The organism is Bacillus sp. ISL-75, from assembly GCF_018613095.1.
Genome location: NZ_JAGGQX010000062.1, coordinates 1 through 57671 on the forward strand (window position 1 = coordinate 1; position 57671 = coordinate 57671).

At 37.4% G+C, this 57671-nt stretch carries 54 protein-coding genes and 5 pseudogenes (1 of these 59 running past the window's edge); 46 read left to right on the top strand and 13 right to left on the bottom strand.

The annotated features are described in order from the left end of the window. The 5 genes and pseudogenes from J7E63_RS23030 to J7E63_RS23050 form a co-directional block, all read left to right on the top strand. Positions 1–275: pseudogene (locus tag J7E63_RS23030) on the top strand (D-xylose ABC transporter ATP-binding protein); the annotation flags it as partial. An 89-nt stretch (positions 276–364) separates the two neighbouring features. Then, the gene (locus tag J7E63_RS23035; protein WP_374193787.1) at positions 365–1267 is read left to right on the top strand and encodes an ABC transporter permease; all 903 of its coding nucleotides are present in this window, start codon (positions 365–367) and stop codon (positions 1265–1267) included. A 177-nt stretch (positions 1268–1444) separates the two neighbouring features. Further along, on the top strand, positions 1445–2923 hold the full coding sequence (gene xylB / locus J7E63_RS23040; RefSeq protein WP_215016808.1) for a xylulokinase: 1479 nt from the start codon (positions 1445–1447) through the stop codon (positions 2921–2923). Between the two features lie 59 nt (positions 2924–2982). Continuing rightward, entirely contained in the window at positions 2983–3948 is a 966-nt protein-coding gene (locus J7E63_RS23045; RefSeq protein ID WP_215016810.1) for a carbohydrate kinase family protein, read from the top strand. A gap of 527 nt (positions 3949–4475) precedes the next feature. Next, entirely contained in the window at positions 4476–4982 is a 507-nt protein-coding gene (locus J7E63_RS23050) for an acyl-CoA thioesterase (RefSeq protein ID WP_215016812.1), read from the top strand. A 182-nt stretch (positions 4983–5164) separates the two neighbouring features. Here the strand turns inward: J7E63_RS23050 and J7E63_RS23055 are convergent. Together J7E63_RS23055 and J7E63_RS23060 are read right to left on the bottom strand one after the other, a co-directional pair. Further along, positions 5165–5284 (bottom strand): annotated as a pseudogene (locus tag J7E63_RS23055) (transcriptional regulator); the annotation flags it as partial. 1 nt (position 5285) lies between these two features. After that, a complete protein-coding gene (locus tag J7E63_RS23060; RefSeq protein ID WP_308161994.1) occupies positions 5286–6605 on the bottom strand; it encodes an ATP-binding protein in 1320 nt (439 codons plus the stop codon). A 270-nt stretch (positions 6606–6875) separates the two neighbouring features. On the opposite strand from J7E63_RS23060, the gene J7E63_RS23065 reads away from it, so the two are divergent. The 7 genes from J7E63_RS23065 to J7E63_RS23095 all read left to right on the top strand — a co-directional run bounded on the left by J7E63_RS23065 (position 6876) and on the right by J7E63_RS23095 (position 14096). Next, complete coding sequence (locus tag J7E63_RS23065; RefSeq protein ID WP_215017087.1) at positions 6876–7856, top strand: glutaminase; 981 nt, start codon at positions 6876–6878, stop codon at positions 7854–7856. 89 nt (positions 7857–7945) lie between these two features. After that, on the top strand, positions 7946–9238 hold the full coding sequence (locus tag J7E63_RS23070; RefSeq protein ID WP_215016814.1) for a Glu/Leu/Phe/Val family dehydrogenase: 1293 nt from the start codon (positions 7946–7948) through the stop codon (positions 9236–9238). 718 nt (positions 9239–9956) lie between these two features. Then, the gene (locus J7E63_RS23075; RefSeq protein WP_215016816.1) at positions 9957–11390 is read left to right on the top strand and encodes an alanine/glycine:cation symporter family protein; all 1434 of its coding nucleotides are present in this window, start codon (positions 9957–9959) and stop codon (positions 11388–11390) included. Between the two features lie 223 nt (positions 11391–11613). After that, positions 11614–11823 carry a hypothetical protein gene (locus tag J7E63_RS23080; RefSeq protein WP_215016818.1) on the top strand — a complete coding sequence of 70 codons (210 nt, stop codon included), beginning with the start codon at positions 11614–11616 and terminating at the stop codon, positions 11821–11823. Between the two features lie 114 nt (positions 11824–11937). Further along, entirely contained in the window at positions 11938–12363 is a 426-nt protein-coding gene (locus tag J7E63_RS23085) for a hypothetical protein (protein ID WP_215016820.1), read from the top strand. A 40-nt stretch (positions 12364–12403) separates the two neighbouring features. Further along, on the top strand, positions 12404–13432 hold the full coding sequence (locus J7E63_RS23090) for an RNA-guided endonuclease InsQ/TnpB family protein (RefSeq protein WP_308161997.1): 1029 nt from the start codon (positions 12404–12406) through the stop codon (positions 13430–13432). 241 nt (positions 13433–13673) lie between these two features. Continuing rightward, complete coding sequence (locus J7E63_RS23095; RefSeq protein WP_215016824.1) at positions 13674–14096, top strand: CBS domain-containing protein; 423 nt, start codon at positions 13674–13676, stop codon at positions 14094–14096. 529 nt (positions 14097–14625) lie between these two features. Here J7E63_RS23095 and J7E63_RS23100 read toward each other — a convergent pair. Continuing rightward, on the bottom strand, positions 14626–15327 hold the full coding sequence (locus J7E63_RS23100; protein WP_215016826.1) for an HAD family hydrolase: 702 nt from the start codon (positions 15325–15327) through the stop codon (positions 14626–14628). Between the two features lie 236 nt (positions 15328–15563). Between J7E63_RS23100 and J7E63_RS23105 the strand changes: the two genes are divergently transcribed. The 9 genes from J7E63_RS23105 (at position 15564) to J7E63_RS23145 (ending at position 25221) form a co-directional block, all read left to right on the top strand. Continuing rightward, positions 15564–17579: a BglG family transcription antiterminator gene (locus J7E63_RS23105; RefSeq protein WP_215016828.1), complete on the top strand. Its 2016-nt coding sequence runs from the start codon at positions 15564–15566 to the stop codon at positions 17577–17579. Then, positions 17548–18024 carry a PTS sugar transporter subunit IIA gene (locus J7E63_RS23110; RefSeq protein ID WP_215016830.1) on the top strand — a complete coding sequence of 159 codons (477 nt, stop codon included), beginning with the start codon at positions 17548–17550 and terminating at the stop codon, positions 18022–18024. Before J7E63_RS23105 ends, J7E63_RS23110 begins: the two co-directional genes overlap by 32 nt. Then, positions 18021–18335 carry a PTS fructose transporter subunit IIB gene (locus tag J7E63_RS23115; protein ID WP_215016832.1) on the top strand — a complete coding sequence of 105 codons (315 nt, stop codon included), beginning with the start codon at positions 18021–18023 and terminating at the stop codon, positions 18333–18335. The genes J7E63_RS23110 and J7E63_RS23115 overlap by 4 nt, the downstream gene beginning before the upstream one ends. A gap of 13 nt (positions 18336–18348) precedes the next feature. After that, entirely contained in the window at positions 18349–19431 is a 1083-nt protein-coding gene (locus J7E63_RS23120) for a PTS fructose transporter subunit IIC (RefSeq protein WP_215016834.1), read from the top strand. Between the two features lie 50 nt (positions 19432–19481). Further along, positions 19482–20762, top strand: a complete 1281-nt coding sequence (locus J7E63_RS23125; protein ID WP_215017089.1) for a class II D-tagatose-bisphosphate aldolase non-catalytic subunit — start codon at positions 19482–19484, stop codon at positions 20760–20762. A gap of 209 nt (positions 20763–20971) precedes the next feature. After that, positions 20972–22990, top strand: a complete 2019-nt coding sequence (gene tkt, locus J7E63_RS23130; RefSeq protein WP_215016836.1) for a transketolase — start codon at positions 20972–20974, stop codon at positions 22988–22990. A gap of 107 nt (positions 22991–23097) precedes the next feature. Continuing rightward, positions 23098–24057 carry a 6-phosphofructokinase gene (pfkA, locus tag J7E63_RS23135; protein ID WP_215016838.1) on the top strand — a complete coding sequence of 320 codons (960 nt, stop codon included), beginning with the start codon at positions 23098–23100 and terminating at the stop codon, positions 24055–24057. Positions 24058–24116: 59 nt separating this feature from the next. Next, the gene (locus J7E63_RS23140; RefSeq protein WP_215016840.1) at positions 24117–24386 is read left to right on the top strand and encodes a phosphocarrier protein HPr; all 270 of its coding nucleotides are present in this window, start codon (positions 24117–24119) and stop codon (positions 24384–24386) included. Positions 24387–25032: 646 nt separating this feature from the next. After that, the gene (locus tag J7E63_RS23145) at positions 25033–25221 is read left to right on the top strand and encodes a PDDEXK family nuclease (protein ID WP_215016842.1); all 189 of its coding nucleotides are present in this window, start codon (positions 25033–25035) and stop codon (positions 25219–25221) included. A 111-nt stretch (positions 25222–25332) separates the two neighbouring features. On the opposite strand, the pseudogene J7E63_RS23150 reads toward J7E63_RS23145, so the two are convergent. The 3 genes and pseudogenes from J7E63_RS23150 to J7E63_RS23160 all read right to left on the bottom strand — a co-directional run bounded on the left by J7E63_RS23150 (position 25333) and on the right by J7E63_RS23160 (position 27607). Next, positions 25333–26496, bottom strand: a pseudogene (locus J7E63_RS23150) (IS3 family transposase). A gap of 83 nt (positions 26497–26579) precedes the next feature. Next, positions 26580–27050, bottom strand: coding sequence for a DUF4188 domain-containing protein (locus J7E63_RS23155; RefSeq protein ID WP_215016844.1), 471 nt, complete (start codon positions 27048–27050; stop codon positions 26580–26582). A gap of 2 nt (positions 27051–27052) precedes the next feature. After that, positions 27053–27607 (bottom strand): PadR family transcriptional regulator, encoded by a 555-nt coding sequence (locus J7E63_RS23160; RefSeq protein WP_215016845.1) that lies wholly within the window; start codon positions 27605–27607, stop codon positions 27053–27055. 246 nt (positions 27608–27853) lie between these two features. Here J7E63_RS23160 and J7E63_RS23165 point away from each other — a divergent pair, with 246 nt between their 5' ends. From J7E63_RS23165 to J7E63_RS23195, 7 genes are all read left to right on the top strand, one after another. Then, positions 27854–28087 carry a hypothetical protein gene (locus J7E63_RS23165; protein WP_215016847.1) on the top strand — a complete coding sequence of 78 codons (234 nt, stop codon included), beginning with the start codon at positions 27854–27856 and terminating at the stop codon, positions 28085–28087. Positions 28088–28437: 350 nt separating this feature from the next. Continuing rightward, entirely contained in the window at positions 28438–29541 is a 1104-nt protein-coding gene (locus tag J7E63_RS23170) for an amidohydrolase/deacetylase family metallohydrolase (protein WP_215016849.1), read from the top strand. Continuing rightward, positions 29519–30628 carry a DgaE family pyridoxal phosphate-dependent ammonia lyase gene (locus tag J7E63_RS23175; protein WP_215016851.1) on the top strand — a complete coding sequence of 370 codons (1110 nt, stop codon included), beginning with the start codon at positions 29519–29521 and terminating at the stop codon, positions 30626–30628. Before J7E63_RS23170 ends, J7E63_RS23175 begins: the two co-directional genes overlap by 23 nt. Next, positions 30625–31380 (top strand): 2-dehydro-3-deoxy-phosphogluconate aldolase, encoded by a 756-nt coding sequence (gene dagF / locus J7E63_RS23180; RefSeq protein ID WP_215016853.1) that lies wholly within the window; start codon positions 30625–30627, stop codon positions 31378–31380. The genes J7E63_RS23175 and dagF overlap by 4 nt, the downstream gene beginning before the upstream one ends. Then, complete coding sequence (locus tag J7E63_RS23185; RefSeq protein ID WP_215016855.1) at positions 31373–32386, top strand: sugar kinase; 1014 nt, start codon at positions 31373–31375, stop codon at positions 32384–32386. The genes dagF and J7E63_RS23185 overlap by 8 nt, the downstream gene beginning before the upstream one ends. A gap of 15 nt (positions 32387–32401) precedes the next feature. Continuing rightward, positions 32402–33124 carry a GntR family transcriptional regulator gene (locus J7E63_RS23190; protein WP_215016857.1) on the top strand — a complete coding sequence of 241 codons (723 nt, stop codon included), beginning with the start codon at positions 32402–32404 and terminating at the stop codon, positions 33122–33124. A 52-nt stretch (positions 33125–33176) separates the two neighbouring features. Then, on the top strand, positions 33177–34502 hold the full coding sequence (locus tag J7E63_RS23195; RefSeq protein WP_214715858.1) for a GntP family permease: 1326 nt from the start codon (positions 33177–33179) through the stop codon (positions 34500–34502). Between the two features lie 396 nt (positions 34503–34898). Here J7E63_RS23195 and J7E63_RS23200 read toward each other — a convergent pair whose 3' ends face one another. Continuing rightward, positions 34899–35522, bottom strand: coding sequence for a histidine phosphatase family protein (locus J7E63_RS23200; protein WP_215016859.1), 624 nt, complete (start codon positions 35520–35522; stop codon positions 34899–34901). Between the two features lie 160 nt (positions 35523–35682). Here J7E63_RS23200 and J7E63_RS23205 point away from each other — a divergent pair, with 160 nt between their 5' ends. The 5 genes from J7E63_RS23205 (at position 35683) to J7E63_RS23225 (ending at position 40989) form a co-directional block, all read left to right on the top strand. Next, on the top strand, positions 35683–36249 hold the full coding sequence (locus tag J7E63_RS23205; protein WP_251033699.1) for an MOSC domain-containing protein: 567 nt from the start codon (positions 35683–35685) through the stop codon (positions 36247–36249). 158 nt (positions 36250–36407) lie between these two features. Continuing rightward, complete coding sequence (locus J7E63_RS23210) at positions 36408–36758, top strand: DDE-type integrase/transposase/recombinase (RefSeq protein ID WP_215016864.1); 351 nt, start codon at positions 36408–36410, stop codon at positions 36756–36758. Beyond that, positions 36755–36925, top strand: a complete 171-nt coding sequence (locus J7E63_RS30620; protein WP_215017090.1) for an IS3 family transposase — start codon at positions 36755–36757, stop codon at positions 36923–36925. The genes J7E63_RS23210 and J7E63_RS30620 overlap by 4 nt, the downstream gene beginning before the upstream one ends. A 223-nt stretch (positions 36926–37148) precedes the next feature. After that, positions 37149–37361, top strand: a complete 213-nt coding sequence (locus J7E63_RS23220; RefSeq protein WP_251033700.1) for a competence protein CoiA family protein — start codon at positions 37149–37151, stop codon at positions 37359–37361. A gap of 475 nt (positions 37362–37836) precedes the next feature. Next, positions 37837–40989: a DUF3427 domain-containing protein gene (locus J7E63_RS23225; RefSeq protein ID WP_215016866.1), complete on the top strand. Its 3153-nt coding sequence runs from the start codon at positions 37837–37839 to the stop codon at positions 40987–40989. Positions 40990–41042: 53 nt separating this feature from the next. Here J7E63_RS23225 and J7E63_RS23230 read toward each other — a convergent pair whose 3' ends face one another. Beyond that, positions 41043–41441: a (deoxy)nucleoside triphosphate pyrophosphohydrolase gene (locus tag J7E63_RS23230; RefSeq protein ID WP_215016868.1), complete on the bottom strand. Its 399-nt coding sequence runs from the start codon at positions 41439–41441 to the stop codon at positions 41043–41045. A 163-nt stretch (positions 41442–41604) separates the two neighbouring features. Between J7E63_RS23230 and J7E63_RS23235 the strand changes: the two genes are divergently transcribed. From J7E63_RS23235 to J7E63_RS23250, 4 genes are all read left to right on the top strand, one after another. Further along, complete coding sequence (locus J7E63_RS23235; RefSeq protein WP_215016871.1) at positions 41605–41835, top strand: hypothetical protein; 231 nt, start codon at positions 41605–41607, stop codon at positions 41833–41835. A 249-nt stretch (positions 41836–42084) separates the two neighbouring features. Beyond that, positions 42085–42315: a hypothetical protein gene (locus J7E63_RS23240; protein WP_215016873.1), complete on the top strand. Its 231-nt coding sequence runs from the start codon at positions 42085–42087 to the stop codon at positions 42313–42315. 66 nt (positions 42316–42381) lie between these two features. Further along, complete coding sequence (locus J7E63_RS23245) at positions 42382–42849, top strand: GNAT family N-acetyltransferase (RefSeq protein WP_215016875.1); 468 nt, start codon at positions 42382–42384, stop codon at positions 42847–42849. Positions 42850–42925: 76 nt separating this feature from the next. After that, a complete protein-coding gene (locus J7E63_RS23250) occupies positions 42926–43414 on the top strand; it encodes a peptide ABC transporter substrate-binding protein (RefSeq protein ID WP_215016876.1) in 489 nt (162 codons plus the stop codon). Positions 43415–43499: 85 nt separating this feature from the next. Here the strand turns inward: J7E63_RS23250 and J7E63_RS23255 are convergent, their stop codons facing one another. After that, positions 43500–43706 carry a capping complex subunit for YIEGIA gene (locus J7E63_RS23255; protein ID WP_215016878.1) on the bottom strand — a complete coding sequence of 69 codons (207 nt, stop codon included), beginning with the start codon at positions 43704–43706 and terminating at the stop codon, positions 43500–43502. 2 nt (positions 43707–43708) lie between these two features. Next, positions 43709–44730, bottom strand: a pseudogene (locus J7E63_RS30625) (YIEGIA family protein). 252 nt (positions 44731–44982) lie between these two features. Between J7E63_RS30625 and J7E63_RS23265 the strand changes: the two are divergent. Further along, the gene (locus J7E63_RS23265; protein WP_215017092.1) at positions 44983–46497 is read left to right on the top strand and encodes a malate:quinone oxidoreductase; all 1515 of its coding nucleotides are present in this window, start codon (positions 44983–44985) and stop codon (positions 46495–46497) included. A 476-nt stretch (positions 46498–46973) separates the two neighbouring features. Here J7E63_RS23265 and J7E63_RS23270 read toward each other — a convergent pair whose 3' ends face one another. Continuing rightward, entirely contained in the window at positions 46974–47414 is a 441-nt protein-coding gene (locus J7E63_RS23270) for a YfmQ family protein (RefSeq protein ID WP_215016879.1), read from the bottom strand. A 239-nt stretch (positions 47415–47653) separates the two neighbouring features. Between J7E63_RS23270 and J7E63_RS23275 the strand changes: the two genes are divergently transcribed. Then, positions 47654–49246 (top strand): GMC family oxidoreductase, encoded by a 1593-nt coding sequence (locus J7E63_RS23275; RefSeq protein ID WP_215016881.1) that lies wholly within the window; start codon positions 47654–47656, stop codon positions 49244–49246. A gap of 174 nt (positions 49247–49420) precedes the next feature. After that, positions 49421–49828: a DUF1259 domain-containing protein gene (locus J7E63_RS23280; protein WP_215017094.1), complete on the top strand. Its 408-nt coding sequence runs from the start codon at positions 49421–49423 to the stop codon at positions 49826–49828. Between the two features lie 216 nt (positions 49829–50044). Here the strand turns inward: J7E63_RS23280 and J7E63_RS23285 are convergent, their stop codons facing one another. Further along, positions 50045–51415, bottom strand: a complete 1371-nt coding sequence (locus J7E63_RS23285; RefSeq protein WP_215016883.1) for an MATE family efflux transporter — start codon at positions 51413–51415, stop codon at positions 50045–50047. A 181-nt stretch (positions 51416–51596) separates the two neighbouring features. Continuing rightward, positions 51597–52040: a cell wall hydrolase gene (locus J7E63_RS23290; RefSeq protein ID WP_168241952.1), complete on the bottom strand. Its 444-nt coding sequence runs from the start codon at positions 52038–52040 to the stop codon at positions 51597–51599. A gap of 257 nt (positions 52041–52297) precedes the next feature. Here J7E63_RS23290 and J7E63_RS23295 point away from each other — a divergent pair. The 6 genes and pseudogenes from J7E63_RS23295 to J7E63_RS23315 form a co-directional block, all read left to right on the top strand. After that, positions 52298–52586, top strand: a pseudogene (locus J7E63_RS23295) (alcohol dehydrogenase catalytic domain-containing protein); the annotation flags it as partial. Between the two features lie 21 nt (positions 52587–52607). Further along, positions 52608–52739: a hypothetical protein gene (locus J7E63_RS29795; RefSeq protein WP_308161999.1), complete on the top strand. Its 132-nt coding sequence runs from the start codon at positions 52608–52610 to the stop codon at positions 52737–52739. 364 nt (positions 52740–53103) lie between these two features. Then, the gene (locus J7E63_RS23300; RefSeq protein ID WP_215016885.1) at positions 53104–54972 is read left to right on the top strand and encodes a XylR N-terminal domain-containing protein; all 1869 of its coding nucleotides are present in this window, start codon (positions 53104–53106) and stop codon (positions 54970–54972) included. A 273-nt stretch (positions 54973–55245) separates the two neighbouring features. Further along, entirely contained in the window at positions 55246–56430 is a 1185-nt protein-coding gene (locus J7E63_RS23305) for an acyl-CoA dehydrogenase family protein (protein ID WP_215016886.1), read from the top strand. A gap of 66 nt (positions 56431–56496) precedes the next feature. After that, complete coding sequence (locus J7E63_RS23310) at positions 56497–56976, top strand: flavin reductase family protein (RefSeq protein WP_215016888.1); 480 nt, start codon at positions 56497–56499, stop codon at positions 56974–56976. 21 nt (positions 56977–56997) lie between these two features. Further along, positions 56998–57671: the 5' portion of an FAD synthetase family protein gene (locus J7E63_RS23315; protein WP_215016890.1), read on the top strand. It continues 142 nt past the right edge of the window; the window shows 674 of its 816 coding nt (coding positions 1–674); its start codon is at positions 56998–57000; its stop codon lies off the right edge, out of view.

Genomic DNA, 57671 nt, shown 5'->3' on the forward strand with positions numbered 1-57671 from the left:
TGATCGCTAGATGGCTGTCCATAGGACCTAAAGTATTACTGCTTGATGAACCCACGAGAGGTGTGGATATTGGGGCAAAGACTGAAATACATAAAATTGTTTCGAAGCTTGCCGAAAATGGCTTGGCAGTTTTAATGATTTCATCTGAGCTTCCGGAAGTATTAGGTGTTAGCGATCGAATCCTCGTCATGTGCGAAGGAAGGTTAACAGGAGAACTATCGAGAGAAGAAGCCACACAGGAAAAAATTATGTACTTAGCTACTAGGGGGGAGTAAAGAAAATGAGGGGAAATACTCAAACAATATCACAAAGAGAAAGCCTTCATGTTGGGAAGGTCCTTCACGGATTATGGAATCGATTGGGTATGATCATGATTTTAATCTTATTATGCGTTGTCCTTTCTTTTACCGCGCCTAATTTCTTAGAAACGGCCAATATGTTAAATGTATTAAAGCAAGTTTCCATCATTGCTGTGCTAGCTGCTGGAATGACAATTGTGATATTAACTGGTGGAATTGATTTGTCGGTCGGGTCAACAGTTGCTTTATCCGGCGTTATTTCAGTTATGGTCTCTTCAGCAGGAGTTAACCCCGTCATTGCCATGATATCAGGTGTGGCTGTAGGGTATGCAGTAGGACTAATAAATGGATTTTTCACTGCTAAAACAAAATTACCAGCATTTATTGTTACATTAGGTAGTTTCACCTATGTTCGAGGTCTTGCTTATGTCATTAGTGGTGGTTATCCGATTGTTTTACAAAATGAAACGTTCAAATTCATTGGGGGCGGAGCTATTTTCGGAATACCAACTCCTATCTATATCATGATTTTTGTTTATATCGTTATGTTTTATGTTTTAAAGTATACCATGTTTGGCCGCCATATTTATGCCATTGGTGGAAATGAAGAAGCAGCACGATTAACAGGGATTAAGGTTGAGAAGTCATTAATTAATGTGTATTCCATCAGTGGATTATTAGCAGGTTTAGGTGGGGTCGTGTTAGCTGGCAGGTTGTATTCTGGTCAACCAACTGCAGGTCAAATGTATGAGTTAGATGCAATTGCCGCGGTTATTTTGGGTGGAACTAGTCTAACAGGTGGTAAAGGAAAGATACAAGCAACGATCATTGGGGTATTAATTATGGGCGTTATTAGTAATGGCTTAACTCTAATGGACGTTAACTATTATTGGCAGCTTGTTGTCAAAGGTGGAGTAATTGTTGCCGCGGTTTTATTAGATCGCTTACGTGGAAATAGTGCAGCTTAATGGAATTCAACAGATGTATTTAACAATGTAGAGAACAAGAGTAATAAAGGTAAAAAAAGATAAAATATCTTTCCATTAAGTGGATTTTTTCATTGAAAGTAAGACATTTTAAAGGCTGTCGAATGATCGACAGCCTTCATTCTCCATGCAATTTTGCGATCAAAAAGGGGGGATTTGATGAAGTACTTGCTTGGAATAGATCTTGGAACATCTAGTGTGAAGACATGCCTGATTGACTATACTGGAACAGAGTGTTTTTCAGATAGTGAGGTATATAGCATAAATACTCCAGCAAGAAATTGGGCAGAACAAGATCCTGAAGAATGGTGGAGAGCTACAAAGAAGACCATACAGCATTGTTTACAAAAAGTGGGGAGATATGAGGTTGAAATTACTGGAATTAGTTTTTCTGGACAAATGCATGGTTTAGTAATACTTGATAAAGACAAACAAGTAATAAGACCAGCGATCATTTGGTGTGACCAAAGAAGTCAGCAGCAAATCCACTCCATACATAATAAAATAAATAAGGAAGAAGTAGAAAGGCAAACACTGAATGCACTTTCTCCTGGTTTTTTACTGCCTTCTTTAATGTGGATAAAAGAACATGAACCTTTTAATTATGAAAAAATAGATAAAGTGGTTTTACCTAAAGATTATATACGTTACAGAATAACTGGTGAGATTGGTACAGATTCAACAGATGCTTGCGGAACATTAATATTTAATATAGAAAGAAGAGAATGGGCTGAAGATCTAATTAAAAAGTTAGGGATAAATAGGAACCTTTTTCCACTATGCCGTGAGCCATACGAGATCGCGGGTTACGTAACTCGAATTGCAGCCAATGAAACTGGATTGAAATTAGCAACCCCTGTCGTATATGGTGGAGGGGATCAGCCGATGCAGGCTGTTGGGAATGGCATCCTTTCTTCGGGGACAATTTCCTGTACGATTGGAACAGGAGGACAGTTATTTTCACCTGTAAATCAACCAGTTCATGACAGACTATATCGAACAAATACATTCTGTCATGTGAAAAACTGGTACATATTAGGTGCTAATTTAAGTGCAGGACTATCATTAAAATGGTTAATGGAAAATATTTTATATATCGCAGACTTTACTAAGTTAAACAAAGAAACTAGTAAGATTCCATCAGGAAGTGAAAAGTTACTCTTCCTACCATATTTAAATGGAGACAGAACACCCCATATGGATGCTAATGCTAAAGGGATGTTTTTTGGACTTCAATTAAAGCACAATCGTTACCACATGTTGAGAGCGGTGATGGAAGGTGTTGCTTTTTCATTGCGTGATTCATTAGAGATTTTTAATGAACTGCAAATACCTGTTGAGCAGGTTATCGCTTCAGGTGGATTTATCCAAAGTGATTTATGGATGCAAATTGTAGCAGACGTTTTTCAAAAAAGTATATGTACTACCTTGACGAAGGAACATGCCTGTAAAGGAGCAGCAATTATGGCAGCTGTAGGTACAAAAGTCTTCAATTCAATGGAAGAAGCAGTAAGTGAAATGGTAAAAAAGAGTGATAGGCTAGTAGAGCCAAATGAAAAGAATGGATATGTATATAATGAGCAATATGAGCTATTTAAATCTCTCTATATACAAAATAGAGAACTGTTTATGATATAGATCTAGATACTTTGTATTCTAAATTAATAGAAACGGTAAGAATGGAGAGTGGAAAATAAATGTATAAAACATCCCGCTCAGTTATGTGCGTTGGAGAGCTGTTAATCGATTTTTTCTGTACAGATATTGATGTTAATTTAAAAGAAGGTGATCATTTCCTAAAGAAGGCTGGAGGTGCCCCAGCGAATGTAGCAGCTGCCATTTCAAAGCTAGGTGGGGTGGCGAGTCTTATTGGGAAAGTAGGAAATGACCCATTTGGATCATTCTTGATAGAAACTTTAAACGAGGTGGGTGTAGATACATCGATGGTTGTTACCGATGATTTAGCACCAACAACCTTAGCATTTGTTTCTCTCCAAGCAGACGGTGAAAGGGATTTTGTATTCAATAGAGGAGCAGATCAACATCTAACAGACGAAAACTTAAATTTAGATAGACTAAGTAGAGCAAAAATACTACACTTTGGATCCGCAACAGCGTTACTTGATAACCCTTTTAAAACAACCTACTTTAATGCAATGAACTTTGCGCAAAATAGTGGAATATTCCTATCATTTGACCCTAATTTCCGTAAGGATTTATGGAAAAATAGAATGGAAGAATTTATTAGTTTAGCTAGAAAAGGTATATCAATGGCTGATTTTGTAAAAGTCAGTGAAGAGGAGCTTGAACTTATCACAGGAAAAATGGATAAGTATGAAGGAATAGAGAAGCTCCATCATTTGGGAGCGAAAATTGTGGCTGTGACTCTTGGAAGTGAAGGAACTCTTCTTTCAAATGGAAATGATGTGAGTCTCATAAACAGTATAGAAATAAATTCAATTGACTCTACAGGTGCTGGTGATGCATTTGTCGGTGCTGCTTTATATCAGTTTGCAAACTTGGAGTCCATTAACACAATTCATAATGATTTTAGTAAACTGAAAGAGATCATTCTTTTTGCAAATAAAGTAGGGGCACTTGTATGTACAAGGGTAGGAGCGATATCTTCCTTACCAAACGAAGAGGATCTATTAAAAATTTAGTCATTTTTACTCCTGCAGTAAGTTTAAAGAGTCTGATTACAAGAATAAGATAGAAGTCATTCTTAAAGCAGTAACATTTATATTCAGCAAAGAAAGGAATCGTGGCATGATATGCCGTGGTTCCTTTTTAAATGAAGGCTGAGAAATAAAAAAATGCCGTTTTCGATTTAGTTGGTTTTTTTAACTATTTGTTAATAACGGTAATCCATTATTAACCCCTAAATTTATACGATATAAAAGTTTTTTATATGTGGTTATAATTTTATATCATTTTATTTATTTCAATAATTGCATTATTCTTAGTCATAAGAAATTAATTATTACTTCTTTTAAGGAAAAACATAAGGAGAAACAGAAGCATGGGGGATATTGTGCATGGAAAAAAATCGTTAGTTTCTTGGCACTGTCAACTAGTTATTTGTAAGATCCAGAAACTTAATTATTAGAAGACTAAGAACTTTATAGGGTGACTCAATTAAATCTATTTCGTAAAAGATGGTGCCAATAGTTCAATAGGGGAGTATATTATGGAAGCAAAATATTGTAAAGAATCACGAGTTATACGAACAAGTCGTGTATTTCCAAATGACGTAAACAATCACCATACATTATTTGGAGGAAAATTAATGAGTGATGTGGACCAGGTAGCTTCTATTTCTGCGGCTCGCCATAGTCGCAGGGAATGTGTAACTGCTTCAACCGATTCAGTTGACTTCTTATATCCTGTTCGTACAACAGATTCGGTCTGTTTTGAATCATATGTGACATGGACAGGGACGTCGTCTATGGAGATTTTTGTGAAAATTATTGCTGAAGATTTAAAAAGTGGTGAACGTACAATTGCAGCAACAGCTCTATTAACATTTGTCGCACTTGATCAACATAAACGTCCAACACATGTTCCACAGGTTATTCCGGAAACAGAAGAAGAGAAAAAATTGCATGAGACCGCACCAGAGCGAGCAAGAATGCGGAAAGATAGAAAACAAAAGAGCAAAAAGTTAGCTGCTTTTTTAACAACAAATTATCCTTAAGGTCAACAGAGCTTATATTAATTTAGTTAAGTTAGTCAGCAGGACTAGCAATTAGATAATCTTTAAATTAGGGTGGGATCTTATAACAGAAAAACTTCACTAAACAACGGTTCAGTGAAGTTTTTTCGTCATTGAGACTATGCAAGGACTCTCTCAAGTATATCAATGTCTAACCTGTTTCAATCCAATAAGGATCCATCTGCTGCCTCCCCGGCCACTTCCCCTAAGCCCTTGTCTTCGATGATTTGAGCCAGCATCAAACGAACAGCTTCATCATCATCTATTATATGAAATAGTAACAAATCACCCTTTCTCCATTAAATGATTGACCGATAAGCGGATAGTGAAGATGGACCCTGTTCCTTCTAATCTATTCTGCACTGTAATATCACCTTCAAGTTGTTCAACTATCTCTTTTACAAAGGATAATCCCATTCCCGTTGATGGATTTCCGGAATAATCATATTTAGTGGTAAACCCGGGCTTGAAAATTAAATTTTTATGTTTCTGGGTAACACCAGGGCCATTATCTTTGATCTGGAATTTAACCAAATGGTTTTCCCTTTCAATACTAATGGTAATCTTGCCCGTTTTATCGATGGCTTCTACGGCGTTAGTGACGATATTATTGATAATCGATAAAAGGGTAAAAACATGGTAAGGAGGATGAGCTCCTGTAATGGAATATTCAACTTGAATATTTTTTCCAAGGATACTGGAATATTTTTCATTTGTTCGTTTGATAATGGAAACAAGTTCAACCAGGTTCATATAATCTGTAAAACTTTCATCAGAAATAAGTTTTGAAAGTCCCGCATAGATACGTTGGTTATCTTTTTTTATTTCATGGACTTCGCCGGCTATTGTCAATGCCTGCCTGCCGAGGTCCTCGACTGTATGGGCAGTCGTCCCTTCGTTTTGCAAAACATTTAAGCATTTGTATAGATCATATGATTTTTTTGTGATGTTTTCAGCATCTAGCAATGTTTTTTTTAAATGAATGGATTCCTCGTATAAATTGGAAATGAGCATGAGCATATGCTCATTTTGTTTTCTTATTTGTTTTTCCCTTGCCTGTGCCTCATACAACTGCATGATCGTGAAAAAGCTGACAACCAGAAAGCTATGTGAAATCGCCATAATCAGAATTTCGCTAAGTGCTGCCAATTTAATCGTTGTTCCCAATACAAGATATTGCATCAGTATCTCTGTCAAATCCGACAATATTTCGATGGTGATGCCAATCAATCCAATTAAAATAGGACGGTGATAAAATCGGTTTACTTTTGCCAAATAAAAGAAACAAGCATAGGCAAAATAAAAGAAAAAACTAGGAAAATTAGCTTCAAAAGAGGAAGGCAAATTCATATTACCTTGGTTGATGAATTCAAGTGAAATCCGAAAGACCACAACTTGTATAGCTGTCAATAAACCAGACAAAATAGCGGGAATTTTTCGGAACAATAACAAAAAGAATAAAAATATTGGTACACCAAAACTGACCCGGAACGTTTCATTAATCGGATAGAAATTTAATTCACCAGCCAAAGGGACTGTTATCATCATCAAAACGAGAATCAATAGGTCTTTTTTTACTAAAGGACTGATGTTCAAGCAGATCACTTCCTCATTTTTCTGAAAATTAGTATACAGATAGATTGGCCACAATACAATACAATGCAAACTTTATTATTAGATACTCCAATTTTGTTTGAAAAAAAATTAAACGAAAGATAAAAAAATTTCTGTAGGTTTTTGTTATCTTTTGTAGTTCTAATTATAGAATCAACAATATCATTCTATCAGAAAATAGAAAGCGTTTTCTTTTGGGTGTGAAATGTTTTCCCTAAAAAGGAATTTAGAAAGAGAGGGTTGGAAGAGTTGATTCCCAAGATTAAAAAAAAGGAAAGAGATCAAATCGGGAACCAAAGGCAGGATTGGTTGGATGAATGGGTGGCTCATTATCGTTCCTATGGTACAGAAGGACGATGTGCAAGCTACATTCCTGCTTTGGGAAAGGCAAACCCGTCACAGTTAGGTATTTGTATCGTAGGATCAAATGGACTAGTCGTCAAGTCGGGTGATTGGCAATTCCCTTTCACATTACAGAGTATCTCAAAAGTGATCAGCTTTATAGCGGCATGTGTAAGTCGTGGAATTCCTTATGTGTTAGATCGGGTCGATGTGGAACCAACTGGAGATGCCTTTAACTCCATTATCCGCCTTGAAATGCATAAACCAGGTAAGCCGTTTAATCCCATGATCAATGCAGGAGCAATTACCATCGCTTCACTGCTTCCGGGGGAATCATCAAAAGATAAATTGGAGTTTCTTTACAAATTTATCGAAAAAATGATAGGGAAACGTCCGAACATCAATGCGGAGGTTTTTCAATCAGAATGGCAGACTGCCAATCGAAATAGAGCAATAGCCTATTATTTAAAAGAGACGGGTTTTTTAGAATCAGAGGTGGATGAAGCTTTAGAAGTTTATCTGAAGGTGTGTTCCTTAGAAGTAAATACGGAAGATATAGCCCTGATTGGAATGATTCTTGCTCATGATGGATATCACCCAATTCAAAAACAACAAGTACTGCCTATTGAAGTGGCCAGACTTTCCAAAGCCTTAATGCTTACCTGTGGAATGTACAATGCTTCAGGCAAATTTGCCGCCTTTGTCGGAGTGCCAGCCAAAAGCGGGGTATCGGGAGGTATTTTAGCAACAGTTCCCCCAAGTATGAAAAGAGAACTGCCTTTCCAAGATGGATGTGGAATTGGTATTTATGGACCAGCTATTGATCAGTATGGCAATAGCCTGACGGGTGTTAAGCTATTGAAACATCTATCGCAAGAATGGAATCTGTGTATTTTCTAAAAACATCATATAAGAAAAGATTTCATTGGAAATTTGAAAAATTCATACGAAACTAAGAAAACTTTTATTCAAATTATGGGGTGATATTAATGGCATTAACAAATACTGTAGAAAACCTAGCCGAAGAACAGAAAAAAGAAAAGGAATCTCTAGATTTATTTCTTTCTACACAAACGGTCATTAAAGAGGCGTTGGATAAATTAGGTTATTCAAATAATGAATTTGAATTATTCAAAGAACCTATCCGAATGCTCACTGTCCGCATACCTGTAAAAATGGATGATGGTTCGATCAAAGTGTTTACCGGTTTTCGTTCCCAACATAATGATGCAGTAGGTCCGACAAAAGGGGGCGTACGCTTTCACCCAGAAGTGAACGAAGAAGAGGTAAAAGCCTTGTCTATTTGGATGAGTTTAAAGTGCGGCATTGCGAACCTTCCTTTCGGAGGTGGAAAAGGCGGCATTAAGTGTGACCCGAGAATAATGTCGTTTGCAGAACTGGAAAGATTGAGTCGTGGTTATGTTCGTGCCATCAGCCAAATTGTCGGGCCTACAAAAGATATACCGGCACCCGATGTATATACAAACTCTCAAATCATGGCTTGGATGATGGATGAGTATAGCCGCCTTCGTGAATTTGATTCTCCAGGATTCATTACGGGCAAGCCCCTTGTTTTAGGGGGGTCAAATGGACGTGAAACGGCAACAGCCCGGGGTGTAACCATCTGTATTGAAGAAGCGGTAAAGAAAAAAAACATTGAATTGCAAGGTGCCCGCATAGTGATTCAAGGTTTTGGGAATGCAGGAAGCTTTTTGGCCAAATTCATGCATGATGCTGGAGCAAAAGTGATTGGTATTTCGGATGCATATGGTGCTCTTTATGATCCACAAGGGCTTAATATTGATTACCTGCTCGATCGACGCGATAGTTTTGGTGCAGTAACACCTTTATTTAACAATGTTATCACGAATCAAGAATTACTGGAAAAAGAATGTGACATTCTGGTGCCGGCTGCCATTTCCAACCAAATTACAGCACAAAACGCCAATCGTATTAAAGCTTCCATCGTAGTGGAGGCAGCTAACGGGCCAACAACCCTTGAAGCAACCAAAATTTTGGATGAAAGAGGAATCCTCCTTGTTCCGGATATATTGGCAAGTGCAGGTGGTGTCACCGTATCTTACTTTGAATGGGTTCAGAACAATCAAGGGTTTTATTGGTCAGAGGAAGAGGTGGCTGAAAAATTACGAAAAGTAATGGTCGATTCTTTTGAAAATATTTATCAAACAACACATGTCCATCAGGTTAATATGCGCTTAGCAGCGTATATGGTTGGAATAAGAAAACTGGCTGAAGCCTCACATTTCCGGGGCTGGGTCTAAAATGCGAGATTTTCTACAATTATATGGAAGAAGGAGATTTTCTTGTGGATTATCACTATCCATTCAAAAAGCAATCTAAACATGTTTGAGTTTGACACTGAAAAAGAAGCAAAAGAAGCTTTCGAAAAAATGAAGGGCTGTAAAATCCTTACTGAGATCCTTTACCTGTCGAAGATCCACTAGCGGGTCTAGATATTCAACGTAGATAAAGAGGATACCGAGAGTTGGACATAAAGGAAAGGGATAAACTTTTCCGCGTTAATTAAATACTCTAACTATGTAATCTCAATGGGCTCCAAATTGGTTAGGTAAGAGGGTCATCTCACATGCCCATAGCTAACAAAATGGAGTCTTTATTGAAGTTTCAAAATTATTTTTTTAGATTTATTGCTTTAAAAAATACGTATGCGGCCATGAAAGGAGTGGTACAACATCAATATAGCATAATAAAATTACATTTTAATGGTTTCTTACCAGAGCGACAAAGAAAACATTATCTTCCGCTGTATTAGCATCCATGTCTATACGGATGATTAACTAACACTTCAAATGATGCTGATGTATTAAACCCTATTAACAAATGATCTTACATTAAAATTCCAGCAGCATGCGGCACTAACGCCGGCACTGATTCTACTTCGACTCCAACCATCGTCTATCAAACTGATGTCCTAACTGCTTCAATATAAACTACTAAATATTAATAAGAGGTGATAAAATGCAACAATTATTACAAAATATGGTTGGCGTAACAAATGATTTCCTTTGGTCAAAATTATTAATTATTATGCTTGTTTCTTGCGGGATTTATTTCACATTTAAAACGAAATTTGTACAATTCCGCATGTTAAAGGAAATGGTCCGTGTTCTAATGGAAGGGAAAACTGGCTCTAAAGACAGCATTTCCCCATTTCAAGCGTTCTGTATCGGTATGGCCGCTCGCGTTGGAACAGGTAATATCACAGGAATTGCGATTGCGATTGCATTAGGCGGTCCTGGAGCGGTATTCTGGATGTGGATTATTGCTATTATTAGCTCAGCATCCAGCTTTATCGAAAGTACGTTAGCGCAAGTATATAAAGTAAAAGATAAAAATGGTTTCCGCGGCGGCCCATCCTATTATATGGAAAAAGGATTAAACAAACGTTGGATGGGAGTATTATTCTCCATTTTAATTACGCTTGCTTTCGGTCTTGTATTCAATTCTGTACAATCAAATACCGTTACAATTGCTTTTGAGAACTCATTCGGTACAGATCGTTTAACTGTAGGGATTATCATGGCACTTGCTTTCGCTGCGATTATCTTTGGCGGTGTGACGCGTATTGCAAAAATGGCTGAATACAAGGTAATGATTCTAGCTGTGTTATACATCGGTGTTGCATTATTTGTTGTAGCTACGAACATAACAAAAATGCCGGAAATTCTTTCTCTTATTGTTCAAAACGCATTTGGCTTTAAACAAATAGCAGGCGGTTCAATCGGCGCAGCGCTCATGAATGGAGTTAAACGTGGTTTGTTCTCGAATGAAGCTGGAATGGGGAGTGCGCCAAACGTTGCCGCAACGGCAACAACAAGTCATCCGGTGAAACAAGGACTTATTCAAGCATTTGGCGTATTAACGGATACACTGGTCGTCTGTACAAGCACAGCATTTATTATTTTGCTTTCTAATGCTTACAAACAACCAGGGCTAAGTGGTATTGCCCTTACACAAGCAGCATTAAGTGAACACGTCGGTTCCTGGGCATCAGGCTGTCTTGCTATCTTTGTTTTCCTATTTGGATTCGGTGCATTAATTGGTAACTATTATTATGGGGAAACAAACATTCGATTTTTACACACAAGTAAAGTATGGGTGATACTATACCGAATAAGCGTGTTAGCCATGATTATATTCGGTTCCATTGCAAAGGTCCAGTTTGTATGGGATTTAGCGGATTTATTTATGGGCTTTATGGTTATCATAAACTTGATTGCTATTACATTACTAGCAAAAGTAGCCTTTGCTGCTTTAACGGATTACATGAAACAGAAAAAAGCTGGTAAAGATCCTGTCTTTTATAAAGATTGTATTAAAAATCATGAAGGCATTGAATGTTGGGAGCACTCTCCAGCTACTTCAACTTCAAAAAAGGAAAAAGCGATGTAAATAATACAAAAAGATGTTCAGATACAGTACGCGGTCTAAACATCTTTTTGTTGGTCCTGGTATAAAAACATCTATTAATCCTGCAATAGATTAGGCTGGCTTCGAGATGTAGGTCTAATTAATTATGCGGATTTTTCATGTACCTATAGAATCTCCTCTAACGTCAAAAACTGCTTGAGGCCAACAAGCTTTTCATCGATGGAAAACGGGAGAGATGACAGCTGTGAAGGCGATGCATGGTATAGGGGTGAAAAAGACAACTTTTTATAAGTTAGAAAAAGAGTACGAAAGAAAGTCGAAAAATAACATTATATATATAGAAGGAACTCGTAAAAAAGTTGCCTTTGCTCAACGAGAGCAAAGGCTTTTTTCAATAGGGAATACTTTATCAAAAAGCAGCGTAAAACCCCTAGCTTTAGATATGGGGATATAAGCTGTATTTTTGTTCGTTTTTTTAGGATAATGCAAGTAATTTTACTATACATTCTTTGAAATTCTTTGGTATAATGGGAATATAAACAGAACGTTTGTTCTTAGTGGGGGAGGGGTGAATGAAATCTATCGATCCTATAAAATACAAATTCAGCCGGAACATGAATTGTTCGACTACTGTGACTCACTCTGTTTTAAAGCGAAAAACTTGTACAATATCACCAACTACTATATTAGACAGGTTTACACAGCTTTAAAAAAAGAAACTAGAAATGAAAATCAACTTCAAGTTCTAACAGATATTCAAGTCCATTTACATCAAATGAATAAAATTCGTCTAAAAAGTTTTGAGAGAGCCAAATCTAAGTCTCAAAAAGTCGATAATAATGGTCATGTTTTCGAGCCAAAACCAAAGCTATTTGAAATGCCTCATCCAGAGAAAGCATTCCTTCCCTATACCTTTGTAGAAGCACTGTTTAAAGTGATGAAACAAACCGATTACCTTTCTATGCCCTCACAGTCCAATCAAAAAGGTATATGATGATTGGAAAAGTTTCTTCGAAGCCTCCAAGAAATATAAAATTAATCCTACTAACTTTTCCGGAAAGCCAAAGATTCCAAAATACAAACCGAAAAATGGACGTACGACCTGTTATTTAACCAATCAAATTACCAAAATTAAAAATGGAAATATGCTTTCATTACCAGGTACTCCTCTTACATTAAAACTGGGGAAAATCGCACATATAGATGGGAAATTACAACAAGTGCGGATTGTCCCGACTTATGGCCGGTATGTAATGGAAGTCGTTTTTAAAAGTGAAGATGAAAAAGAGATCAAACGATCAGAAAAACAATTAGATGAATGGATATTTGAGCCGAAACGAGTAATGGGAATTGATCTGGGCGTTGATAATCTGGCAACTATCATCGATAACACGGGGTTAAAGCCTCTGCTTATCAAGGGCAAATGGTTAAAATCGATTAATCAATATTATAACAAATTAAGAGCGAAATACATGAGTATCCTTCGAAATGGAAAAGGACCAAAGGAAGGGAAGTTTCACAGCACAGGATTAACTTCATTAGACCGAAAAAGGAACAATCGAGTCATGGATTTTTTACATAAGGCCAGCGCAAAAGTGGTGGAGATTGCGAAAGAAAGAACTATAGATACGATCATCATTGGAAAAAATAAGGGTTGGAAGATGGAGGTTGATATGCAAAAGACTAGTAAACAAACCTTCATACAAATCCCATATACCACTTTCATAGGAATGATTCGATACAAAGCAGAGCGACATGGAATTCAAGTCATTGTTCGAGAAGAAAGCTATACCTCCAAGTCTAGTTTCTTGAATCATGACCCGATTCCAACTTACGGGGAAGAGCACCAAACTAATTTTAGCGGGTATAGAAGCAGTCGAGCTTTTTACAAAATCAAAGGTTCTAAGATTTTGATCCATGCCGATGTGAATGGAGCTTTTAATATTGTCCGTAAACATACCAATGATGTCTTCGAAGGACTGGAGAGAAAACAGTTCCTCCAATCCCCACGAAAAATAATCATCATAAAGAAAAGAAAGGCAAAGCTGAAGACCTCGGTCTGATGTAGTAGCGGGACTTGTGGTAGCCCTCGTAAAGACAATGCGGCTTTAAAGCCTATTCTTTCGAAACCCCTAGCTTCAGCTATGGGGATACTCATATAATCTTAATGTCTACTAACGTGTATTCAAAATTCTAAAACGGATTTCCTTTTAGTAAAAATGGAAATCTTGCTTTGAGTAATAATTTAGATTCGCATGGAGAAAATACGAAGGAACAATCAATCACCAATAGGAGGAAAAAACAATGACAATGGTACAAGACATTATGACAAAGGATGTTAAGGTGTGTGCATCACATGACTCTGTGACAGTAGCGGCAAAAATAATGCGTGATATCAACTGTGGTTCTGTTCCAGTTTGTGAAGGTAGAAAGGTTGTTGGAATGATTACAGATCGTGATATTGTATTGAATTGTGTAGCTGATGGGAAAGACTGCAATTCCGTTCATTGCCATGATTGTATGACTTCGGATGTAATCACTTGTTCGCCTGATACAGATGTACATGAATGTGCTCGTATGATGGCAGACCATCAAATCCGTCGCATTCCAGTTGTACAAAATGGCGAAATGATTGGTATTTGTGCCATTGGTGATCTATCAACAGTCAACATTCATGTAAACGAAGCTGGAGAAGCATTAAGTCATATTTCTGAACAGATTCAATAGGAATTGTTAGTTACATCCATTCCACCTGTAAAAAGCTATTAAAGAAAAACCAAAACAAGACAATAATTTGGGATAAACCTAAAAGTACTTAAAAATGGTTTATTCCTTTTTTTTCTTTAATAACTTTTAAATTACCAATACAATTTTGTTAACAATATTGACAGAGACAATTTGGATAATGCGCGTGGCATCATTCGTGTAATTGATACGATTAATCGGAATGCTGAGGAATATGAAGGTGCGTAATTGTTGTAAAATAATTAAATTTTAGAAAAGACCTAACTCATTGAACTTTACAGAGGGCTTTTTAGAAGAAGCCTTTCGAAAAATTATTACCTTTAACAGTCCATCCGGCTGAAAATTATCCGAACAGTGTTAAGAGCCTCGAACCTTTAAATAACATTAAAAAGGTGAACAGTGACAGACACTGTTCGCCTTTTATTGGTTTATGCAAGTAAATATGTACGTGGAACATCGATGTGAAACAAGAAAATCCGGAGCGTGACAGGCACTGAATTTAATAAGTATCTTAAAGATAGCAATCCATTAAATCCAATAATTCTTTAGGTGAATTGATTATTTTGTCAGGATGAATAGTAGAGATGGGTTTATCTTTGTTCCGATGATTCATCCATATTGAATTCCATCCAACTTGTTTTGCACCAATTACATCATTATCAAAAGAATCTCCTATGTATACTGTTTTAACCCTATCTAAGTTTAGATTTTTTTCAACAATATCGAATGCCTGGGAATCTGGTTTAGCACTTCCGATTGCTCCAGAAATGAAAATATTTTCTTTAGGTATCCACCTTGTCATTCCCAACTGGTTTATTTTCATAAGTTGATGCTGGTGAGGACCATTTGTAATTATACCAAGTTGTTTGTTCTTTTTAGTAAGCAGTTCAAGTAGTCTTTCTATTTCAGGAAAAAGGGTTATTTTATTTTGTTCCATTTCATAAATTTTTTGAAATTCTACAGCCTCCTGATATTGGATTTCAATTCCAAAATCTTTACAAGCAGCAATGATACGATAGGTGTGTAGCTCTAGTAAAGAAATGGTTCCTGCTTCGCTTTTATTAAATAAAGTGTCACTATGTTTCCTGCTAGCAACATAAATTTTTTCAATTGGAACATTTGTTAGATGTTTAAAATTCATTTCAAACGCATTTTTAAAGGGTTGTAATTGATCATACAAAGTGTCATCTACATCAAATAAAATAGTATCCATTTCACATGCCTCCCCGATAATATAGTTTTTCTAGTTATTATTAATAGAATATCATCTTTATTTCATTATTGTAGTTTTTAAAATTGCAACATTGATGTTGTAATAGCCTGTTATTACCAAAAAAAATTTAAGTGATAAAATGAATATATAAGGTTAAGTAAGCGCTATCAGAGGGTTGGCAATATTTCAATTTTGATATTAAATGGGATAAAGCAATTCTAAAGGGAGGTGCTAAATTGATTGATTTATCTAAAAGGCCATACCATTTAATAAAAATTATGCTAAGTAATCAAGATTATAAGACTGTAAAATATTACTCCGATCTAATGAATGTTTCCCAAAGAACACTTCACAACGACTTAAAAGTAATTGAAAAATTCATTAATCATTTTGATTTAATGTTGAAAAAGAAACCTAGCATTGGTATCAAAATTAGTGGTGAAATGAAGAAAAAATTGGATATTCTAGAATATCTCAAAACTCAATTTGAAAATGAGGAGATTCAAGAACTCTCCCCATTAGATAGAAAAATTCAAATAACAAAAATGTTATTGATTGAGGAAAAGGTATTATCCTACCAAGGCTTATCTGAACTATTTTTTGTTAGTAAATCCTCCATTGCAGCTGATATGGAGAAAATCCAATCAGAGTTAAATGGATGCACTGTAAAGATCAAAGGTGACCAAAAGGGCACATATATTACCGGTACAGAATCCCAAATTCAATATTCTTTGAAGTTTTTTAATGAAGAACTATTTAAAGTATCTAAAGTCGAGAACAATCTTGTGGGAATCGATAAATTCGGGGATTTATTACTACAGTATTATCCAAGTGAAATCGTGAATTCTTCCTTTAGTATAGTTAAAAAAGTTGAACATAAATCAGCCAAACTTTTTGCAGAGCATTATTTAACAACTTTATTTAACACGATAATTGTCCTTTGCTATCGAGCTTCAAAGAAAAAACATCATTCAGAAGTGATCAATAGTCTTATATTTGATGAGGTAAAAAATCTAAAAACCTATTTAATGGCTAGAGATATTTTGGATGATTTACAACATGAATTATCCATTACGTTTACAACTGAGGATACGATTTACTTAAATCAATATTTAATCGCAATCGGAATAGAGTCCAGTTATCATCCAACTTCAATAACTGAAGAATATATTCAGCTCGTTGAAGAAATCATTCAGAAAATGAGTAGTGTACTTAAAGTTGATTTATCAAATGATAAGAAACTTTTTGAAGGATTAGTTTCCCATATCATTCCTATGATTTATAGATTGCGGGCGGGGATCACAGTTAAAAACCCATTGCTTACTGAAATAAAAGATGAGTATTCCGTAATGTTAGGCGTTAGCTGGTTTGTAACCTCTATTATTGAAGAAGCATTTGAAGTCAATTTAACGGAAGATGAAGTAGCGTTTATCCTGGTTCATTTTCAAGCTGCGTTAGAAAGAAATTCAAGTTATAAAAGGGTCCTAATTGTGTGTCCTAACGGAATCGGAACATCGGAACTGATTGCCAATAAAGTGAAGCATATTCTTCCAGCTTTATGCCTCATTGAAGTCGTTCCAATTGACAAGCTTTATCAAATGAATATTGATAGTGTCGATTTTATTATTTCAGCTATCCCAATAAGAAATACGACTAAACCAGTGATCTATGTATCGCCATTAGTTACGAGTACAGATGTTAAAAATATTATGAATTTTTACACAGATTTATTTTTATTAAAAGAGGAAAAAAAGGAACCTGTCGACCAATATCCTGATATTAAGTACTTATCAAAATTTATTAAAGAGGATTCTATTTTTATCAATAAAAAAATACAGGATCAGAAAGAAGTATTGAGTTTTTTAATTCAAAAATTAAAAGATTCAAATGATATCATATCTGGATTTGAAGAGTCTGTCTACAACCGTGAGAATGTGGGAACAACAGCTCTAGATACAGGAGTTGCCATCCCCCATGGCACACCTAAATTTGTGGTAAATACAAGAATAATCATTTTAACCACGGAGGATATGATTGATTGGGGAGGAACGAAAGTCGATACAGTCATACTAATTTGCATTTCACCTAAGGATTTAAAAAACGTTAAAAATATTTTAAGTGATATTTATAAATTAATAGAATCCAGGAAAAACGTTAAAAAATACTTCTCGGATAACACTGGGAAAGGAATATTACAGCTTATGAAGGAAGGGGATAAAATTGATCCAGAAAGAATTCATTTATTTAAATAATGATCTAACAAGTCGGAATGAAATCATAAGAAAAATGAGTGAAGATGTTTTAAAAAATGGTCTGATTACCGATGTTGATACTTATGTGAATGCAGTTTTAAAAAGAGAAGAAGAAATTCCAACAACGGTTGGTTTTGATGTAAGTATACCTCATGGGAAATCAGAAGCTGTTACATCTCCTTTTATTACATTTATGAGAACCAGGGAACCATTTGCTTGGGAAGAAAAAAGTGATGACAAAGCACAGTTAATTTTTATGATTGGTGTTCCTATCAATCAACAAGATAAATTGCATTTAAAAATATTAGCACAAATTAGTAAAAATTTAATGGATGAAAATTTTAGAAGTAATTTACTAGAAGCGGAAACTATTGATGAAGCCTTTAGTTTATTAAAACGCATTGAAGAAAATATATATGCTGAAGAAATGGGGAACTTTAAATGAAAATTGTAGGAGTTACAGCTTGTACAACGGGAATTGCACATACTTACATGGCACAAGAGGCGTTAGAAAAAGAATGTGCTAAGCGCGGTTTTGATGTCAAAATTGAAACCCAAGGTGGAATGGGAATTGATAATGAGCTTTCTGAGGAAGAAATCGCAGATGCAGATGCTGTTATTCTAGCGATCGCCATTGGAATTGAAGGAGAAGAACGATTTGAGGAAAAACAAGATCAAGGCAAAGTTTTAACGTTAGATCCTTCAAATGTAATAAAGAATGTAAAGGATGTTGTTGATCAATTAGTGAATTTGTAGGAGGAAGGTATTTATGGCGATTAATGGGAAAAAGGTAGGAGAAGAGCTTAAAAAGGCATTTAGCACCGGTGTGTCTTACATGATGCCTTCAGTAGTTGTTGGTGGGATATTTTTAGCCATTGCATTAGCCTCTGGAAAACCGACTGATGAGGGAATGGTAGTCACAAATCCTTTCCTGCAAAACTTGAATACGATTGGTGCAGCTGGTTTTGCCATGATGATTCCGATTTTAGCAGGGTATATAGCCTATTCCATTGCGGGGAAGCCGGGGTTAATTCCTGGTATGATTGCGGGCTTTATCGCCAATAATCCTATTGGTGATGGTGATGTTAAAACTGGATTCCTTGGGGCAATGATTTTAGGGATTGTTTCCGGTTATATTGCTAAGTACATTAAAACATGGAAAGTTCCGAATACGATTAAAACGATTATGCCGATCCTAATTATTCCGGTCATTACAACATTCATTACTTGTATGGGATATATTTATATCCTAGCTCAACCTCTTGCTAATCTGGTTGACGGACTTGTTAAATTATTGTCTTCTATGCAAGGTGGAAGTGCGTTAATTCTAGGGTTGGCAATTGGAGCTTTTACAGCCATAGACATGGGTGGTCCGATTAATAAAACAATTACTGCATTTACATTAGCATTAATGGCTGAAGGAATTTTTGAACCAAATGGGGCTCATCGAATCGCGGTCGCAATTCCACCATTAGGAATGGCACTTTCAACATTTATTTCAAGAAGAAAATATACTGAAGAAGAACGTGGTTTGGGTGTAAGTGCTGGCTTCATGGGGTTAATTGGTATTACAGAAGGAGCAATTCCTTTTGCTGTAAAAGATATGAAACGCGTATTGCCTGCCATTATGATTGGAAGTGCTGTTGGTGGTGGAATAGGAATGGTACAAAATGTAAGTACTTATATTCCTCACGGCGGTTTAATTGTTATCGGCGCTGTTGACGGTAAATTGTGGTATTTTCTTGCAATGTTAATCGGAACCGTTGTCACAGCAGGCATCTTACATTTCATAAAACCAGATATAGCAGTAAAGACAACTTCCGAAAAGAAGGAAGATAAAAAAGTAAGTTAGTGAAAAAAACGATAAATGATTAGGAGGAAGATACTGTGGTAAAAGCATCAATTAATTCAACTGTTAAGGCCATATTGGATTTACAAGAGGAAGGGAAAGGCGCTACATTACTAGGGATTGGACCTATGTCAGCTAATCTTTTACAAGCAAGTTTTGAGTTAGCTAGAGATGAAGATTTTCCATTAATGTTCATTGCAAGTCGTAATCAAGTAGATATGGATGAATTGGGCGGAGGCTACGTTAATGGCTGGAATCAACATTCGTTTGTAGAAGCGATTCGTAGTACTGCAAAGGAAACTGGTTTTGATGGTCTATATTACGTCTGCCGTGACCACGGTGGTCCGTGGCAGAGAGATAAAGAAAGAAACGATCATTTACCTGCAGAACAAGCGATGGAATATGGGAAAAAGTCCTATCTTGCAGATATTGAAGCAGGCTTTGATTTACTGATGATCGATCCTACGAAAGATCCTTTTGAAGTAGGAAAAGTTGTTCCTTTAGAGAACGTCATCAGTCGGACTGTTGAACTAATTGAGTACTGTGAAAAAGAGAGAAAAGCAAGAAACTTACCAGAAATCGGTTATGAAGTTGGGACAGAAGAAACCAATGGAGGACTAACTTCCACTGAAACCTATGAAACTTTCATTAATAGACTAAAAGAAGAACTTGGCAGCAAAGGCCTTCCGATGCCGACCTTTATTGTAGGGCAAACAGGAACATTGACTAGAAAAACTGAACAAGTCGGAACGTTTAATTTTCATAATGCCTATGAGTTGGCTCAAATGGCAAATAAGTATGGGGTTGGATTGAAAGAACATAATGGTGACTACCTAGATGATGTGACATTATTGGAGCATATTCCGTCTAACATTGTTGCAACAAATGTAGCACCTCAGTATGGAACAGAGGAAACAAGAGCATATCTAAAACTAGCAGAAGTAGAACAAAGATTAAAAGAATATGGTTTAGTTGCAGAGCCGTCTAACCTAAGAGATACTCTTTTAGTTCGCTCCATTAAGAGTGAACGTTGGAGAAAATGGATGGTCGGAGATCAAACAGACTTAACTGTTGAGGAAATTATGAAAGATAATGACATATCTCTTGAAATTTTAGATATCGCAGGTCATTATACGTTTAATGATGAAGAAGTAAAAGTAGAAATTAATAAACTTTATGAAAACTTAAGCAAAGTAAATATTAATGGGCAAAGATTTGTAGTCGACCATATTAAGCGCCCGATCCGTGACTATGTTGAATGTTATAACCTAAAAGGTTCCACTTCGAGAATTATAGAAAAACTACAATCCTCTGAAGTGGTTTCAATAGGCTAAAGAGTTCTCATCTCCAAGATCAATGTCTTACTATTTGATGTGCATAGGGTTCATGATTGGTAGTCGGAAACTCTATGCATGTTCAAATAGAGCGGGCATTAGGAGAATCTATATAGAATTAATTTATAGTATTTATTTTTTATAGTCAACTATTGTTGTTATTAGAAGTAGAGTTATAGAAATCTAATGAATATCGAGGGATGCACAGCATGTTTGATAAAACTGATCAATTAGGCGTTAACACTATACGAATGTTAAGTATAGAAACGATCAACAAGGCAGATTCGGGTCATCCAGGATTGCCAATGGGTGCTGCGCCTATGGCCTATACATTATGGACAAGATATTTAAAAGTAAATCCGAAAAATTCTAAATGGGTGAATCGTGATCGCTTTGTGTTATCTGCTGGCCACGGTTCTTCTTTACTTTATAGTTTATTACATTTAGCTGGGTATGATGTTACGATTGAAGACTTACAGAATTTTCGTCAATTAAATAGTCGTACTCCTGGTCATCCAGAAGTTGGTGAAACAGACGGGGTTGATGCAACAACCGGTCCATTAGGCCAAGGTTTTGCTAATGCGGTAGGAATGGCTATGGCGGAAGCCCATTTGGGTGCGACGTATAACAAAGAAGGATATGACATTGTCGACCATTATACATACACTTTATGCGGTGATGGAGATTTAATGGAGGGGGTTGCTGCAGAAGCTGCCTCATTAGCTGGTCACTTAAAACTAGGGAAATTAATCGTTTTATATGATTCTAATGATATTTCTCTCGATGGTCCGACATTAATGACTTTTACAGAAGATGTTGGTGCTCGTTTTGAAGCCTATGGCTGGCAACATATTTTAGTAGAAGATGGTAACGACTTACAAGCGATCTCTGAAGCAATTAAAGTGGCCCAAACAGAAAAGAATAAGCCAACATTGATTGAAGTGAAAACCGTCATTGGTTACGGTGCTCCTAACCAAGGGACAAGTGATGTACATGGAGCACCGCTAGGAGAAGAGAACACTGCGATGACCAAAGAAGTTTATGGTTGGGATTACCCTCCATTTACAGTTCCAACAGAAGTCGCTCAACGTTTTAATGAAGCTGTAATTAATCGAGGAGCAACGATTGAAGCAGAATGGGAAGCGTTGTTTTTTAAGTATAAAGCAGTCTATCCTGAATTAGGTCAACAATTAGAGGATGTCTTTACTGGTGATCTACCAGAAAATTGGGACGATATCTTACCAGAATATTCGATTGAAGACGCACCAACTGCTTCTCGTAAAACTAGTGAAGCGACTATTCAAGCGATTGGGGCGAGATTACCTCAGTTCTGGGGCGGTTCAGCTGACTTAAGTTGTTCTAACAATACTCTAATCAAATCAGATGAAAACTTCACACCAGAAAACTATGCCGGGCGAAATATTTGGTTTGGTGTTCGGGAGTTTGCCATGGGCGCGATATTGAATGGCATTATTTTACACGGGGGCACTATTACGTATGTAGGCACCTTCTTCGTATTCTCAGATTATCTAAGAGCAGCGATTCGTGTAGCAGCCATTTCAAAGTTACCTGGAATTTATGTTTTTACCCATGACTCGATTGGTGTAGGAGAAGATGGCCCTACTCATGAGCCTGTTGAACAAATTGATTCTTACCGTGCCATGCCAAATGTAAACGTCCTGCGGCCAGCTGATGGAAATGAAGTTTCACAGGCTTGGAGAATCGCAGTAGAATCAAAAGAAACACCGACACTATTAGTATTGAGTCGTCAAAACTTACCGGTTCTTGAAGGAACAGCTGAAAAAGCCCCAGAAGGTGTTGAGAAAGGCGCTTATGTTCTATCTTCAGCGAAAGGCCAAACAATAGATGGTATTATAATGGCTAGTGGTTCTGAAGTGAAACTAGCATTAGATGTTCAAGCAAAATTAGCTGAAGAGGGCATCCAAGTATCTGTTATATCTGCACCAAGTTTAGATCTGTTTGAAAAGCAAGAGGTGGAATATAAAGAAGCAGTTCTCCCTAACAATGTACGTAATCGTGTTTCTATTGAAATGGGCTCAAGCTTAGGATGGGGCACGTATACTGGATTAGACGGCATTAACATTGGGATTGATAAATTCGGAGCTTCTGGAAAAGGTGAATTAGTAATAGTGCAATATGGTTTTACGGTCGATCATGTTGTCAGAAAATATAAGGAAGCGTTTGTAACGAACTTTGTGGAGGTTTAACCAGTAATTTTGACTTTTACAATTTTATTTTTAAACTTGACCCATTGTTAGCAGATGATTTTGGAAATTCTATCTGCTTTATTTTACCAAAAGAAGGATGAATCCACGTGAAGAAAATTGCCGTTTTAACCAGCGGAGGAGATGCACCCGGAATGAATGCTGCTATTCGTGCAGTTGTCAGACGGGGAATATATAAAGGTTTAGAAGTTTATGGGGTCAGGCATGGATATGTTGGTTTAATGGATGGAGATTATTACCAAATGGACCTTGGCAGTGTTGGCGATATAATCCATCGCGGAGGAACCATTCTAAGAAGTGCACGCAGTGAGTTATTCAAAACAGTTGAAGGACAACAACAGGCGATAACTTCTCTAAATGACGCAGGGATTGATGGATTGATTGTTATCGGAGGTGATGGAACATTCAAAGGGGCAAGTAAGTTAACCTCCCATGGTGTTCCCACCATAGGAATTCCTGGAACAATAGATAATGACATTTCAGGTACAGAGTATTCGATTGGGTTTGATACTGCCGTAAACACAGCTTTGGATGCAATTGATAAAATTAGAGATACGGCTTATTCGCATGACCGACTTTGTATTATTGAGGTGATGGGACGTAAGGCTGGAGATTTAGCCTTATGGGCTGGATTATGTTCAGGGGCTGAATCTATTATTATTCCAGAAGTCACCTTTTCTATCGAGGATATCATAAACCGTATTTTGCTTGGGCAAAAACGAGGTAAAACTCACACGATCATCGTTCTAGCTGAAGGTGTATGTAAAGCCGATGTGCTCAAAGATATGATTAATAAGCGGTTAGACCTTGAAGCAAGTGTGATGGTACTTGGATATTTGCAACGTGGAGGATCCCCCACCGCCTATGACCGTATGATGGCTAGTAGGATGGGTGGAGATGCTATTGATTTATTATTGGACGGGGTGACTGATGCCATGATTGGATGGAAGAATAGTCAACTGGTCCATTTACCTTTTGAAATCGCAGAAGCAGAAAAACATACGCTTGATATGGCGGACTATCATTTAGCAAGAAGTCTATCTATATAATATCGATTTTCGAAGACATCTTCGTTAAACGATATTTCTTATGAAGGGAATGGAGATCAGTGGAAGAAAAACAATACAAGATAATAGCGGAACAAGGACTACATGCTCGTCCAGCAAGCATTTTAGTACATGAAGCGAGTAAATTTGATTCTGCTATTAATCTCGAATATAAAGGTAAATCAATTAATATAAAATCGATTATGGGTGTGATGTCTCTAGGAATTGTCATAGGAGCTGAAATAAAGATTAGTGCTAATGGTAATGATGAAAATGAGGCATTGCATGCATTACAGGGACTATTGTTTGCAGAAGGATTGGCGACGGAATAACGAGTTTTTTAGGGTATAAAAGAATTAGTTGGATTATTTCATTCAATTTAAAAATGGAGAAATAAGTACAGATTTGAGCCGTATTAGGTAGCTAATAAGAACCACATTTAGATAATTTACGGTTAACCGTATCATAAGTAGATAGGTATATTTCTTAATCATTAAATAAGCTAGAAAAGATTGGATCCTCTATTCATCATAAATGGAGGATCTTTTTATTTAGCCCCAGATTCTGTACCGATTTATATATCCAATTAATAAGAATATTGGTATAGAAATTAATTTTTATAGTCAGCCGCTATCCAATGGAAGAGGTCGAAAAGAAACTAATTGTTAATTCCGATAAGGGAAATTTATTAGGAGAGTTAGTAAAATCGGTAAGCAAAGTGAACGGTTTTATTTTAGTGTCGCATTTATCAACTATAGTGGGCTGAGTGGAATGTTGAAATCTTCAAGAAAGGGAATGGTCGGTTTATTCAAGATGTTCTAAAGGAGTCCAGGACGGGTTTCCTTATTTGTTATTGGATTATCAAGAATTTGATGTGGCCACCTGATCCCACAAAATTTATTGATCGTGAAAAAATATTGAAATTTGTAGCAAGGCGAACAGTGACAGGTACTGTTCGCCAAAGAAAGGTTGAAAGGAATGAGCATAAATCACCCACAATTAAATTACTCCTATGCTGATTATATTAAGTCTCCGGAAGAAGTCCGCTATGAAGTGATTGATGGCCAGATCATTAGTATGTCTCTAGCACCGACACCCAGGCACCAACATGTTCAAAGAGAGTTATTAATCGGATACTGTTCTCCTTTTATCGGTTTGTACAATTAAATATGCACGTGGAATATCGTTGTGAAACGAGAAAATCCGGGGCGTGACAGGCACAGAAACTCAATGGTTTAGACTGTCCTTGTCATTTGAGACAGAGATAAAACACCCTTATTAGGCTGCCATACTCCCAAATTCAATGGGGGTTCGGTAGCCTAATTTCTCTTGAATGCGTTCTTCATTATAATGTTTAACGTAATCATTTACATGATTTCGTACGTCCTTTAAGCTTAATGAGTTGAACTTAATATATTGGAACTCCTCTGATTTCAAGTTGGAGTGAAACGACTCAATAACTGCATTATCCCAACAATTTCCACGTCTTGACATACTACTAATCAGGTTACTCTCTTTCACAAACTTCTGAAAAGCATATGATGTATATACACTTCCTTGATCAGAATGAAGGATGACTCCGGATGGGTTTCTACGTGCAATTAAAGCTGCTTTAAGTGTATCCAACACAAGTGGAGTCTGTTGATGATCATATATCTTATATGCGACAATTTGATTGTTATACAAGTCCACAATAGTCGACAAATACAACGTAGATGGACCATATTGTAGGTAAGTAATATCGGTGACCCACTTTTGATTTGGAGCACTGGCTGTGAAATCTCGTTCTAAAATATTGGGTGCAATAACAACGGATTCTCCCTGCGATTTCCACTTTCGTTTCGGCTTTACACGACATTGCAAATAATGTTTTTGGATAATACGTTGAACAGTATTACGATTCAATTTAATCTTATAGTCACGATATAATATAGCCTTTATTTTACGGTGCCCGTATCGATATTTTGTTTCCTGGCATATAGTTATGATGATTTCTTCCTCTTTAGTTAATACGTCCTTTCCCGCTTTTGCCCACCGATAGTAGGTAGCACGCGGCAAGGATAGGGCAGATAAAATCGCCGTAACCGTGTACTTCTTTACGGAACTTTTCAACGATCTGTAGGACTACTTGTTTTTCAACTCCTTTACCATCTCCAAATACTTTTTTAAGATTTCATTCTCCTGTTTCAAGTGAGTAAATTGCCGATCTTTCTTTTCCTCTTCACTCACATTATCTGGTCCAAGCCCGTACGAATATTGTTTGCCAATCGGCTGATCAAAACGATGTATCTCATTCTCTCGGTACCATTTCATCCATGTCTTTATCTGAGAGACATTTTTAATTCCGTACTTCTCCATAATCTCTTGATTAGTTAACTCCCCTGACATCTTATCCTTCACCACTGCCCATTTTGTTTCACTAGAATATACGTTTTTGCCCATGCAAAAACACCTCCGATTTTAGTACTTAATTTCAGTGTACCATTTCGAAGGTGTTTTATCGTGTCTCATTTTATTAGGTTAGTCTAGTTTAGCCGTTTTTTAGCTGAATTTCGTTCTGCAGTAATTGGAATATGTTTCAGTGCTTTACCTAAGCCGTAGTAGGGCATATTTCCATAAATAGATTCATAAGATCTATTTTTTATTTGATAGGTTTCGTGGTAAATTCCAACGGCATCATTGTTTCCTACCTTTTTATTAAAATTTTCCCATGCACTCAAATGCTTCTCATTTTTTGCATAAGCGAGTAGGTCTTCCATTGAACGCCAATATTGAATCATTGCAGTCGTTCTAAGTCCGAAATAGCTTTCCATCGATAAAAATCCCAATTCATCTTTGTTCGTATAAAGCTCCTTAATCATCCCAGGCATTGCATTAAATACTGGTAACCACTTATGAATTGCAAATCGCTTGTTAACTCTCATTCCAATGATAAAAACGACAATATCTTCTGTATTCTCAGTGGTATAACGCCCAGTATAGATATGTTTGGCCATTACTAATCCTCCTTAGTTAAAAACTTCTCAAGAGTAACCTCGCACCAGTCCATGGCTGCCTTCGTGGTCCTTTTTCCATAATCTAATGTAAACAACCAATACATTGAATCCTCCACGTTATCTTTGTGATTAACAATGGCCAGTTCGATCGATAAATAAGTTTGGTAACGCCCTTCTAACTTTTGCTTGTAATTCTGTAAAAGCAAGACCGTCTTTTCTCTGGACTGATAGCGGCCAAAAAACAATTTAAGCAAAATTTCATTTCGTTCAACAGGAAGTTGTTCTATGGGATGCTCCAACCAATTTTTTAAAGTTTCTATTCCTTTTGAAGTGAGGAAGTACTCATTTCTATCCGGCTTTCCTGGGTTTGATGAAGTACGAACTTCTGCTAATCCCTCTTGGACGATTAATTTAAGAGTTGGGTATATTTGACCATAACTTATCTTCCAGAAATGATTTAAGCTCTGATCAATGAGCTGTTTAATGGCGTAACCAGATTTGCAGTCAGTGGTTAAAATTCCTAAAATCGCATAGAGTGTATCGGTATAATTTTTCAAATGTCATCACCTATCTAAAAGATATATAACCTTTAGATATATATTATTAAATAAACTAAAAAAGAACAAATAAAGTTTTCGGAATAGGAAAATAATTAAAGTTTGGTATATATGGACAGAAAAACTAATTAATCGTTTTGATTTTTGATAAGTTATGCTAATAGAGAGTGAGTGCCGCTGTATGGGTTTTTGTATGTGTTCATAATCTATAAAATTCGTAGTTAAAAGCTAAATTAATAGTCAAGTATGGTGATGAAAGAGGGGTATATTTTTGAACAAGGGATGGAACCGATTTGGTTTATCGAAAAAGAAGAACAATCAATCGAAATGAGTAAAAATGCCTTAGTGCTGTGGGATGCGGAATTATCGATTTCTTCAAAAACCAAAGAAGATAAAAAGTGGGAAGCGATGCTTGCTGACCTAGTCAAGGATAAACTGTTATTCATGAGGTACAAGAATTTACCAAGAATTTATCATTAAAGTTGTTTAACAGTTATCATTCTATAATTGTGAAAACAAGAAAAAAATACCTAATGAATCTGCGATTCTAAATATATAAGGGTGGTTTATAAATTTACCAATAAAAGATGTACCAAAAGTACCTTTTGGGGCATTTTTTGTGCTTGTATTTGCTTTTATCAAGAAATGAGTAATGAATTATAAATTCGCAAGATTATATAGAAGGTATAAAATAGATTCGAAACATTATAACGTTATATTGACTGGAGTGAAAATACGTGGTAACCTACTCTTGTAAGAAAAACAAAAGAGGTAGATGTAATCGTATACAAGTACCCATTTTATTAGGTTTACCGAAAAGGATGAGGGAAATGAAAGATTGTTTTGTATTACAGAATGTAAAACTAGTCAATGGAAATTCTGTAGACATCAAAGTAGAAAATAAAAAAATCCAAAACGTTGTTCCGGCGGGAACTGGAAATGGCGGGAAGGCAATTGACTTTAAGCATAAAGTAATTGTTTCCAGCGGCTGGATTGATATGCATGTCCATGCCTTTCCTGAATTTAATCCATATGGGGATGAAGTGGATGAGATTGGCTATAAAACAGGAGTAACAACGATTGTTGATGCCGGCAGTACTGGCGCTGATCGTTTGCCTGACTTAGTTAACAGCTTTAAAAAGTCGAAAACGAATGTTTTTGCCTTTTTAAATATTTCACGAATTGGCCTTAAGCGAATCGATGAGCTATCAGACCTTTCGTGGCTGGATGAGGATGCATTAAAAGAGGCCATAGCCAAACACAAAGATTTTATTGTTGGACTGAAAGCGAGAATTAGTAAAAGTGTCGTGGGTCCAAATGGAGTAGAACCATTAAAAGTGGCCCGTAAATTTTCAAAGGACACTGAGTTGCCGCTGATGGTTCATATTGGTTCAGGACCGCCGGATATTAATGATGTCCTCGATTTACTTGAGAAAAAGGACATTATCACCCATTACTTAAATGGGAAAGCCAATAATTTATTTGATGAAGCTGGAAAACCTCTTCCGAGGCTGCTGGATGCCATTAAACGGGGAGTACATTTGGATGTTGGCCATGGAAATGCAAGCTTCTCTTTCCAAATGGCAGAGCAGGCGAAAAAGTATGGTATTCACTTTGATACGATCAGCACGGATATCTATCGGAAAAATCGCTTGCACGGTCCAGTTTATAGTATGGCCAGTGTACTATCTAAATTTTTGTATTTAGGATATCCCTTAAAAGAGGTCATTGATGCCGTTACAGTTAAAGCGGCAGACTGGTTGAATAAGCCGGCACTCGGAAGAATTTCAGCGGGAGATTTAGCTAACCTCACATTATTTTCTATAGAGGATGAAGTGACTCAGTTGATGGATTCTGAAGGAGAAGAACGAACAGCAGAGCAGAATATTGTCGTAAAAGGAGTGGTAATAAATGGAGAATACATTGAATGCTAAATATGGTTTGAAAAGGGTTATCAATGCAAGCGGCCGGATGAGTATTTTAGGTGTTTCGGCTCCAACAGACACCGTAATGGAAGCCATGAAAATAGGCGGGCAAAATTATGTTGAAATCGCTGATTTAGTCGATAAAGCAGGACAGCATATCGCTGGGCTGCTTCAATCAGAGGCAGCGGTTGTCGTGAACTCAGCATCGAGTGGAATCGCTCTTTCGGTAGCAGCAATCGTGACTGAAGGAAACAGACGAAGAAGCGAAAGACTTCATCAAGAAACGATTCAAAAAAATGAAATCATCATGCTGAAGGGCCATAACGTTCAATACGGGGCTCCGGTGGAAACGATGGTTTTTCTCGGCGGCGGAAAATTAGTGGAAGTCGGTTATGCCAATGAGGGCAAAGCGGAGCACATTGCCGATGCCATTACTGAAAATACGGCGGCGATTCTTTTCGTCAAATCCCACCACGCTGTTCAAAAAAATATGATTTCGGTTGAAGAAGCATGGGAAGTGGCGCAAGCGAATCATGTTCCATTGATTGTCGATGCAGCTGCGGAGGAAGATTTGAAGAAATATGTACAAGTTTCTGATTTAGCGATATACAGCGGCTCGAAGGCGATTGAAGGTCCAACGTCTGGGATCGTTGCCGGAAAACAAAAATATATCGATTGGGTAAAGGTTCAATTGCACTGCACCGGAAGAAGCATGAAGGTCGGTAAAGAAACAACCTTTGGACTTTTGCAGGCATTGGATGAGTATTTTGTCAAGATCGACAATAGCGAAAAGGAAAAAGCCAGTCTGGCAGTTCTCAAATCACTTGAATCCATTGAGGGTGTAAAGGTAACGATTGTACAGGATGAAGCTGGCCGTGCCATTTTCAGAGCTCGTATTCAAATTGATCCGGCTGTGACGAAAACAACTGCGAGGGAAGTAAATGACAAGCTAAGAAATGGTGAAATTGCAATCTATACCCGTGAATACGGAATTCGACAAGGCTTTTTCGATCTTGATCCACGTCCATTACAGGGTGACGATCTATACGTAATTGAAGCCCAATTAAGAGCGATTTTAGGAGGAAGCGAACAATGACAAACATTGAAAAACGTTTTTATCACAACCGTGTTGCATTGAATGTTCTAGCTAATAGCATTGAAAATGCAGTCGAAGTTTTTGAAGCGGCGGAAGGCCATGTACTAGTTGGGGTGCTTTCCAAGGATTATCCTACGGTAGAGGCTGCTGTGACAGCGATGAAGGAATACGGGGCAGCGATTGATGAAGCCGTATCAATTGGCCTTGGCGCTGGGGATAATAAACAAGCAGCAGTGGTAGCGGAAATCGCCAAATACTATCCGGGAAGTCATATCAATCAAGTGTTTCCGGCGGTTGGGGCAACACGTGCCAATTTAGGCGAGAATGATAGCTGGATTAATTCTCTTGTATCTCCAACAGGAAAAGTAGGCTATGTGAATATTTCCACTGGTCCTGTAAGTGCAGCAGCGGGAGAAACAGCGATTGTTCCCATTAAAGCGGCGATTGCATTGGTGCGGGATATGGGTGGAAATGCTTTGAAATACTTTCCTATGAAGGGATTAAAGCATGTGGAAGAGTTCCGTGCAGTTGCGAAAGCTTGCGGTGAAGAAGGGTTTGCGTTAGAGCCAACTGGCGGAATTGATTTAGCTAATTTTGAGACCATTCTAGAAATCGCCATGGAAGCAAAAGTGCCTAAAATTATTCCTCATGTTTATTCTTCTATTATTAATAAAGAAACTGGAAAAACAAATCCGGAAGATGTGAGGACACTACTAGCCATTACAAAAAAATTGGTTGAAAAACATGCCTAAACAAATTGTTTCATTCGGTGAAGTAATGATGCGTTTGCAGGTGCCGGGATATGAATTACTGACTCAAGCTAACACATTACAATACTCTTTTTCAGGCACGGGAGTAAACGTTGCTTCTGCGATGACCAAGCTAGGCTATGATGGCTATCTTGTGACGAAATTACCAGAGAATCCTTTAGGTGATGCAGCCATTTCTTTCTTACAGCGATTGGGAATCAATCGGAAATTTGTTTCTAGAGGCGGAAAATATCTTGGGTTGTATTTTTTAGAAAATGGTTTTGGACAGCGGGCGAGCCGGGTTACCTATACCAATCGCCTGGAAAGCAGCTTTAATACCGCTCATGTTTCGGATTACGATCTGGATTTGATTGCCGAACAAACAGATATTATTCACTTTTGCGGTATTACGCTTGCCATGACCGATGGTGTTCGTGCTAGTATGAAAGAGCTGGCTAAAAAGGTAAAAGAAAAAGGCGGATTGGTTTGTTTCGATTGTAATTACCGCCCTTCCTTATGGGAGGGAGGGTACAGTGAGGCGAAACCTCATTATGAAGACATGCTGGCTTTGGCTGATATCGTCATGATGAATGAAAAAGATGCGATGTATATTTTAGGAATGGAGACAGCAGAAACCTCCCGGGAGGAACAGCTGAAAGACCTGATTCCTAAGGTGGCAAAACACTTCGATATTCAAACGATTGCGGGAACACACCGAGGGATTAATAGTGATAATACCCATTCTATACGGGGATATTTGTATAAAGATGGGCAGTTTCATTTCTCAGAAAAGATTTCTTTTTCCGTGTATGATCGAATTGGAGCCGGAGATGCTTTTACTAGCGGGATTTTACATGGGGAGATGGCTGGATTTTTACCTGAGAAAACAGCCCGGTTTGCAGCTGCAGCAGGAATGCTGGCCTGCACCATTGTTGGCGATACCCCGATGTCGACGGAAGATGAGATCTTGTCCGCCATGGCCGGAACCATTGATGATATAAAGAGATGAAGGAGCGAGTAGGGAATGAATGTGAATCGAAAAAAGGGACCTATGTACTTACAAATAAAAGAAATATTGAAGGATCGTATTTTACATGGTGTTTATGCAATTCACACGAACATTCCCTCCGAGCCTCAATTAGAAGAAGAATTTAATGTAAGCAAAATTACTATACGGAATGCCATTAAAGAACTGGCTCAAGAAGGATATCTGGAGAAGAAAAGTGGTAAAGGAACAAAGGTCATCGCGAATGTATCGTTTGCGAAGCTTTCAAAAGGGAAACGCTTTACAGAACTATTAGTAGAAGAAGGCCACCACATCACCAAAAAGGTGTTAAATATTAAAAAGGCTGAATTGTCTCCAGACTCGGAACTTTATTCTTTATTTGGAAGCCATTGTGTCCAAATTGAACGACTCTACTTATTGGACAACGAGCCCTATATTCATTTCACTCATTACATCTTATTAGACATAAGTGAGGAAGAATTAGAGGATGTCAATTTCGGATCTTTGTACCGCTTTTTAGAAGAGCAAAACATTAGACTGGAATCATTCCGAGATGAGTTTGCCGTTTCGATTGCACCTAGTCATGTTAGTGAAAGATTAAACGTAGAAAAAGACACAGTGGTGTTAAAAAGAATTCGTCGTTCCAGTGATGATGAAGGAAATGTATTGGAATATAGCGTGGGTTACTATAATACAGGTAAACAAAATTATATTGTTAATTATAATGATTCTATTCAGTAACCCATTTTTTTGAATAGTATGTAAGCGATTTCTTAGAGGAGAGTGAGAAAATATGAGTTTATATTTAATAGGTATTACGTTGGCAGCGATTGTAATCGTAATTTTAGGAGTATCGTGGTGGAAATGGCATGCATTTATTAGTTTAACTGTCGCCGGCCTGTTTCTAGCTGTTTTTTCTGGCGTACCAATGGACAAGATTGTCACAGCCTATGAAACGGGAGTGGGCGCTGTCCTTGGACATCTGATTGGAATTTTAGCGTTGGGAACCATCTTAGGTAAAATGATGTCTGACTCAGGTGCGGGCATGCAAGTAGCCGATTTCTTTATCAAAAAATTCGGTGTGAAATACCTGCCATGGGCGATGCTTCTTTCTGGTTTTATTATTGGGATTCCTGTGTTTTTTGAGGTTGGTCTAGTAATCTTGCTGCCTTTGGTTATTTCGATTCGCAAATCTACTAAACAAAACATTCTATTAATTGGTATCCCGGTGCTTGCCGGATTGTCGATTGTGCACGGATTAGTTCCTCCGCATCCTGGTGCGATGACAGCGATTGGCATTTATAATGCAAACTTAGGACATGTAATGCTTTATTCATTAATTATTGCTTTTCCAACGGCCGTCATTGCCGGACCTTTATTTTCAAAATGGATTCAAAAACGGGTAACTCCTGTTGGAGAACCGGAATTAATCCGCGTGGTGACAAAGTCAAGCGGATTACCAAGTATAGCGATTTCGTTTTTCATTATCTTGTTGCCTGTTTTATTAATAATGTTAACGGTAATTGCCCCATATCTTTCACTGCCAGGTGCTATTGAAAAATTTCTATTGCTTATTGGCAGCCCGGTTATTGCTTTACTAATTTCATGTTTTGCAGCCTATTTCTTCTTGGGCTACCGCCAGGGTATGGACAGGACATTAATTAAAAAATTAACGGAAGAATGTTTATTACCATTAGCTTCGATTATTCTCATAATTGGGGCAGGCGGAGCGTTCAAGCAAATTCTAATTGAAAGCGGTGTAGGGACAGCGATTGCAGCAATGTCCGAGCAAATGTCTTTATCACCGATTGTCCTAGCCTTCCTAGTTGCGGGATTAATCCGAGTCGCTACCGGTTCAGCAACTGTTGCGCTAACAACCGCAGCCGGAATTGTTTCTCCAGTAGTGGAGCATATGTCAGGTGTTAACCTCGAATTATTAGTTATTGCTACTGGTGCAGGTTCATTAATGCTTTCACATGTAAATGATGCCGGCTTTTGGTTGGTAAAAGAATATATGGGATTAACGGTTAAAGAAACATTCAAGACCTGGACAGTCATGGAAACGCTCCTTTCTTTTGTCGCCTTTATTCTAGTTTTAATTTTAGATGTATTTGTTTAAGGTCATAAATTTTACTTGGTTATTAATTTAATACCATAAAAAATAGGGAGTTCCATTAAACAGGAACTCCCTATTCTGTGTGCCAGGCATGTTCATTAACTAGGCGGTGCAAGTCCGCTATGGGCGTTGGGATATGCGAACCATTAGCCGAAGGCAAGGGTGTCCGTGGTGACGCGGAATCTGAAGGAAGCTCAACTCCATGGTAACGGTTCTCATGGTTTTTAATTAGGTTAGTGCCGACCGCAAGAACCGTCCCCATGGTCAGATTAATCTATTAAACCAATAAGACTATTATCTGATTATCATTTAGTAATCTAAAATAAGAAATAATGGATACAGATTCAAGGAGCAGCTTGAGGAGTGGGCTGCACTGGTTATCCTGAACATATCATATAGTTAGTATTTATCTCTAAAAGAAGTATCAGCAATCCTGTCTACATAAAATTCACCGTTCAAATATTTAACCACAGAAACACTGCAATTTTCATGGTGAGGATAACCGCTCATTTTTGCTAATTGCATTAAGTAGTTGCCGATGGTTACCCCATGTGAAAATACTAGAACATTTCCACCTTCATTTTTATGCTTATGAATGATTTCATCGATAGCAGAGCTTGTTCGTGAAAATAGCTGTAAATAGGATTCCCCTTCAGGTGCTGACATATTTAAATCGTTAAGACTAAATAATGTCTCTAGGATATTCCCATATTGGGCTAGAATTTCCGTTTGTAATAGGGATTCCAAAACACCAAAGTTCATTTCCCTTAGACGTGGATCAGTAATGATGGGGATGTTTCGATGGCCAATGGCATACCTAGCCGTATCTACTACTCTCTGGCTTTCACTTGCGTATACTGCTTTAAATTCTATATCAGATAAACCGATTCCTACAGATTTAGCCTGTTCAATACCTTTATCTGTAAGTGGTGAATCACAAAATCCCTGTAATCGTTTCTCTACGTTAAAATGGGTCTCCCCATGCCGAACAAAATAAAGATTCACTTCTTTTTCAGAGGACACGCGTAAACACCTTCTTTGTAATGGGATTAATTGATTGATAAAATGAATTTTACCACACCTTTCGAGTAGTTTGTAATTAAATACACCAAGCATTTCCAGTCCAAACTAGGTTGTGAGGTATTATTTGTAGGAAATGTTTGTATGGATAGGAGTTTTCTTTTTGGAAAAGGTATGCGCAAACATAAATGCGATATTAATTGCAGATAATCCAAAGACATTTGTAACTAGAAGAATATCAGAAGCAAATCTTGAGTTTGGGGGGATTCGTGGGGATCGCCACTTTGGAATTACTAGTAAAGCTGATTCAAGGCAGCCGATGTATCCAAGAGGAACAGAGATTCTAAACCGCCGCCAAATAACGATTGTGTCTGTGGAAGAATTAGACAGGATTGCAGAAGAATTAGGTGTTGAATCTGTTCTGCCTGAGTGGTTAGGGGCTAATGTCTTGGTAAAGGGATTTCCGGAATTAACAAAACTCACCATGGGTTCACGTATCCTTTTTCCAAGTGGAGCTGGATTAATATGTATGGGGGAAAACCAGCCTTGTACCTTACCTGGTGATGAAATCCAAAAGCATTATGAAGATCATGAGAAGTTATCCCTCCGTTTTGTACGAGCAGGATATAAGCGGCGGGGAATCGTATGTGCAGTAGAAAGGCCTGGAATCATTCACGAAAATGATGAAGTCCAGGTTTTGGTTAATGATTTTAAAAATCCGATGCAATAAATTGAAGGGAACGAAACAAATTCGATTGGATGACTGTGAAAATTCAGACATAATATAACAAATAACAGGCGAACAGTGACAGTACTGTTCGCCTGTTATTTGTTATATAGATTAAAGTTGTTCGTGGAACATCGTTGTGAAACAAGAAAATCCGGGGCGTGACAGCGGATTCAATTAAAAAGGATTTTTCCACTTCGAAAATAAGTGAAAAGTGGGTTACCGACGTCACAGAAATTCCGATTGGAAATACAAAACTTTATCTCTCAGCCTTAATGGATTTACATTATAATTATATTTTAGGATATCAATTATCTGAGGTCCATGATGTCAAACTAGTAGAAGATACACTAGCCTCTGCATTAAATACTAGAAAAAAAGAAGAAGGAATTATTCTTCATTCTGATCAAGGAATGCCCTATCGATCAAATAGATGGAAAGAATTAATGGATGAAAATACAATCATTCCAAGCATGTCTAGAAAAAAAACGCCCTCGATAATGCATGTATAGAAAGTTTTTTCTCCTTTCTAAAAGCTGAACGTAAAGCACTAATAATAGTAAAGGTTTTAGACGAGGCAAAACAGATAGTTCATGAGTATATAGACTATTATAATCATAAACGGATTCAAGGGGTTTTAGATTACAGAACACCTGAACAATATGCAGCCGCTAGTTAAGAGACAGACCACAGGGCTAGTCTTTCTCCTTCGCATCTTACAGACCAATACTCAGAATTCTGGGAGTCTGTGAAAAGATGAGAAGAAGAAAGAAACCAGAGCAATACGTACTGATTCCTTTCCCTAAATCCGAATTTATATTGTCTACTTCAGGGATCGCAACGCACAGGCACGGATTTTATAAAACTTTCACTTGACTTCCATTTCTCAATAGGAGACTCTTGTGAAAAAAGGGAATTTTCGAGGTGACATGATTTTGAGAGAGGCACTACATTTTATTGATAATGAATTGATTAGTCTTCCATATTCAGCAACCAATGAAGAAGTAAGTAACCTGAAAAAATTGGCGGAAAAAGACCTTTTTCAATGCCCTTACTGTAAAGCTAAATTATTAATAGCATTGAACAGAATGAGGATAAAGAGGATTATATTTTAGAGTGGTTACAAAATGCGAACGCTAACAGATTATTACTTGATTCCAAACTAATAGATAATCCTCTGAGTGACGATTCAAGCCACATTTCACTCTGGTTAAGTGCATTTGAAGAATATTTGGATAACAAATAAGAACAAGACGAGAAAATACTCTCGTCTCATTTTTCTTTTATACACATAAGAATGTTTTTGTATGGTGTGAATGTAGGTAAATTCCACTACTCTTTCTTATAAATTATCTACAGTTAGCACTCTACGCATGTGGAGTGCGTGTCAAAGCTTATCCTAAAATAGTCTGCGACCTATTATTAAGCCATGTGGAGTGAGTAAACTTTATTATATTAGCTTAAAACTGTAGATGAAAATATCTACAGTTTTTATTATGAAGTAATTATTACAAATAAAGGGTTTCTAATAGTTAAAGAAGAAAAAGTAAGATCATAATATTAAAAATTGAACTTACAAGGAGTACATAAATGCTCAAACAAGGAATCTACGAAGAAATCATCAATCAAAAACTAAAAGATAAACTTACAGGGTTAGACATCAATACATATCACATCGGAAAAGAACGCATTGACGTTGAGGAGGCAAGGAAACTTCTATCTTCCTACATATCCCTAGTCACCAGAAAAGCTCTAAAATTTGTCCGTGATAATGAAAGTGATGATCAACAGGCTCTAATTAATCAGATCCGTACATGCAACGAAATCATCTCCATTTTAAGTGAGCGATTGGATGAGGAGGAGTTCCGCCAATTACGAATTGAAGAGGAAGGTGAGGTTCTCACGTCAATTTATTCTCGAATTAATTCGATCCGTAGTATTCAGAAGGGTGAAGTGATTCGGCCTGTAACTCCTCTCTCTCAGAGTTCACTGTTTACCGGCTCCAATTATGAACCGAATATGCTGGGAGAGCTGAAAAAGGAAATCGTTACAGCTGATTCGATTGATATGCTTGTTTCGTTTATTAAATGGAGTGGGCTGCGTTGTATTATAGAAGAACTGAAGACATTTACGGAAAATCCGAACAACAAGCTTAGGGTGATTACGACTTCTTATATGGAAGCAACCGATTATAAGGCGATACAAGAGCTTAGCCAGCTGCAGAATACCGAGATAAAAATTTCTTACGATGTGGATCGAACTCGACTTCATGCAAAGGCCTATCTGTTTCAAAGGGAGACAGGGTTTAGTACTGCCTATATTGGTTCCTCCAATCTATCTAATCCTGCGTTGACTTCCGGTTTGGAGTGGAACATTAAGGTCACTGAAAAGGATTCGTTTGATATCGTTAAGAAATTTGAAGCAACGTTTGAAAGCTATTGGAATGATAATGAGTTCAAAACGTTTCACCCTGATAGAGAACAAGATCAGTTGCTTTTAAAGCATTCTTTATCCAGAAGTAAAACCCAAGAGGAAAACGAGCGGCAATTCCTATTTGATATCCAGCCTTATTTTTATCAAAAAGAGATCCTTGAACAGCTTCAGGTGGAGCGAGAGGTATTTGGTCATATGAAAAATCTCCTTGTTGCTGCGACAGGTGTCGGTAAGACCGTCATTTCGGCATTTGATTATAAACGTTTTAAGAATAAAAATAAACCTTCCAAGCTATTATTTGTCGCGCATCGTGAGGAGATTTTAAAACAAAGTCTTGAGACCTTCCGAGCTATATTGAAGGATCCGAATTTTGGAGATATGTTAGTTGGAACTCATCAGGCAAGGTCGATTGACCATTTATTCGTGAGTATCCAGAGCTTTAATAGTAAAAAGCTCTATGAAAATACGACCAGTGATTTTTATGATTTTATTATCGTGGATGAATTCCATCATGCGGCAGCCGATTCTTATCAAAAGCTATTGAGCCATTATCAGCCAATAATTCTTCTCGGACTTACGGCGACACCTGAGAGGATGGACGGAAAAGATATTCTTTCTTATTTTGATGGTAAAATTTCGGCCGAAATGCGCTTAACGGAAGCAATCAATCGAAAGCTCTTAAGTCCGTTTCAGTATTTTTGTGTAAGTGATACTGTCGATTTATCCCAATTGAAGTGGAGTCGTAGAGGGTACGAAATCAGAGAATTAGAAAATGTTTATACCTCGAACGATCATCGAAGCAGCCAGATTGTCAAAGCCATCTATAAATACGTGACTGATATTGATCAGGTCAAGGGGCTAGGTTTCTGCGTATCCATTGAACATGCGAAGTATATGGCTGATTTCTTTAATAAAGTAGGAATTCCTTCTGTTGCCCTTTATGGAAATGTCGATGGGAAAACGCGAAGAGAGGCCCAATACCAGCTTGTTCAAGGTGAAGTAAAATTTATTTTTGTTGTAGATCTTTATAACGAGGGAATCGACATTCCTGAAGCAAACACGATTTTATTTTTACGCCCGACAGAAAGCTTGACGGTCTTTTTACAGCAGTTGGGTAGGGGATTACGTTTAGCTGAGGGAAAAGAGTGCCTAACTGTACTGGATTTCGTTGGACAAGCACATAGAAACTATAATTTTGAAGAAAAATTCCGTGCTTTACTTGGGAAGACCAAGCATTCTGTCCAGCACTATATTGAGAATGGATTCTTTCATCTCCCTAAAGGCTGCTTTGTTCAATTAGAAAAGCAAGCGAAGGACTATATTTTACGAAATATTAAATCCAGTGCTAACAATCGGGGGAACCTAGTTGCCAAGATGAAATATTTTGAACAGGATACAGGGTTACAGTTAACCTTGGCGAACTTTTTAAACCACTATCATTTAACTATATATGATTTTTATGGAAAAAATGGTGATCGAAGCTTTAGTCGGATGATGGTGGAGGCTGGAGTTGCATTAAACTTTGAGTATGAAAATGAGAAAGTCATTACGAAACGATTGCCAAATTTGTTTCATCTTAATTCAGAGAAGCTATTACAATTTTTTATGAAATATATTGATGAGCAGACGGTTCATGATGAAGAAGAACAGTTAATGCTCGCGATTTTCTACTATTCTTTTTATAATGCGCACCCGGTAAGTGAAGGATTTGCATCGCTTAAAGACGGAGTTGCAAAGGTAATAGCGCAGCCTGAGTTTAAAGAAGAAATCAAAGAGATTCTCCAATTCCTTTATCAATCATTAGAAACGTTGGAGATTGAAAATGACTTTGAGTTCATTAGTCCATTAGGTGTCCATTGCAGATATAACACTTCACAAGTTCTTGCTGCTTTGGGCTATTACAATGAATCCAAAAGCCCAGCTTTCCGTGAAGGAGTAAAACATTTCGAAGATAAGAATCTTGATATCTTTTTTATTACATTAAATAAATCGGAAAAAGACTTTTCGCCTTCGACTTTATATGATGACTATGCGATTAATGAACGGCTCTTTCATTGGCAAACTCAAAGCCGGGTAGCTGAAGGAAGCAAAATAGCTGAACGATATATTCACAATAAAAAGCGAAATCATCAAATTGCCCTGTTTGTCCGGGAGTATAAAAAAGAAAATGGTTATACCTCACCATTTGTGTTCCTTGGAACAGCTGATCATGTTAGTCATTCTGGCAGCAAACCAATGAACTTTATTTGGCAGCTTAATGAGGAAATGCCTTCGTACTTGGTACCAAGGGCTAATAAGAATATTTTATAAAACGAGGAACCTTGTTGAATTCAGCAGGGTTCTTTTTGTACTTTGAGAAATCCTTATTTTTCGTGTATTAATTGTTCAACTGCTGGAATGTCTGCCGGTGCCCATTTTAGTGAATCTAGATTTTCTGTTTTTAGCCAAATTAACTTGGAATGCTCACTTGTAGTTGGTGTTCCTTCGACAACCTTACATTTAATTGATTTTAAATTAATGATAAATGTTTCATATTCATGGGTATTATCGTTAAATACTTCATTTATTGTCTCAATTTTACAGCCCAATTCTTCATCAATTTCCCTTACGAGGGCTGAGTAGATATCCTCATTTGCTTCCACTTTTCCACCTGGAAACTCCCACATATTTGGAATAGACATTTCTGGGGACCTAAGAGCACAAAGAATCTCATTCTGTTCATTTTCAATAATTGCTGCGACTACTTTTACGAGCTTTTTCAATGTAATCCTCCTTGATGATTGATTTTCTAGTCATAATATATCACTTTTGATGGAAATATTCTTTAATGGGATTTTTCTTCTTATTGTGAAAGTTTTGTTGGAAAAATAAACCTAGTAATCTATCATTAAGATAATAGAAAGAATCGGTTTACTGGAGTGATATTTGGAAAAAATAAATGTAATTGAAAATATTAAAAATAGATTTTTAGAAAATGGTAAAGCGTTAGAAATACCTTTATTAAAAGGGCAAAAAACATTTCAGGCGGTCTTAAATGATGATGGTATTAGCGTCAGTAATTTAGCAAGTCAATCTTTTTTAACTTGGTCAGTGTTTGAAGAAACGATTGTATTGTTAAATGAAAAAAATGGCTGTGCAATTAAAAGGACGCCATGAAATATAAATTTTGGTGAAACGGTACTGCCGATTGATTCTGTTGAAGGAAGAATTGCTTATAAGGACTACTGGAAACAATTAGGCCAGAATGTCTTTCGTAGAATAACTCCTATCGCCTGTATATTAGTATGGTCCGGCATATTAGTAAATCAAAGAGGAAACTAAATAACATTGGAGTAGGATGAAATAAACCCAAATTTATTAGGTGGACCAAGGAATTTAGTGAATTACAAAGGGGAGTAGATAAATATGGATGCAGCAGATAAACATCTGGTGATTAAGAAAGCTAAATACCATACACCTAGTGTCAAAATTTCGATGGATCGCATCATAACGTTTAAGGATTTTGAGTTTGTCTACCGATGCTATGAACGTTGGTTAAAAGGAGATACTAGTAGTCGTCAGGAAGCTGCCAAAAAGTCACAAAATACAGCCTATATTTTTGCATTGATAGCTGAGGCATCTAAACAGAGAGTTTGAGTATAGTAATGTTAGCTAAATTTAAAGAAAAAAGAACGAATATTCCTGTTGATAGGGGATCTAATTATGCAGCTATATTTTTATGTTGAGAGATATATAAATCTCATCGAACAGTATCAATTATCGGAGGAACAACTTCGATTTACTGGTACGCCAACAGAATGTATCAAACTTTCAAATGAAGATCCAGATCGTTATTCAATATTAGCGATGGATCAAGATAATTTGATTACCTTTTTCAATCTCCATGAAAATGAAGGAGTAAAACCATTCTCTAATAATGATCGTTCCATCTTACTAAGAGCGTTTTCGACAGATTTCCGTCATCAAGGTAAGGGGTATGCCAAGAATGTACTTTTGCAATTACCTTCCTTTGTAAAGGAACACTTTAGAGAAACGAATGAAATTGTCCTAGCAGTTAACCTTCAAAATACTGTCGCACAAGGCTTATATAAAAAATGTGGATTTATTGATGAAGGAGAACGAAGGATGGGAAACAAAGGGGAACTTATCATCATGAGTTATCATTTGTAGGTCTTAGAAGTTTCTTTAAAAAGGAACTCCAAATCCAAAATGCCCTAGTATTAGTTAATGAAAGGGGGGCATAAAATTGAAAATTAAGTTTGCTTCCATTCTATTGGTCATATCGATCTTTCTCACGGCTTGTAACCTTGGAGTAAAACCGGAGGAACATTTAGGAGAAATATACAGCGTTGCGTTGGACGCAATCATGGAAAAAGACGAGGCATTGAGTAGTGAAATGAAATTTATTGCTATTGATATGAGCAATTTCGACGATGGATTAAGTAAAAAGGATAAAAAAGAAATTATGATCTTTTTCAAAGATAAATATAAAGTGGATGTAATGGATGCCACTTTTGATGAACTGAAAGAAAAAGGATACTACAATGCAGATAAAATGACTTTGGATGGTGTACTCCTTAGAATAGAGAAAATGGATTTTAAACTAAATAACAATGTTTTCTTTGAAGGTTCTAAATATAGGTCAGGATTAGGTGCAATTGGTGTAGAAGGTACTATCTACTACAAAGATGGTAATTGGCAAATGAAAGAGTCGAAAGAGACCTGGATAAGCTAATTTTTAATAAAGGTGTCTGACCCCCGGCGCATTAAAGCTTTAACACAATGGGGGTCAGGCACCTTTTTTCCTCTACAATCGTTTTTTAAACTCTTATGACCAAATAATCTCCTGATTTCAGTCGGACCACATCCGCCTTTAGTGCTTTTGCAATATCCGCTGTCATTGTTTTTTGCTCCTCTTCATCCTTAGCTAATAAGGATAATTGTTTACCACCTAATATTCGTTCTTTTTCTAACGTCACAAGAGCGAGAATATCATAATTTGGTTTTGTACTAGCTTCACGTCCCAATATTATTCCCTCCCGACCATATTTGATTTCATTACAGCAGGGCTTTTTTTGCTGCTTTCAAGTAGTGGTGTTTTCTTGACTGCTTCAATTAATTTATCTTTGTCGTTTATAATGGGTACTAAAGCAATCACAACTCGACCATTGTCAAAATCCCTGCGGGTAAAATGATACCGCTTCACTCCCAAGGTTCTTGTCGCTTCAAATAATGCGGCTTGCCTTTGCCCGAAATTTTCTAATGTAACCCGAAAATGTTGTTCCTTCGGATGTATGACCACAGCCTTTCCCTCCTCTTGAAACAATTTTGATGCATTCTCCGTTCCAAGAAGGTTCGATATATAGATTCCATCAACAAATAACTCATAATTTTTTACTTCTATTATTCCTTCTTTAACCTCTGCAATATCCCCAATCGTTTTTCCTTTTGAAAAGCGTTTTAATACAAAAAGGATTAGTAATCCGACGATTGCACCGGAGATGATATTGATCCAATTTGATTTACTGTCGGTAAGCTGCATCGTAATAGCTGTTCCTAATGCTACAATGAGTGCAAAATAATTCCTGGACTCGAAGGTTTTTGAAATTACATCGATATATGCATCCCTCGATAGGCATATTCAGTGTTTTCTAAGTCTTTTAAACTTTCCCTTTCTGATTTTCTTACATCCCTAAATTGTTGTATCGCTAAGGATAAAAACGTAACGGCTATGAAATTTTTTGTCATTAAAGCGGGAATAGCAATTGCCCCTAATGACGCAGCTACAAACCCTGTTACCAAATGGATCATATACCCATTAGGATAGCTTGGGGACTGTCTGAAATCCTCTTTAATGGTTAGTATACGTGCCATCGTTCCAATTACTATTGAAGTAACAATTAAAATAATCTGTTCTTTTGATATTGGTCCACCCATTAAACATCCCAACTCCCATTCTTTATTCATAGTATTGGCAGCTATCGGGAAAATAATTATGAGTGTTTTTGCATGTCTAATAATACAAATATAGGTGTTTGACCCCCGGAACATTAAAGTTTTAACACACTGGGGGTCAGGCACCTTTTATTCGAACTATTTAAGAGAATGTTAGTTTCATAAACGGATTCTCACTATTTACCGGCTTTTAAATAATTTGAAATTATCATATAATATAAGTATAAAAATCTATAAACAACATTTTTACACTATAAATGGTTATAATTAAGATAGAAAAGGTGTGTGACTAGGTCGCGCTTAGGTTAGTGTGACGTCTAGCCAAATTTTAGGGGAAGGTTGATGAAAATGAACAACATAGAAACTAAAACAGACGTCATTTTAATTGGCGCCGGAATCATGAGTGCGACTTTAGGGACACTCTTAAAAGAATTAGTACCGGAATGTGAAATTTCTGTGTTTGAGAAGCTCGCTAACGCAGGAGAGGAAAGCTCTAACGAGTGGAATAATGCGGGTACGGGGCATGCGGCACTATGTGAACTTAACTACACAGTCGAAAAACCGGATGGATCTTTAGATATTAGTAAAGCAATAAAAATTAATGAACAGTTTCAGGTTTCCATGCAGTTTTGGTCTTATCTTGTAAACAGCAAGCTGATGAATAATCCACAGGATTTTATCAGACAACTGCCTCATATGAGTTTAGTTCAAGGGGAACAAAATGTTACGTTTTTAAAGAAACGTTTTGAAGCTATGTCAAACAATCCTCTATTTCAAGGGATGGAATTTTCGGATGATCATGATAAACTGACGGATTGGATTCCGCTTATCATGGAAGGCCGTAAAGTGAATGAACCGATAGCGGCAACTAAAATGGACGCTGGAACGGATGTCAACTTTGGTGCCTTAACACGGATGTTGTTTGATCACTTAGAGAGTAAAAATGTCAATATAAACTACAAACATAGTGTTAATAATATTAAACGTACGAGCGACGGCTTGTGGGAATTGAAAGTGCAGAATCTCGATAGCGGTACGGTCGAACGCCATACGGCAAAATTCGTCTTTATTGGAGGCGGGGGAGGAAGTCTGCATTTACTGCAAAAATCCGGTATTCCTGAAGGAAAACATATTGGAGGATTCCCGGTAAGTGGAATATTTATGGTGTGCAATAATCCGAATGTTGTAGCGCAGAATCATGCAAAAATATACGGCAAAGCTAAGGTTGGTGCTCCGCCAATGTCTGTTCCGCATCTTGACACAAGATTTATCGACAATAAAAAATCGTTGCTATTTGGACCATTTGCCGGCTTTTCACCAAAGTTCTTAAAAACTGGTTCAATGTTCGATTTGGTAACTTCTGTGAATCCGGATAATATCTTAACTATGTTGGCGGCAGGCGTAAAAGAGATGTCATTGACAAAATACTTGATTCAGCAAGTTATGTTATCGAAAGAACAGCGCATGGAAGAGTTACGTGAGTTTATCCCGAACGCCAAAAGCGAGGATTGGGATTTAGTAGTCGCGGGCCAACGTGTGCAAGTTATCAAGGATACTGAAGCTGGCGGCAAAGGAACGCTTCAATTTGGTACGGAAGTGATTACTGCTGCTGATGGCTCGATCGCAGCATTACTAGGCGCTTCTCCGGGTGCTTCTACTGCCGTGCACGTTATGCTTGAAGTAATCAAAAAATGCTTCCCGCAACATATGAATAAGTGGGAACCGAAAATCAAAGAAATGATTCCTTCTTTTGGCATGTCACTAATGGAAAACCCCGAGCTTCTGCACGAAATTCATACATCAACAGCAAAGACGCTGGGTCTAAGCGAAAAAGAGTTGGAAAAAGAGTTGGTCTTTAGTTAGACCTTTGGATGTAGAATCCAAGGTTGCTAGTGAATAGAATCACTCGATAGTTTTTAAGAGAATTATAAGATTGTAAGTCAAAAGCTTTGCATGATCATAAAAAGAGTGGAGAAAAAACTAACTAAACGGTTAATTAAATCGGACAACCCCTGGTATACATGGGCTGAAAAACTAACCAAACGGTTGATTAAATACTTTTCAAGAGACCCTGATAACGCTCATCAGGGTTCTTTTTATTATTTTATAATTTTAAATAAATGGTGGAGGATAGTTAGAGAAAAAAGGGTCTTGACCAACAAAAATGAACACAGGCATAAGGCTCCCGTGTTCATTTTCATATCAGAGTAAAATTATTATTCAATTTCTAGAAAAGCTGAGGATAGGTATAGGTGTTTTCTAGTCAACAATCGCACTCCGAAAGATTAAGTACAACTTTTCACAAATAGTTGAAACCGACTTTCTTCTGATCTATTAAACTAAATCCCCTGTACGGCCAAAGAAGTTTTTTGGAGATGATCTGAAAGGAGACTATACGAAACTACTTTCTTCTTGTACTGTTTGACTACATCAATGTGATCGTTGTAGCTGAAAACAAATAACCTAACATCTTTTTTGCCACTTTTCGTATCAATAACTATTGGAGTCTCACTGTTCTCTGGATGCAAATATAATTCCTCGGTCCCTGGAAATATATAATGCTGTTTTAAAAATGTTGCTTCGTTAAAGGAATGAATAACTTGAATTTTGTCTTTACCTTCTAAGAGTTTTCCGTCAATTGTTACGGTGACATTCGGTTCACTAAGTTTTGAATGAATTTCAAATTTCCTTATAAGCCATTCCACAGGACCGGTTGGAAGACAAGTCATTAATATTTTAACAATACTTAAAAGAATTATCGAAATTACAGCCCATGTCATTTTCCATCATCTCCGTTAAAGCTTTAATTTGTTTTTAGTTTCTATAATTAAATAATATCTTACCTGGGTCAATTGTTAACCATCCAATTCGGTTGAAAATATACCATCCACTTTCAGAACTTCTCTTATAAAATATATTCTAAAATAACAAAAAGGAAGGGTGAATAGGTGTATCTTACCCACTACTCCCCCGGTGTTTTTCCATAAGATAATTAAACTGATAAAAAGGGGAATGTAATATGAATGAAAGCCGGTCAAAAAATATATTTGACTATATTGTTGTGGGGACTGGACCTGCTGGTGCAGTTATGGCTAAGACACTTACAGATGATAAAAAAACCTCGGTTCTCGTTTTGGAAGCAGGAGAAAATAATGATCGGGATCAGCCAATTAGAGATTCTAGATTTGCTCCTGAACTTGAAGAGAAATTTTTCCCACAATATTTTTGGCAAGGAGAAGGTGTACCACAACCAGAGGTGGATGAAAGAACTTTTGAATGGAAAACAGGCCGTCTTTCAGGCGGGGGATCTTCCATCAATGGGGAACAATATGTCAGACCTACACCAGCAGTATTAAAGGAATGGGAAAGGCTTTTGGGTCCGTTGTGGTCACCCCAACAAGCAATTCAAAACTTCAAACAGTTAGAAAATTATGATGGGAAAACGAATAATCCAGAAATTCATGGCTTTCATGGTCGTTTAAATATCAGGCAAACTCCTACTAATCCTCCACATGTAACGAAAAAATTAGTTTCAGCGATAAAAGATGCAACAGGCTTTCCTATTATTCTTGATTATAATGACCCCAGAACTCCACTAGGTCCTTTTAACCGATGGCAATTATATCAGCAATCGAATGGAGAGCGTGAGAGTTCCTCAACTTCATTTTTATCTTCAGATATTATGACTCCCGATGGAATTGGAGTAAATAGTCGAAAATTAAGGGTTATTTTTAAATCAACCGCCCTCCGCATTCTATTCGAGGGTAAGAAGGCAATTGGAATTGAATTTCTTAAAGAAGGGCGAATGGTACAAGCACTTGCCCGGAAAAAAGTGATTATTTCAGCAGGGATAAACAGTGCCCAGCTTCTCATGTTATCTGGGATTGGACCTTCCAAGGATTTAAAACAGGCTGGCATTCCAATTGTTTTTGATAATCCCAATGTTGGTAAATATTTAACCAATCATACGTTAAACACCGCTGCCTTTACGATGAATCAAAAGGATATTCCTGAACTTCAAAACGACCCGTTTTCCCTTTATACAGGTGGAGCCTTCTTGCCTCATCCTCTTTCAGGAAGAAGTGATCGCAGTAGAGCAGTACAACTTATAGGAATTCCAGCAGAGGGAAATTTAATCATTGCGATTCTATTTTTAAAACCAAAAAGCCGAGGAACGATTAAAATACAAAATAATGATCCCTTAAAGATTGTACTTGCTGATGAAGGTTTTCTTGAAAACGAGTATGACCTCAACTCCATTAAAGAGGTTTATAGGACGTATATTAAAAATATTGCAGAAAAATTATCAAACATTGATCCAACATACCAGCTGGTAAATCCCACACTTGAAACAATGAATGATGATGAACAGCTTGAAAATTTCATTAAAGAAAACTTCGGTCATAATCACCATCAACAAAGTTCACTACGAATGGCACCATTTAATAGAGATGGCGTAGTTGATCGTTTTGGAAGTGTACATGGAGTCGATAATCTAATAGTTGCCGATGCACAGATTATTCCCTTTACGGTTGATGGCAACACATCTGCATCAGCATTCCTCATTGGATATACCATTACCAAACAATTATTACAGGAAAAATGGAATTAAAAAGATTTCAGAATTACCCTATACCATTTGGCTTATATAATAATGATTCCGTAAGAAAGCAGTAAAAAAATAACTTTCATTAAACTCTTGTCCACTCAAAATTAAAAAGTAAATCATAGTGTAATAGCAAAGGGAAATCCTTTTAATAAAAACTATCACAAAGGAGATTACATGATGAGTTGGAACGAGAGAAGAGACCTATGTCAAGAATTTGCTAGGATCCTCGGTGGGAGTGGAAGCCTAGATGAAAATGGAGTTTGTTTAGTTCAAAAGTTTCGTGATATTAACTTTACAATTCTTGGACGTGAAACACATTCTCCACTAGTTAATCCTCAATTTTTTTCTTTTGAAAATTTAGATCGAAAAGGGAATGCGTTAAATTTAGGTGAAACAGTTCTTTTACAAGAAGAAGTTAACCCCTTATTAACGGAACTTCGTAAACGGGACATTATCGTTACTGCTGTTCATAATCACTGGTTGTTTGAACAACCAAGAGCAATGTACATGCACTTTGAATCAGTTGAACCACCACTGCAATTTGCAAGAAAAGTAAGGGAAGCCTTTAGAGTTTTAAGAGGCTAATTTTAACACCGCACTATTAAGGCAATCATCGTCTTATAGAGTGCTTTTTATTTTTCGTTTCGTATGATAGCAATAGTTAGTTGCCTACAAGCATCATTAGTAAACACTAGCAATCACTAGCAAACACTAGCAAACACTTTTGGTAAATCTGGTTCGTTCGTACAAAAAGAAAAAGCCGCCATTTTGGCAGCAAGGTTAGCGAAGTAACCTAGTAATCTAAGACGCACTTGGCGATACTTTCTGGTCGGCAATTTTTTTCTTTAACCAAGGTTTGGAGACCCACCGGTTCAAGGCGAAAAATCCTCGGATACATTCATCGAGTCCTTGGGCCAGCCAAATTCCTAATAGTCCTAAACCAAGTGTAATTCCGAAAAAGTAACTAAATACTACGGCAATGCCCCACATGCAGATCACACCAATGACAACTGGGAACCGTACATCACCTACTGATTTTAAAGAACCCATAAGAACGATATTCATGGCACGGCCAGGTTCAATAAATACAATTGCCCACAATACTGGAAGAGCTATAGCAATAATGTTAGTATCGGTTGTAAATATAGTTAAGATGGGCTTACCAATTAAAGCAACAGCGAGAGAAACCGCAGCTGAAACAATGACTGCAATTTTTAATGTCTTGAGACCCCTCTTTAAGGCTCTGTCGTATTGCTTAGCTCCGATATAGCGGGCAATCAAAAGTTGTGTCCCTTGGGCAATTGCAACTGTAAACAGGAAGCAAATCATCGATATATTTAATATGTACACCCGTGCTGCTAATGCTGCATCACCGGTAAGTGCGACAAAGCTTGTAATCACCACTTGTGAAAATTGGTAGGAAAGGTTTTCTCCAGCGGATGGAATACCGATCGACAGGAGCTCCTTTACATCGGTTTTATTAATTTGAAAGATATCTTTTATATGAAACTTTAAAGCTAGTTGTTTATAAACAAAGTAAAACAGTGCTACAATGATAAAAATCCGGGCAACAAACATGGAATAAGCCACCCCAGCAACCCCTGTTACAGGAAGGCCGAACCACCCTTTAATGGCAATAAAGGAACCGATAATACTAATCACATTCATGATGACCGTAACGACCATAGTTTCTTTTGTATGTCCGTAGCTGCGCAAAACAGCACTTAAAGCTAAAGAGATGGCTTCAAGGAAAAGAGATAGACCTATGATAGTAAGGAAGGTGTAAGCAAAATCGTAAACTTCACCGCTAAGTCCGTAAAATTTTAAAAACAAACCGCCAAAAGCACCCACAATGATGGTCATCACAACTCCAAACCAGAAATTCACACCAAAGGAAGATCTTGCAAGGCGTCGTGCCCGGTCCAATCGGTTTGCTCCTAAATTTTGACCGATAAGGATGGTCGCTCCGATGGCTGTGATGTTAAATACTAAAATAAAAATATTAAGAATCTGATTGGCTACTCCAACTCCTGCAACAGCGTTGTCTGAATATCCGCTTAAAATTAACGTAGCAACAATTCCCATACTCATATGCAGCGTTATTTCGATAAAAAGAGGCCACGTGATACTAAACAATGATTGATCCTGGTACTTATTGTTCTCTACAGTCAATTTATTCTCCTTCTTTACTCAAAATCATCTAAAACCTATATTACTACATTTACTCTAAATGAAAATAAAAAAGTTACTTTTAAAAATTCCAGTTGGACTGATGGACATTCTCCTTGTCCTATTTAACAACCGAAAAAGGATATTGTGCTGAAAAGGTGAAAAGCTTACTCAAAGAGTAAGCTTAACTTCCTTTATATACACTATCACATGTTCCAGCTTTTGGTTCATAATAACAATGATTTTTATATTGACCAGATTGAGGTTGACCGTACCATGTTGGAGGGCATGGAGCATATGGATTAAAGTACCAAAGGGCATATTTCCCTGGGTGTTCTCTCCAATAATCCAAATTCTGTTTTGCTAATCTTTTCTCAGAAGTTCTTGCTCTTTGATAAAATACATTCCCTTTTTGAACAGCTTCAAAGGAAAAATTCCCTCCTTGTACTTGAAAAATTACTTGGCGAATTAATCTTAAACCTTTAAAGTCTAAACAATCTGCTTTAAGACGATTAACAATTACATTTCCAACATATAACATTCCTTGTATTCCTTCACCTTCGGCTTCTGCTCTCATCATCCTTGCCATTAAGTCAACGTCTGAACTTCGGTAATTTACTCTTGGCATTTTTTCACCCCAAAAATATAGTATGAAAAAGAGCCTGCATTAATGTAGACTTTTTTCAAATAAAATCACTTTTCATCCGACGTCCAAATATATTTCTGTTGTTCCATTTATATTTGCGAGCAACACGTAAATATTCATCAGAATAATATTAACATATTTTTCCTAATAAAATACGAAAAGACGTGCGATTTAAGGAGTGAACCCTTGTTCTATTTGTTCGTAGATATTAATGAATATAACGAATTGGAGGAGAATAAATGCGCGCAATTGAGTACACAAAATCGGGCCCCCGAAGTACTTCAACTGAAAGAGGTAGAAAAACCTTCTCCTAAGGAAAATGAAATCCTGGTAAAAGTCAAAGCGACAACCGTAACGGTAGCAGATATTCGGGCACGTAGTTTTACAGTTCCTCCCGCTTTTTGGCTGCCTGCCCGAATAACACTTGGTTTTAGACAACCCAAAAAAACTACATTGGGGATGGAGTTAGCTGGGGAAGTTGAGGCAGTAGGAAAAAATGCCAAAAGGTTTCAGGAATCAGAAAAAATCTCTATCTCCAATAGAGAAGCCATACTTTATAACTCTAGCGATGGGGAATCAGAACTACTAATAATTGAGGATGAGTATTTATATTTAATTAAGGGTGAAAATAATGAATCAGCCTTAATTAAAGTTGCAGAACAGATAAACTTTTCTAACTAATGCTATTAAACTTTTATAAATTTTAACACGTAAAGGATTATGGGCATGGAGGCGGTTATGATAGAGTTTCAAGCTGTGGTAGCGGATGTTCCTCTAAGGGGAAGATTAGTTCATAAAGCCCGTCCACCGAAAAAAAGAGGGTCCTCGGTCGATAAGAGAGGTTCATAAAGCCTGTAACATATGGGAACGATTTGGAGAAGATCCTCTAGGTTAAGGTGCTCTTCGTGAAAAAATGGTGGATTTTGATTGATGGTCTATTTGAAAACCCTTATGATTAAAGTAACTGAAATTTAAGGCATACGAAAAGATTTGTTTTCAACTAGAAGGACGTATGCTATCTATCATGAAAACAGGATGTGTTAGCATGAACGTCAAAGTTTCGGAGGAGAGTTATAGCCACGAGGTAGTTGCAGGTGACCGTAAGATTGTTACATCTGCATCCGTTTTCGGGATTCTCAGGCAGCAACTGGCAAAGAATATTGGCATTAAGAGGATAAAGGGATTTTTATTTCATTATGGCTGGGAAATGGGTGTTAAAATTGCCAATGAAGTGGTGCAGACCGAATCCTCACTAGAAAATCTCATCAAACATGGGCCGATTCTCCACATTCAAAATGGGCATATAAGAGGGATTAAACATGATTGCTCTTATGAGTTAGATGAACAAGGCCGGATCCATTATTTCTTTTCATCCGGAACATGGATTGATTCTTATGAGGCTGAGGAGCATATAAAGCATCTCGGAGTATCTAATGGTCCGGTTTGTCACACATTGAGCGGATTTGCGAGCGGTTATATGACAACGGTATTTGGAGAATCGCTTCTGTCGAGAGAAATCACTTGTGTGGGGAAGGGCGATTCGGAGTGCCGATGGGTGATGAAGCCCAAAAAGGAATGGGAAAAGGAACTTCAAGATGAGCATGAACTCGATTATTATAATGAAACACCGATTGTAAAAGAACTTGAGTTAACCTATGACCAATTATTGGATCAAAAAAATGTCGTCACTCGCTTGGCCAATTTTCAAAACAAATTAACCGAAGAGATTATTAATGGCAGTGATTTGCAAACCCTAGCTGATATGGTATATAAAATGATGCAAATCCCCATTATCGTTGAAGATACGTTACATCGAACGATTACCTATTCAGGGCTATCGAAGGAAAAATATTTGGATTATCGAGACGATATGGAAGGTTATCTCCAAGAAAATCGATTAAGCACGAAGTCACTTTTACCTTTTAGAAAAAAAGTGATCCAAACTTCGATTCAGGAACGTCTCATCACCCCAATCCTTTTACAAAATGAAGTAATCGGTTATTGTAGCTTGCTTTATGATGAATTGAAAAATCATCATCACGAAGAGGATTATTTGTTTTTAGACCGATTTGCCAATGCGGCCTCACTCATTCTCTTAAATGAGAAAACAAAGGTAGAAACGTTTGAGAGAATGAAGGGGAATTTTCTTGAACAAATAGTAGAGGGCAGGCTGTCTACAAATGAGATCATCAATCGTGGGAAATATACTGGTGTAGATCTTGAGCAGAAATATTATCTATCGGTAGTGGAATATAAAAAAATCCAAAGTTCGATTGAAGATGAGTTTCTTCTGCAGGAACAGATTTTTGAAACGACCTTTCATTATTTCAATGAGAAAAAGCATAATATCTTGGTTGGACACCGGGATGGCAACATGGTGTTATTGATTACCAATGAAACCATTCAAAAGAAAGCGATCTATGATGTGATAAAAGAATACCTCGATTATATGTTAAAAAAATATCCACAAGGTCATTTTAAATGTGGTATCAGCCATTTAGAGGATGATATTTGCCAAGCTTCCAGATGTTACGAGGAAGCAACCATTGCTTTACGATTAGCAGTCAAGAAGCATATCGTCCCGTTTCAATCCTTAGGAATCGTAGGGGTACTGATTAACGCGAAAAATATCAGTGGGATTAAACTAATTGCTGAGCAAGAATTAGGACCTCTATATAACATGACAGATCCAAAAATCCTGGAACTTCTAAAAACTTTGTATAGTTTTTTGTTGAATGGGGGGAAGCTTGAGCAAACGATGAGTGATTTGTCTTTATCGATGAGCGGGCTCCGGCATAGGATTAGCCGGATCGAAAGCTTATTAGAAAAAGACCTTCGCGATTCAGATGAAATGCATCAATTACTACTGATTATAAAATCGTTGATTGCCATAGGGGAACTCACATTAGATTAGAGCCATCCGGAATAAGCCGGGTGGTTTTTCTTCTGCCTTTTTCCACCGCTGATTTCTCTTGGATGAACAAATTTTGTCTAGTAAATTAAAAAACATAGACATTTTTTGCCCTAGTATGAAAATTCCAAATTATATAAACTTTATTTACAAGGTTGAAATAGTAAAAACCTAGTTCAATTTCAAATGTAAGCGGTGCCAGCTAAATTGACCAACGGACGTTAGTCCATAACCTATTATTTTTCTCAACCAATCAAACAGAAGGGGTGTAGAACGATGGCAAGTTTTGTATTAAAAGGGGAAGATGTCACAGTTAAAGATTTACTAGCCGGAGCGGAACGAATCGGAAAATTGGCAGAGCAAGAAGCACTAGAAGCAGAGAAAAATGCGACTATATCACAAAATGTGGTGAACCTCATCAAAGAAACGCAAATTTCACGGATGATGCTTCCAAAAAAATATGGCGGACCACAGGCAGATTTGAAAACGTTTGCTAAGGTCGTTCGTAAGGTAGCGAATTACAATATTTCAGCAGCTTGGCTTACCTATCTTTATCCGCTTCATAATATGCTTCCAGCTTTTCTTCCTGAAAAGGGTGCAGACGAAATCATTCATCAGGGCGGATTAATTTGCGATATCTTTGCTGCATTAGGAAAAGCAGAACAGGATGGCGATGGTTATCGTATCAGTGGTAAGTGGAGTTTTGTCAGTGGTGTCAATTATAGTGATTGGGTTGGTGTTGGGGTTATGATTCAGTTCCCTGACAGCGAACAACCTGTATATTGTTTGCCAATGCTAAAAACATCCGAGGTGGAAGTGGTCCATAACTGGGATACATTTGGCTTAAGAGGATCTGGCAGTAACCAAATTATTGCCGATCAAGTGTATGTCCCAATGGAGCGGATTTTACGTTTAGATCAAGCAGAGCTTACAAGAAGACCACCGCTAGAAGAATATGACACAGACTATCCTTTTTATCATGTCCCATTCTTTCCTTCCTTCTATTTGGGATTCGGTTACATGGCCCTGGGCGGGGTAGAACGGATACTTAAGGAATTTAAAGTGCTTACTGAAAAACGTGTGCGCTTAATGGATGGAGTAAGGGAAAGTGAGTCACCAAGAAGTCAGCGGGTATTAGCCGAAATGACAACAGATTTCCACGTGGCTGAAGCTTTGTTAGAAAAATATATTAATCTGCTTGAAAACTATGAAACTGATGGCTGTATAACTCCTCCATCTGAATTCTTTGCGATTCGCACAAAAGCGATTAAGATTTGCACGGATATTGCCGTAAGATCTCTGTTAACTCTTGGCGGAGGCGCTCTTTATAAAGGCGGAACAATGGAATTGTTCTTAAGGGATATCATCGCCGTTGCCACACATAAAACTTCTTTATACGAAGATGCGGTTGCTGCATATGGTCAGGAGTTATTTGGTTTTAACAGTGGAGTTAGGGGTTAAATTCGAAGGGTACGAATCATAGATAACAAGCTTTATAGAAATTTTTATCAGAGGAGGATTTTTAAAATGGATGATCGTCAGTTTCGCAGTGCAATGGGTAAGTTTGCCACAGGGGTAACCGTTATTGCAACAGAAGTAGAGGGAGACGTTCACGGAATGACAGCCAATGCATTCATGTCTGTGTCGCTTGACCCAAAACTTATCGTTATTTCTATCGGGGAAAAGGCAAAAATCTTAAACAAAATAAAAGAAAGCAAGATTTTCACTGTGAATATCTTAGCCGCTGACCAGCAAGAGCTTTCAATGATTTTCGCTGGACAATTGAAGGAGCACAAGGAAGTGGTCTTTGACCGCCTTGATGGAAAGCCGGTATTATCTGGTGCCGTTGCACAAGTTGCTTGTGAAGTATCAGCTGAACATGTTGAAGGGGACCACACCTTGTTTATTGGAAAAGTAACGGATATTCACCTTGAAGATGCAGAACCACTGATTTTTTATAATGGAAAGTACCGCTCATTAGTAGAAGTATTGCCTGTGACAAACTAAGGATGATGAGAGGAGACTGTTATGGAAACAATTCATGTAAACCGGAGTAATTTGGCAGAATGGCAGGAAAAGGCGAGGCCAAATGTGATGGCCCTTGGTTGTTTCGACGGTCTCCATCATGGACATTGTGCAGTCATCAACACCGCTTATCAAAAGGCAGACGAAAAACAAGTGCCTTTAGCTGTCATGAGCTTCTTCCCACATCCGAAAACCGTTATCTCCAATGGGAAAATTCACGTCCATTATTTAATGCCGCTTGCGGAAAAAGAGGCGAAGCTTCGGAACATGGGAGTCGATACGTTTTATATTGTTGAATTTGATAAAGAGTTTGCCGGATTGTCGCCAGAACAGTTTGTTGCGCAATACTTGAATGGACTTGGTGTCGTTCATGCAGTCGCAGGATTTGATTTTTCATATGGCTCTCGTGGTGCTGGTAATTTGGAACGGTTAAAACAGGATTCAGGCGGACGAATTGATGTCACCAAGGTAGCAAAGGTAGAGCTCCGGGGCGAGAAAATAAGTTCCACCTGTATTCGTGAGCGGCTGTTAAACGGGAAGGTTGCAGAACTACACGATTTACTCGGTCGATTCTATGAAACTCCGTGCGAATGGGATGAAAAATCATTCACACTCTACCCATACTATACTCTTCCAGGTCCAGGAAGCTATGAGGTTACCTTAAAAAATGAAAGCGG

What these genes read in the sequence shown, in the direction of transcription:
- J7E63_RS23035 (WP_374193787.1), top strand. Translation starts at nt 365, where the DNA reads ATGATCATGATTTTAATCTTATTATGCGTTGTCCTTTCTTTTACCGCG.
- xylB (WP_215016808.1), top strand. Translation starts at nt 1,445, where the DNA reads ATGAAGTACTTGCTTGGAATAGATCTTGGAACATCTAGTGTGAAGACA.
- J7E63_RS23045 (WP_215016810.1), top strand. Translation starts at nt 2,983, where the DNA reads ATGTATAAAACATCCCGCTCAGTTATGTGCGTTGGAGAGCTGTTAATC.
- J7E63_RS23050 (WP_215016812.1), top strand. Translation starts at nt 4,476, where the DNA reads ATGGAAGCAAAATATTGTAAAGAATCACGAGTTATACGAACAAGTCGT.
- J7E63_RS23070 (WP_215016814.1), top strand. Translation starts at nt 7,946, where the DNA reads ATGGCATTAACAAATACTGTAGAAAACCTAGCCGAAGAACAGAAAAAA.
- J7E63_RS23075 (WP_215016816.1), top strand. Translation starts at nt 9,957, where the DNA reads ATGCAACAATTATTACAAAATATGGTTGGCGTAACAAATGATTTCCTT.
- J7E63_RS23095 (WP_215016824.1), top strand. Translation starts at nt 13,674, where the DNA reads ATGACAATGGTACAAGACATTATGACAAAGGATGTTAAGGTGTGTGCA.
- J7E63_RS23100 (WP_215016826.1), bottom strand. Translation starts at nt 15,327, where the DNA reads ATGGATACTATTTTATTTGATGTAGATGACACTTTGTATGATCAATTA.
- J7E63_RS23115 (WP_215016832.1), top strand. Translation starts at nt 18,021, where the DNA reads ATGAAAATTGTAGGAGTTACAGCTTGTACAACGGGAATTGCACATACT.
- J7E63_RS23120 (WP_215016834.1), top strand. Translation starts at nt 18,349, where the DNA reads ATGGCGATTAATGGGAAAAAGGTAGGAGAAGAGCTTAAAAAGGCATTT.
- tkt (WP_215016836.1), top strand. Translation starts at nt 20,972, where the DNA reads ATGTTTGATAAAACTGATCAATTAGGCGTTAACACTATACGAATGTTA.
- J7E63_RS23145 (WP_215016842.1), top strand. Translation starts at nt 25,033, where the DNA reads ATGAGCATAAATCACCCACAATTAAATTACTCCTATGCTGATTATATT.
- J7E63_RS23155 (WP_215016844.1), bottom strand. Translation starts at nt 27,050, where the DNA reads ATGGCCAAACATATCTATACTGGGCGTTATACCACTGAGAATACAGAA.
- J7E63_RS23165 (WP_215016847.1), top strand. Translation starts at nt 27,854, where the DNA reads ATGGTGATGAAAGAGGGGTATATTTTTGAACAAGGGATGGAACCGATT.
- J7E63_RS23170 (WP_215016849.1), top strand. Translation starts at nt 28,438, where the DNA reads ATGAAAGATTGTTTTGTATTACAGAATGTAAAACTAGTCAATGGAAAT.
- J7E63_RS23175 (WP_215016851.1), top strand. Translation starts at nt 29,519, where the DNA reads ATGGAGAATACATTGAATGCTAAATATGGTTTGAAAAGGGTTATCAAT.
- dagF (WP_215016853.1), top strand. Translation starts at nt 30,625, where the DNA reads ATGACAAACATTGAAAAACGTTTTTATCACAACCGTGTTGCATTGAAT.
- J7E63_RS23185 (WP_215016855.1), top strand. Translation starts at nt 31,373, where the DNA reads ATGCCTAAACAAATTGTTTCATTCGGTGAAGTAATGATGCGTTTGCAG.
- J7E63_RS23190 (WP_215016857.1), top strand. Translation starts at nt 32,402, where the DNA reads ATGAATGTGAATCGAAAAAAGGGACCTATGTACTTACAAATAAAAGAA.
- J7E63_RS23195 (WP_214715858.1), top strand. Translation starts at nt 33,177, where the DNA reads ATGAGTTTATATTTAATAGGTATTACGTTGGCAGCGATTGTAATCGTA.
- J7E63_RS23225 (WP_215016866.1), top strand. Translation starts at nt 37,837, where the DNA reads ATGCTCAAACAAGGAATCTACGAAGAAATCATCAATCAAAAACTAAAA.
- J7E63_RS23240 (WP_215016873.1), top strand. Translation starts at nt 42,085, where the DNA reads ATGGATGCAGCAGATAAACATCTGGTGATTAAGAAAGCTAAATACCAT.
- J7E63_RS23245 (WP_215016875.1), top strand. Translation starts at nt 42,382, where the DNA reads ATGCAGCTATATTTTTATGTTGAGAGATATATAAATCTCATCGAACAG.
- J7E63_RS23265 (WP_215017092.1), top strand. Translation starts at nt 44,983, where the DNA reads ATGAACAACATAGAAACTAAAACAGACGTCATTTTAATTGGCGCCGGA.
- J7E63_RS23270 (WP_215016879.1), bottom strand. Translation starts at nt 47,414, where the DNA reads ATGACATGGGCTGTAATTTCGATAATTCTTTTAAGTATTGTTAAAATA.
- J7E63_RS23275 (WP_215016881.1), top strand. Translation starts at nt 47,654, where the DNA reads ATGAATGAAAGCCGGTCAAAAAATATATTTGACTATATTGTTGTGGGG.
- J7E63_RS23280 (WP_215017094.1), top strand. Translation starts at nt 49,421, where the DNA reads ATGAGTTGGAACGAGAGAAGAGACCTATGTCAAGAATTTGCTAGGATC.
- J7E63_RS23290 (WP_168241952.1), bottom strand. Translation starts at nt 52,040, where the DNA reads ATGCCAAGAGTAAATTACCGAAGTTCAGACGTTGACTTAATGGCAAGG.
- J7E63_RS23300 (WP_215016885.1), top strand. Translation starts at nt 53,104, where the DNA reads ATGAACGTCAAAGTTTCGGAGGAGAGTTATAGCCACGAGGTAGTTGCA.
- J7E63_RS23305 (WP_215016886.1), top strand. Translation starts at nt 55,246, where the DNA reads ATGGCAAGTTTTGTATTAAAAGGGGAAGATGTCACAGTTAAAGATTTA.
- J7E63_RS23310 (WP_215016888.1), top strand. Translation starts at nt 56,497, where the DNA reads ATGGATGATCGTCAGTTTCGCAGTGCAATGGGTAAGTTTGCCACAGGG.